Raw genomic sequence first — 57,671 nt, 5'->3', positions numbered from 1 at the left:
GGCTGCTTCCAATAAGTTTTTGGCAGACTTTGGATTGGCTCAAGGCAGTTCAGATATTGAAGGTGCTGATCTTTATCAAACGCAGAATGGTAGCAAAATTTATTTGTTTGATTGTGATGATAATCGTCTACCGCAAGCGATTGAATCAGGTTCAACCCTGCGTGAAGTGACATGGGGACTTGATCAGCCTCAACAAGATTTAGCAGATTTAGCGGTTCGCTTGGCTGATGTTGAGGGCTTTCAAGCAACGACTGATATGGTGCAATGTGTAGACCCGAATGGTATGACGATTCGTTTCCAAAAGAGTTTCACTCATGAGCTACCAACATTAAGAACAGAAGGCATTAATCAGTACGGAACTGTCAATCGTATTAATGCAGCGAGTCCAGTGTATGAAAAAGGTCAGCCTGTTGCGATTGGACATGTGGTGTTTTTCACACCTGATTTGGAAAAAACCGAAAAATTCTATATTGAAAAGCTAGGTTTCTATCTTTCAGACGCTTATCGCAATCGTGGTGCATTCTTGCGTTGTCGAGGTAAGGGTTATCACCATGACTTGTTTTTATTGTCTATTCCAAACAAACCTGCTGGTTTAAACCATGTTGCTTTTGTGGTTCGTGATATTCATGAAGTGATTGGCGGTGGTTTGAATATGAATCGTTCTGAATGGTCAACGTTTATTGGACCAGGGCGTCATCCAATTTCCTCAGCATATTTTTGGTACGTCAATTCACCATTGGGTGGTGCATTTGAGTATTACACCAATGATGATTATTTGACTGAAGAATGGCAACCACGTGTCGAGGAACATCGTTTAGAGCTTTTCACAGAATGGGCGATTGAGGGTGGTTTAGATGATCATACTCGCCGTCAAGTGAAACCTGCATAACGCTTTAAAAGCAGGGAGAAATGCTATGGAAAGAATCGTTATCGTTGGTGCAGGACAAGCCGCAGGTTGGGCAGTCAGTACACTACGTCAAAATGGTTTTGCAGGTGAAATCCATGTGATTTCAAATGAAGATCAGGTGTTTTATGAGCGTCCACCACTTTCAAAACAGGTGCTTTCTAAAGAAGCAAGTTATGAAAGTCTAAACTTATTTTCAACAGAGCAGGTTCAACAGTTTAATATCCAATGGCATAAGCCTGCTGTGGCAACTGAAGTGGATCGCCAACACAAACAGGTCATCTTGGACAGTGGTCAGTTATTGCCTTATGACAAGTTATTGATTGCCACTGGAAGTCGTGCCCGTGTACCTGTGAATACGTGGCAGTTTATTCCGAATGTCGTCACGCTCCGTAATGTACAAGATTGCGAACGTCTCGCAGAAATTTTGCAGCATGCTCAAAAATTGGCTGTGGTTGGTGGTGGTTGGATTGGTTTAGAAATTGCAGCAACTGCACGAAAACAGGGTAAGGACGTTCATATTTTTGAATATGGTGATCGACTTTGTGCTCGAAGTGTTAGCCCAGATGTATCTGATTTTTTGAAAGCGATACATGAGCAACAAGGTACGCAAATTCATTTGAATAGTAAAAACTTGCACTTAATCGAAGCAGGGCAAGGCAAAGTTGAAGTGGTTAATCATCCCAATGTCAGCGAGTTGTTTGATTGTGTCGTGGTTGGAGCTGGTGCGGACATTGCTAAAGAGCTTGGTGTCAATGCGGGATTAGATGTCAAAGATGGCATTGTGGTGAATTGTTTTGGTCAAACTTCTGATCAAGATATTTATGCCGCAGGTGATGTGGCTATCCATCCTAGTTTAGGTTATTGCATTCAGTCATGGGCAAATGCGCAGAACCAAGCAATTGCAGCTGCAAAATCGATGCTGGGTATCGAAACAGAATATAGCGATATTCCATGGTTATGGTCAGATCAGTACCACTTCAATATTCAAATATTAGGGACTTATCAACCTGAAAAAACTGCACAAATTGTTGTTCGAAAAAGTACGGATGATCAATGCAGTTATTTATATCTAGATGATCAAAACCATTTACTTAATATGATCGCCATCAATGATTCAAAACTGGTCAAACTGGCTAAACGTTGGATGCAGTCCAATACTCTATTAGATGCAAAACTATTAGCAGACCCTGAATTTAATGTCATGAAATTAAAACCATAAACATTTAATTCCGGTTCATAACTCAATCGAAGGAATGAAGTATGAGTAATGAAGATAAAAGTGGATTTAAGCATTGGGTGCCTGCTTTTGTCCTGATGATATGCGTAGTGCTCGCATTTTTTGACAAGATCAGTATCGCGGTTCTTTTTGCAGATCCACATTTTCAAGGTGCAATGGGAATTGCACAAGATAAAGCAAAACTGGGTTGGTTGATGACCAGTTTTCTATTGGCTTACGGTTTTTCATCAGTATTCCTTAGTTTTCTTGGAGATATTTTTGATCCAAAGAAAATGCTGTTTTGGAGTGTTGCCTCTTGGGGCGTGCTCATGTTCTGTATGGGCTTTACCACCAGCTATTCAGGAATGTTAGTACTGCGCGTTTTACTGGGATTGGCAGAAGGTCCATTGTTCGCACTGGCTTATACCATTGTTAAACAAACCTATACCGATCGACAGCAAGCACGTGCATCAACCATGTTTTTATTGGGAACACCTATAGGCGCTTTTTTAGGCTTTCCAATCACCGCAGCGGTATTGGCTAAACATGATTGGCATACAACTTTTTTTGTAATGGCAGCATTAACGATCGTCGCTTTAATTGCGATTGTATTTGGATTACGTAATTTAAAACTCAAGAAAACCATTGAGTTGGAAGCGACAAGTAAGCGTGTCAATTTTAAAGGTCATATTCAGAACACCAAGATTCTATTGCAAAACCGTGCTTTTTGGTTGGTGTGTATCTTCAATATTGCATTGATGACTTATTTGTGGGGATTAAACAGTTGGGTGCCATCGTATTTAATCCAAGACAAAGGCTTCAACCTTAAAGAGTTTGGTATTTATTCAAGTTTACCATTCATAGCAATGCTCATTGGTGAAGTGATCGGTGCATTCCTTTCTGACAAATTAGGTCGTCGTGCAATTCAAGTCTTTGGTGGTTTATTGGTTGCAGGCATCTTTATGTATGTGATGGTCATTATGACTGATCCGATTCTCGTTATCGCTGCTATGTCTTTTAGTGCAATGTCTTGGGGGTTTGGTGTCGCAGCCATCTTTGCCTTACTTGCCCGTGTAACAACTGCTGATGTCGGTGCAACAGCTGGCGGAATTTTCAATGGTTTAGGTAATTTTGCCAGTGCGATTGCACCTGTTCTGATCGGTTACATCGTGATGCAAACCAATAGTTTTAATTTAGGAATTACTTTCTTGGCAGCAGTCGCCGTGATTGGGTCGTTCTTCTTATTACCTTTACTGAAACGTTATTAATTAAATTATTTATCAAAACCCTAGGAGTTAAAACATGACTACTCAACAATTTGAATCATGGACACAACCTGAAGGTACAAATTTACAAGATTGGTTAAATACGCGTATCGCACGTTTTGAAACACGTAAATATGATTTCGACGCCTTGAAATTCCAAGCAGATTACGACCCGAAATATCGTCGTGCGCAAATGCGCTATATGGGTACTGGCGCAACAGGTGTGGTCAATGATGGCAATACGGTTCCAGCTGAAAACTTTACTTTTTCAACCATGGTTTTACCTGCGCAATGTGAAGGACCTTTGCATATCCATCACGATGTTGAAGAAGTGTTCTTCATGTTACGTGGCGAGATTGATCTGTTCATTGAGCACAACGGTGAGAAATTCCAGACCAAATTGAAAGAGCGTGATCTGATTTCAATTCCACCGGGTATTTACCGTGGTTTGTTTAATCCTGGTCAAGAAGATGCCTTGATGTGTGTGATGTTAGGTGCTGGAAAACCAACCATTCCGAACTATCCACCTGAGCATCCATTGTCTCAAATCAAACGTTAATTAAAGCGTTTAACTGCAACAAAGGAATGAAATGATGACTTTGATTGACACATTAGTCCAATACCCAGTGAAAACCATTGAGATTGATGGTCAGGTACAAGCCTATCGCGAAGCTGGGCAAGGACAAGCACTGATTCTTTTACATGGTATCAGCTCAGGTTCTGCTTCATGGGTCAATCAGCTTGCTGTACTTAGTCATCATTTTCATGTGATTGCTTGGGATGCGCCGGGTTATGGCTTATCTGAGAACTTAGATACGGAGCAGCCAAATGCAACCGATTATGCTCAGCGAGTACTAGCGATTATGGATGCATTGGTGATTTCTAAAGCCATCATTGTCGGTCATTCATTAGGCGCATTACAGGCAAGTGCTTTTACCCATCTTTATCCTGAACGAGTTGAAATCCTAATCATTGCCAATGCAGCACAGGGTTATCAACGCTCGGATGAGGATACCAAAGCACAGGTGTATCAGAAACGCCCAAATATGTTGAAAAGCTTGGGCAATGCGGGGATGGCGGCAAGCCGTGGTCCACATTTAATTTATAAACAAGACCCTCAAGCACTGGCATTGGTCAGTGAAGTGATGGGACAACTCACTTTAGACGGTTTTACGCGAGCATCGTATTTGTTGGCGTATGACGAGATTAGAAATTATTTAGCAGATATCAAAGTCCTATGTGTGGTGATTGCAGGTGATAAAGATGAAATCACACCTGCTCAAGCCATCATGGAGCTGGCGATGGAAATGCAATTGAGCCGATGTCATCTCATTACAGATGCAGGTCATCTGAGTTATGTCGATCAACCTGATCAGTTTAACGACATTGTTTTATCGGCAAATTAATTAAACGAGAGATATGGATATGAGCTTCCAAGTTGAAGGAAAAGTAGCAGTTGTAACAGGTGGCTCGTCAGGCATTGGTTTGGCTGCTGTGGAAATTTTAGTTGCAGAAGGTGCAAAGGTTGCGTGGTGTGGTCGAGATGAAGCGCGTTTAGCCGCATCGAAACTTTATATTTTAGAAAAATATCCACATGCCAATATTTACACCAGCATCTGCAACGTTTTGGACAAAGAAGATGTAAAACGATTTGCACAAGATGTAAAGCAAAACTTGGGTAATGTCGACATGTTGATCAATAACGCAGGGCAAGGTCGTGTGTCGAACTTTGAAAATACTCAAGACGAAGATTGGATGAAAGAAATCGAACTGAAGTATTTTAGTGTATTACATCCAGTTCGCGCATTTTTAAATGATTTAAAAGATTCAGCATGTGGCTCAATCACCAATGTGAACTCATTGTTGGCATTGCAACCTGAGCCTCACATGATTGCAACCTCATCTGCACGTGCTGCGTTATTAAATTTAACGCATTCACTTGCTCATGAGTTTACTCAATATGATATCCGTGTGAATTCAATCCTACTTGGTATGGTCGAGTCGGAACAGTGGAAACGCCGTTTTGAAACGCGTTCAGACCCAAATCTGTCATGGGAACAATGGACAGGCAATATTGCAAAAAATCGTGGTATTCCGATGCATCGTTTAGGCAAGCCAGAAGAACCAGCTCGTGCCTTGGTCTTTCTCGCATCGCCTTTAGCATCCTATACCACAGGTTCAACCCTAGATGTTTCTGGCGGATTCAATAAGCATTTATAAGGTGTGCACATGAAACAGTTGATGATGATTGGTTTTGGCGCAATGGCAGCAGAAGTATATGCCCATATGCCGCAAGACTTACAACTTAAATGGATTGTGGTACCAGCACGGAGTGTTGAAAAAGTTCAGGCGCAAGTTTCATCTGAAGTGAAAGTGATTAGCTCGATTGATGAATGTCATGGCACACCTGATTACGTGATTGAAGTTGCAGGTCAAGCTGCGGTGAAAGAGCATGCGCAAAAGGTATTGGAAAAGGGTTGGACTATTGGGTTGATCTCAGTTGGAACTTTGGCTGATAACGATTTTTTGATTCAGCTAAAAAATACTGCTGAACAACACGATGCCCATTTACATCTTTTGGCAGGTGCGATTGCTGGAATTGATGGAATCTCAGCGGCTAAAGAAGGTGGTTTGGAAAAAGTTACTTATAAGGGCTGCAAAAGTCCAAAAAGTTGGCGTGGTAGCTATGCAGAGCAATTGGTTGATCTCGATCAGGTGAGCGAAGTAACTGTTTTTTTTCGTGGTACAGCGCGTGAAGCTGCATTGAAGTTTCCAGCCAATGCCAATGTTGCAGCGACGATTGCGCTTGCAGGTTTAGGAATGGATGAAACCATGGTGGAACTGACGGTTGATCCAAACATCAATAAAAACAAGCACACCATTGTGGCAGAAGGTGTGTTCGGTGAAATGACGATTGAGTTGGTCGGTGTGCCTTTGGCGAGTAACCCGAAAACTTCGACATTGGCTGCACTTAGTGTAATTCGAGCGTGTCGGAATAGTGTTCAAGCGATTCAGATTTAAAAGGATTTAATCATGATAAAAGAAATTTATATCGCAGGTGAATGGCGATTAGGCAAGGGCGGTACGATTCAAAGTCTGTTTCCAGCAGATCAATCCGTGAATGCTGAGATTTCAACGGCGAGTTTGGATGATGTCAATGAAGCGATTGAAAAAGCGGATTTGGCATGGCGAAAAGCAGAGTGGCGCAACAGTTTACCGCATGAGCGTGCTCGGATTTTATATAAAGTGGCAGACATTATTGAAGCGCGTGTTGATGAACTTTCAAAGCTACAAACCAGAGACAACGGTAAACCACTCGCTGAGACGCGTGCTTTAACCTTGAGTGCAGCAGCAACAGCACGTTATGTCGCAGCGGCGTGTGAAACCTTAAATGATGAGTTGACGACACAACGTGCGCCAGATTTTATGACCATGAGTGTGCATGAACCTGTTGGGGTTGTGGCAGCGATTACACCATGGAATTCACCCATAGCTAGTGAAGTGCAGAAGTTAGCACCTGCATTAGCAGGTGGTAATGCAGTCATTCTAAAACCAGCGGAAGTGACTTCTTTAATCGCATTGGAATTAGCAAAAATCTTTGAAGAAGCTGGTTTACCTAAAGGTCTATTGAGTGTACTGGTTGGGCGTGGTTCGGTGATTGGTGATGCAATCGTAAAGCATCCATTAGTACGCAAAATTTCATTTACAGGTGGAACGAGTACAGGGCGTCATTTAGCACATATTGCGGCTGAAAAGTTGATCACAACATCTTTAGAACTTGGTGGAAAATCACCAACGATCGTCATGCAAGATGCCGATATTGAGCTAGCAGCCAAAGGTGTGGCTTATGGCATTTTTAGTTCAGCAGGACAGGCATGTATTGCAGGATCACGCTTATTTGTGCATCGCAGTATTTATGATCAATTCTTAACGCGTCTAGTTGAAATTACCAAAGGCTTGCGCGTAGGACATCCTGAAACAGTAGGGATGCATTTAGGTTCGTTGATCAATCCTAAACACTTAGCATCAGTGGATGCTTATGTTCAGTTAGCCAAAAAAGAAGGAGGGCAGATCCTTGTTGGTGGTCATGCGTTGACTGATGGTGAGTTGGCAAAGGGTAGTTTTTATTTACCGACCATTATCACAGGTCTCAATAATTCAGCACAAACTTGTCAGGAAGAAATTTTTGGCCCTGTGCTGGTAGTCATGAAATATGACGATGAAGCTGATTTGATTCAGCAAGCCAATGACAGTTGTTTTGGTTTGGCAGCAGGGATTTGGACTGAAAACTATCGTAAAGCTTGGCAACTTGCGCGTGCTTTAGAAGTGGGAACAGTCTGGATCAATACCTACAAAAAATTTTCAATTTCTGCACCTTTTGGTGGTTTCAAAGAAAGTGGAATTGGACGTGAAAAAGGTCGTTTAGGCATCTTGGCGTATATGCAACAGAAAAGTATTTATATGGGATTAAGCGAACAGCCAAATCCTTGGTGCGATTAATAAATTCATGGAATGAAATAAAATTTTTGAGGAATAAGGTAATGACAGAACGTGTAAATGTAGGCGAAGCAATCGCCCGAGTTTTGGAGGCGCACCAAGTTGATAGTATCTACGGCGTCATTTCAATTCATAATTTACCAATTGCTGATGCCGTAGGTCGCCGTGAAAAGATTCGCTTTGTCGCGGCGCGTGGTGAAGCAGGTGCAGTGACGATGGCAGATAGTCATTCACGCTTTAAAGGTTTGGGCGTTGCCTTAACTAGTACTGGTGCAGGTGCAGGAAATGCGGTAGGTTCATTGATTGAAGCAATGAATGCGGGCAGTCCAGTGTTGCATTTAACAGGCCAAGTTGAACGTGAATATTTAGATCGTGATGCAAGTTTTATTCATGAAACCAAAGATCAACTGACTTTTTTACGTGCATCGAGCAAAGCTGCTTTTCGAATTACTAGCCCTGACAATGCGGTCGGCGTAATCCGTGAAGCGATTCGTGTTGCAACCACAGTACCAATGGGGCCTGTTAGTGTTGAGCTACCGATTGATGTTCAAGCGGCAGAAATTGACCTACCACTGAATCTAGGTCCAGTCAAAGCACTCGAATTACCACAAGCAGATCAAGTTGAAGTTGATTTGATTGTTAATGAAATCAAAAAAGCCAAACGTCCAATTTTTTGGATCGGCGGTGGTACGCTCAATAGTGTGGATGAAGTCAAAGCGATTGCTGACTTGGGTATTCCAGTAGTATCTTCAACCCATGCGCGTGGTGTGTTAGCAGATGATCATCCACGTAGTCTAGGTGCATTCCATAACTCAGCAGGCGTTGAACAACTTTTAAAAGATGCTGATTTATTGGTTGTAGTCGGGTCTCGTTTGCGTAGTAACGAAACCAAAACCTATTCAGTGCAGTTCCCTGAAAATATTATTCAGGTCGATGCTAATCCTGTTGCACAACAACGTAATTACAAAATTCGTAATTTCATTTGTGGTGATGCCAAAAATGTGTTGCAACGTGTTCTTACAGGTTTAGCAGGTGTATCTAAAATAGATACTGAGTATGATGCAGCAGTTGTTGATGCGAAACAGTCAGCAATCAATGCTTTACGTACACAGCTTGATCAATATGCGTTGATCTGTGATCACCTTCGTGCAGCACTACCACAAGATGGCATTTTTGTTCGTGATATTACGATGTCAGGCAGTACGTGGGGCAGTCGTTTATTTCCAGTACAATCACCAAATCAAAATATTCACTCTTTAGCAGGGGCGATTGGTCTAGGTTTAGCTACCGCAATTGGTGCCTCAATTGCCAATCCTGACAAAAAAGTGATTGGTTTAGTCGGTGATGGTGGTTTGATGCTAGGCATAGGTGAAATGGCGACGATGGCGCAAGAAAATACCAATATGGTACTGATGATCATGAATGATGGTGGTTATGGGGTCATGCGTGGTATTCAAAATAATTACTTCGGTGGACGTCAGTATTTCAACGAATTACACACACCTGATTACCAAGCTTTGGGTGAGGCGATGGGCGTGAAAAGTTGGAAAGTCGGCAGTGCAGAAGAGTTTAAAACAGTCATTCAGCAGGCAGTTGATTTCCAAGGACCAAGTGTGATTGAGCTAGATATGCATTCAATTGGACCACTGAACTTTGCTGGTCCACCACAAAAGAAATTGTACTGAGTAATTTAAACATTGGTTGAGATGGCTGATGTTTGAAAATTTGTAGGCAAATTTTTTTGCCTACAAAACAATAAAAACTATGTTTTACAGGTAAAACAATAATCCAAGCCAACAGGACGGTTGGTATCGAAGCGAAGGAATATGATATGAAAAAGACATTAGTCATGATGCTTGCAGCACTGTCGATAAGCGTGGTATCAAATGTATATGCACAAAGTTCAGCACTGGAATGGAAAAGTGAGGATGGAACGGATTCTGTCAAGCTTGGTGGAGTGGTGCGTTTGAATCAACGTTATGAAAATTGGGAGGGGCCAAATGGAGGTTTTGGAAAACTCTATTTTGATATTTTTCGAGTTGATCTGAAAGGCAAGTTTGATGATGCCTATTTCAATGCCAGCTACCTTTTCCAAGATCAAGAGAAGCGTTCAATTGAAAAAGCTTATGCGGGATATCATTTAGATGAACATAACAGCATAGAAGCAGGTTTTGTTTATAAACCTTTTGCAATTTATCCTTATCCGCAAAATGGGTGGACTTATCATATTCCATTCTTTTTAGGTTATGGGAATAACATCGCTCCAGGTTTGAACTGGAATTTTAACAACAAAGATTGGGATGTGAAGTTAGGCTATTATCCTGAGATGCTAGCAACTAATCTTCGATATTCACCTGAAAGTGCGACTTATGATGATTTGGCTGAAAATGCATTTCCAACGCAAAAAGTCTATCAAAATGAAAAGCGTCATCAAGTGAATACACGGATTGTTCGTAAGTTAGAAACTGAATTTGGTAAGCAAGAAATTGGTGTATCAGGTGCAATTGCTCAATTGCATAACAAAATCACGGATGTCAACGGCAAATATTATGCAGTGGGTTTGCATACTGATAATAATTACAAACGTTTCAATGTCCAAAGCTCAGTGATTCATTATCAATATGATGCAAAAAATCCAGATGGTGTAAATGATGATATGACCTTGATGGGTGCAAATGGTTTAACGCCAGCATATTTCATTGCTTCTGAGGGAACCATTGCAAGTTTAAATCTTGCATATACCTTACCTGTACAGGATATGGGTAAGCTTAAAGCAATCCGTTTTTACAATGACTATAGTTACTTGGATAAAAAACGGGATGATTGGTCTGATTCGCAAATGAATACCACTGGTATGATGTTCATTGCCTCACCCGTTATGGTTTGGGCGGATTACACGTGGGGAAAAAACTCAAATATTATCGGTGGAGCTACCAATGCCACAGGCTTTACATCTACGGTATCGCCAAATAGTGATAAATGGCTATATCGAATTAATTTGAATATTGGCTTTAGCTTTTAAGCTCTTATTCTTTCCATAAGAAAGCAAAACTTAGGCTTTGCTTTCTCGTGTCATAAGTTGTTATTCATACAAAACTTACTGTTTTAAATTGATTGCTAAATAAGTTTTTCAGATCAACGCGTCAATTGGGTTTAATACGATTTTGTAACGAACAATAAATTTATCTAAAGAAGCTCAAGCATCAATAACTCAATGAAAATAACTATAAAAAATTGATATGCTATTGAATTATATAAAATGCCATTGCTAAAAATGCTGGAATATTCTAGTATCTAATTGGGTGAAAAATGTACAGAATTAAAGTATAAACAACTATATAATTGTGACCTATTTTTAATTTGTGATTATTTAATGTTAATTAGTTCTCATTTTTGTTCCCTTTTGTTAGTATTAAAGAAAAGCATACATTAGAGATAATAATAATGAAGATCGTAATTACCTTAATTGTCGTTTGTTCAGTGTTTGTTTTGGGTTATGCGAGTTATGTCGATTCTCAAAATAAAAAGCGTCAAGAACTTATAAAAATTGTGAATGATGCAGAACATAGTTTGAAAGCGATTCAACATAATCCAAACTATGTGAAGCACGCAAATCTTTCAACGTATCAACAAAAAAATTAGTTGTTGCTATGCTTTAGATTTTTCACATTTATGTTTATCTCAGTTTTGGTGAGCGTGGGGCTTTGATGCTTTTTTATCGAGTGATGCTCACGTCGTGAATAGAATCTGTTAAAATATTTACCATTAAATAAAAAGCTGCATATGAATATGCAGCTTTTTACATTTTGAAAACGGATTCAAATTTATCACGTTGTCTGAGTAACAGGTAAAAAACTGGCATATAGATTGCTTAGTAGCCTTGTATACCAATTTGTGTACATTCAAAAAATATTTGATACACAAGCGTATAGATTTCACATTCTACGATCTTAGATTTTAACAGGTACTATGGTATGACAACGCCTAATGCTTCAGTTGGTTTGTTAGAGCGCTTATTTAAGCTCAGCGATAACAAAACCAACTTTAGAACAGAAGTTCTAGCAGGTGTAACCACATTTTTGACCATGTGTTACATTATTATTGTAAATCCACTCATTCTTTCTGAAACAGGAATGGATCATGGTGCTGTGTTTGTTGCAACCTGTTTGGCTGCTGCAATCGGGTGTTTGGTCATGGGGATTATTGCAAATTATCCGATCGCACTTGCACCAGGTATGGGCTTAAATGCGTATTTTACCTATTCAGTGTGCTTGGGTATGGGGGTACCTTGGCAAACGGCACTTGCAGCGGTGTTTGTTTCAGGTTTAGTTTTCTTAGCAATTAGTTTTTTCAAAATCCGTGAGGCAATCGTCAATGCGATTCCAATGTCCCTCAAATTTGCAATTGGTGGTGGTATTGGTTTATTCCTCGCATTAATTGCACTAAAAAATGCAGGAATAATTGTTGATAATCCAGCGACTTTAGTTGGTTTAGGCGATATTAAACAACCTACAGTATTGTTGGCACTCTTTGGCTTTTTAATGATTGTTGTTTTACACCAGTTTAAAGTCCGTGGTGCGATCATTATTAGTATTTTAGTGGTTACTGCGATTGCTACCGCTTTAGGTTTAAATGAATTTAAAGGTGTGGTTGGTCAAATTCCTTCTATCGCCCCAACATTCATGCAAATGGACTTTGAAGGTCTATTTACTGCAAGTATGGTCGGCGTTATTTTCGTCTTTTTTATTGTTGATTTATTTGATAGTACAGGTACTTTGGTTGGTGTTTCACATCGTGCAGGGCTATTACAGGATGGTAAATTACCTCGTTTGAAGAAAGCATTATTTGCTGATTCAACAGCGATTGTTGCAGGTGCTGCTTTAGGTACATCTTCAACTACCCCTTATATCGAATCAGCTTCTGGTGTTGCTGCGGGTGGGCGTACAGGCTTAACAGCAGTTGTTGTGGCATTCTTATTCATTGGATGTCTATTTTTAGCGCCACTTGCTCAGTCAGTACCAGGATTTGCAACCGCACCAGCACTGTTATTTATTGGCGTGCTCATGATTCAAGGTATCACTCAAATTGATTGGGAAGATATTACTGAAGCTGTTCCAGCATTTTTAACCATTGTATTTATGCCGTTCACATATTCAATTGCTGATGGTATTGCAATGGGCTTTATTAGTTATGCACTAGTAAAATTATTTACAGGTAAAGCAAAAACAGTACCTTATATGGTTTGGATTATTGCGGCACTTTGGGTATTTAAGTTTGTTGCATTTGGTGGTTAAACCACTTAAAAATCATTGATAAAACCTTTAAAGGGTGTACCTCATTAGGCAACACCCTTTTTTATTTAGACGTGGAGTTAATATGAATCAAGTCGAGCTGATTCGTGCTTTACCCAAAGCCGAATTGCATGTGCATATTGAAGGGACTTTTGAACCAGAATTGATGTTTGCTATTGCACAGCGTAATCAGATTCAGATTCCTTACCAATCTGTTGAAGAAGTGAAACAAGCTTATAATTTTCACAATCTTCAATCTTTTTTAGATATTTACTATGCAGGCGCAAATGTGCTGGTGCATGAACAAGATTTCTATGACCTTGCTTGGGCATATTTTGAAAAATGTGCTCAAGACAGAGTCGTACATACCGAAATGTTCTTTGATCCGCAAACGCATACGGAGCGTGGGGTTGCATTCGCTACTGTATTAGATGGTTTGAAACGCGCTTGTAAAGATGCGAAAGAAAAGCTAGGTATTAGTTCCCAATTAATCATGTGCTTTTTACGTCATTTAAGTGAAGAAAAAGCATTTGAAACGCTAGAGCAAGCATTACTATTCAAAGATGACATTATTGCAATCGGTTTAGACTCAAGCGAAGTTGGACATCCTCCTGCAAAATTTGAACGTGTTTTTGCGAAAGCACGAGAAGCAGGTTTCTTGATCGTAGCACATGCAGGCGAAGAAGGTCCTCCTGAGTATATTTGGGAAGCTTTAGATTTACTAAAAGTGAATCGTATTGATCATGGTGTTCGTTCAGAAGAAGACGAGCAGTTAATGACACGTTTAATCGCAGAAAAAATGCCGTTAACCGTTTGCCCTTTGAGTAACTTAAAGCTTTGTGTCGTGAACGATATGGCTGAGCATAACATCCGTCGTTTATTACAAAAGGGTGTACACGTTACGGTGAATTCAGATGATCCTTCATATTTTGGTGGTTATATGAATGATAATTATATCGCGATTCAAAATGCTCTAGATTTATCAAATGATGAATTGAAGCAACTAGCAATTAACTCTTTTGAAGCATCATTTATTTCTGATGAAGAGAAGCAAAAGTGGATTGATGAAGTAAAGAAAATTTAAAAATAAAAAAAACCGCGTGAAGCGGTTTTTTTATCTAACAAATTATTTAGGTTGTTTTAACATGCTCAATAAAACATTATCTTTATCAATTATATGGTGTTTAATCGCTGCTAAAACATGCCCTGCAATCAATAATCCTGCAAACCATGATAGGTAAATATGTATTGGTTTAACAATCGCTAATAGATCAGGATTGTCTTGAACTAAGCGAGGTATTTCAAATAAGTATAAAACAGGTGCAGGGTGTCCAGCACTCCAGCTAAATAAACAGCCAGTGATGGGTAGTGCAAGTAACATGAGGTAGAGTGCAAAATGCCCAATATGCGCGAGCGTTTTCATCATGGGTGACATGGTATTTGGTAATTCAGGTACAGGATGGGTATAGCGCCAAAATATTCGGATAACCACTAAAAAGATAATCGTTGTAGCAATATTTTTATGTAAGGTAATGACATCCCCTTTGAAACTTCCATCAACTTCATAGCTTAAAAAATTCCCACTATAAAATCCAATAAGCCATGCAACGATAAAAATAACGGCCATGAGCCAATGTAATACTTGTGCTGTGCGAGTGTAGTACTGTGCTGAGGTTGACATCGCAACATCCTAGCTGTGATATGAGTCGTTCAATTCTAAATATCGTTGATAATTCCTCATACGGCGTATGTGTAACAGAGCGTTTTATGCTTGAAACGCTTAAATGTTGATAGCTCGGTGTTTTATTATGTAACTTGTCTACAACGTCATTTGATTAAATCTAATGGTTGTGCAAAATACGCCTGAAAGAATGTTATCGACAGGTTTAAGATCATGAAAAAATTACTACTCGTTGTGCCTATGTTATTAGCGCTAAATGCTTGTGTTGCACCAAATGCAAATAATTCGGCAGCTACGACATCTCAACAGCTAGGTATGGCAGCTTTAAAAGTCGCTGTGAATGCAAAATGTATTAATGAAATAAATACTTTACCGGCATGGAAAACTGCAACACGATTAATGACTGTTGAACAACGTGAGACTATTCAAACCAATGTATGTGGATGTGTCAGCGAAAAAGCACCGAATAGTGTAACGGCAGTAGAGCTCGCTACAGCTGCGATTGATCCTACAGCACGCGCAACAATTGTTAATCAAGTGGTTTCTGAAACTGTGAATGCTTGTGTGGCTGAAGTTCTAAACAAATAACTACCATAAAATACAGTAGGCAGGACTGAGCTTGATTAAGTCCTGCTATTCATATTGAGTTTATATCTTTTTGTAATTGCATACTATTTTAATCACTTTATATCATAAACTTATAAAAATACTTAGAGCTAGGATAGGTTTTAAGATGTATAAAATGAATTTTAAATGTGTCGATAAAATACCCCTTTAGTTTTATTTGTGGCCGAGCTTACTCTAGTCGTTGTAAATACAAAAACAAAAATATATTAAGTGGCATTGCTGTTGCAAAAACCATGAATGCTTCAGTATCAGAAGTGCTAAAATAATACAGTTTAAATAAGTTTTAGTTGGCTGCTCCGAAGCAGCTAATTTTTGTGAGTAATATAATGTTTGTTGCTGGTGTAGATGAGGCAGGACGAGGGCCTTTAGTGGGTTCAGTTGTCGCTGCTGCTGTTATTTTAGATCCAAATAATCCGATCGAAGGTTTAAATGACTCTAAAAAGTTGACTGAAAAAAAACGTGAGAAACTTTTTTTAGAAATACAAGAAAAGGCACTTGCTTGGTCAATTGCTGAAGCAACACATGCTGAAATTGATGAATTTAATATTTTACAAGCAACTTTTTTAGCAATGCGTCGTGCTGTTGAAACATTAAAAATTCAGCCTGAAAAAGTCATTATTGATGGTAATCAAATTCCTAAAGGAATTGAGATTGATTGTGAAGCAATTATAGGCGGAGATGCAACGCATGCTGAAATTAGTGCAGCGAGTATTTTGGCAAAAGTAACACGTGACCATCAAATGAAAGCGTTGGATTTAGAATATCCAGATTTTGGTTTTGCTAAACATAAAGGTTATCCAACTAAGGCTCATTTTGAAGCAATTGCATTACATGGGGTAATTGATCAACATCGTCGTAGTTATGCACCGATTAAGAAAGCACTTGGATTATAAGAATTAAAATACTTAATCCAAAAATAATTAAAGCGACTATTATTAGTCGCTTTAATTATTGGAGAAGAATTCTGTACATTAACGATTAAAGTTATTATGTTGAGTAAAATCGCTATTCTCTTCTTCATATGAATGTTGATAGTCTTGATCAAGATGTTGTAAATGCTCATGCATAGCACGTTCATGTTGGATACGTTGGTAAATTTCCTCACGATGCACAGAAACTTCTTTTGGAGCATTTACCCCAATACGCACCTGATTGCCTTTTACGCCAAGCACAGTAACACTGACTTGATCCCCAATCATTAATGTTTCTCCGACACGACGGGTCAGAATCAGCATGTTTATCTCCTTGCTAAACGCTTAAACTTGCGACAGGGAATTCATTGTTCGAAAGCACAGCCTTAATATACAGAAAATTAGAACAGAAATATGTAAAAAACAGTTTTTTTCGTAAATTCTGTTCAGACTATCTGAAAAACCTCATGGCTTAATATAACAGAGCCACTGTAATAAAAACTATAGTGGCTCTGTTTTTTTTACTATTTACTTGAAAGTAAAAAAGTAAATATACTCAATGAGCTATTAATTAAGCACGTACACTGCTTTCGCCATGTTCACGGTCTAAACCAAAGGCTGTATGTAAACAACGTACCGCAAGTTCTAAATAGTTTTCTTCGATGATGACTGAAATTTTAATTTCAGAAGTAGAAATCATCAAAATATTAATACCTTCATCAGCTAATGCTGAGAACATTTTGCTTGCTACGCCAGCATGCGAACGCATACCAACGCCTACAATAGAAACTTTTACGATGTCATCACGAGTTACAACTTCACAACCTTCGATACTGCTTGCAGTTTGATCTAAAATTGCGTTAGCTTTTGCTAAATCGTTGCGATTAACTGTGAACGTAAAATCAGTTGTACCATCTTCTTCAACATTTTGGATAATCATATCCACTTCAATGTTGGCATCGCTGATTGGCGATAAGATTTTAGAGGCAATACCCGGTTCATCAGGAACACCCAAAATTGTTAATTTTGCTTCATCACGGTTAAATGCAATACCTGAGATAATTGGTTGTTCCATATCGTCTTCTGCCTCAGTGGTAATTAGTGTGCCTACATTTTGTTTGAATTCGTCATCAAATGCGCCATCATCATCATTATCAAAGCTTGATAATACACGTAATGGAACTTGATATTTACCAGCGAATTCAACAGAGCGAATTTGTAAAACTTTTGAACCTAAAGATGCCATTTCAAGCATTTCTTCAAAAGAAATACGATCAATTTTCTTCGCTTTAGGTGCAACGCGAGGATCAGTGGTGTAAACACCATCTACATCGGTATAAATTTGGCATTCATCAGCTTTCAATGCAGCAGCAAGTGCAACACCTGACGTATCAGAACCACCACGACCTAAAGTAGTGATATTGCCGTTAGCATCAAAACCTTGGAAACCAGCAACAACAATAACACGACCAGCATCTAAATCAGTGGTCATGACATCAGTATCGATAGATTCAATACGTGCTTTGGTAAAAGCGCTATCTGTTTTAATACCAACTTGACGACCTGTATATGACTTAGCTTCTACACCAATTGAATTAAGTGCCATAGCTAACATCGAAATCGTTACTTGTTCACCCGTTGACACCATTTGATCTAACTCACGTGGGTCTGGGGTGTTGGTAATGGCTTTAGCAAGTGCAAGTAAGCGGTTAGTTTCTCCACTCATTGCTGATACAACCACAACCACTTTATGGCCATGGTCATGCCAACGCTTGACACGACGAGCAACATTTAAAATGCGCTCAGGAGTACCCATTGAAGTACCGCCATATTTTTGAACGATTAATGCCATAACTATCCTTACCAATTAAACAAGTCTAACGACTTAAGGCACTTACACATATTTGAAGACCAGATTTAACTGGAAACTTCAACATACCACGCAACTCGTAAACTTCTCCTTTGTTAGAGGCAGGAAGTCTATATTGATATTCTCTCTCAGACGGTTTAATTGCCTGAATTTTGCTTTTGGAATTGCACAATGTCATTCCTGTCAATGGTTTAAATTACACCAGAGACGTTTAAAGCGAATCGTTACAGTTTTTATTGCTGTAGTTCGATTGAATAATTCAGTTTTGATCATATTGCTTTCAACATAATCAAATGGCATAAACTCACAATAGGGCAGCGGCTTGGTTAGCACAGTAAGCTGTTAAAAGTACTCGCATTAACTGTTTAACTCAAAAAACCGCACATCCTATAATTCGTTTATGCATTACACTTATTGTTCAAGCCAAGCAGGAAGAGCAGTCATTACTTGATCAAACTTGTCATTTAATGGAGCGCCACCTTGTGCTAAATCTGGTTTACCACCACCTTTACCACCAAGTTCTTGAGCCAAGTGCTTGATAATGTCGCCTGCTTTTAACGTGGAAGCATATTGCTTAGCGACAGACGCGATTAAACTCACTTTGTCACCTTCAATGCCAGCTAAAATAATGACTGCATCTTCTAATTTTGATTTTACGCTGTCATGAAGATTGCGTAATGATTTGGCATCTAAACCTTTTACTGATGTGATAAGTGTTTGACGGCCAGCAATTTCTTTCACTTGATCTAAAAGTTCAGCCGCTTGAAAGCTCGCTAACTTTTGGTTCAATTGTTCGATTTGCTTTTGAAGACTTGATGCAGTTTCAACAATCGCTTCAACTTTCTCAACGGTTTGGTCTTTTTGAGCTTTCAATAAACTATTGATAGTTTGGATATCGTTTTCTGCTTTTTGAACAGCTTCAAGTGCTTTAGTACCAGTCACAGCTTCAATACGACGTACGCCCGCAGCGACACCACCTTCAGATGTGATTTTGAACAAACCAATATCACCTGTGCGTTTAACGTGTATACCACCACACAGTTCGATTGAGAAGTTTTTATCTTCAATCACTGAACCCATTGAAAGTACGCGAACTTCATCGCCATACTTTTCACCGAATAGCATCATCGCACCTTTGGCTTTTGCTGATTCAATATCGAGTAGTTCAGTCGTTACAGGGCTATTTGAAATCACTTCTGCATTAACTAAACGCTCAATCTGTTGCAATTGTTCAAAAGAAACAGGTTGGTCATTGGCAAAGTCAAAACGTAAAATGTCACTTGCAACCAAAGAACCTTTTTGCTGAACGTGATCACCAAGAATTTGGCGTAAAGCCGCGTGTAAAAGGTGAGTCGCAGAGTGATTACGTGCAGTTGCTGCACGAATATCTGCTTTAACGGTTGCTTCAACATTTTGAGTGGCTTTCAGGCTACCCATAGTCACGATACCTTGATGGACAAATGCACCACCAGATTTTTTAGTATCTTGAACTTCGAAGATACCTGTATCGTTTTTGAAGATACCTGTGTCACCAATCTGACCACCGCTTTCTGCATAGAAAGGGGTTTGGTTCAATACGATCAGTGCTTCGTCACCTTCGTTAATTTCATCAACTTGAACGCCATCTTTATAGATCGCAACAATTTGACCTTGACCTTGAGTTGCATCATAACCCTCAAATTGAGTTTCACCTTCAACTTTAACGATGCTGTTATAGTCAACTGCAAATTTACCAGCATCACGTGCACGTTGGCGTTGTGCTGCCATTTCAACTTCGAAACCAGCTTCGTCAATTGTCAGGCTACGTTCACGCGCAATATCAGCAGTTAAATCAGTCGGGAATCCGTAAGTATCATAAAGTTTGAATACAGTTTCACCTGCAATTACATTACCTTTCAGTTGCGCTAATTCACCTTCTAATAACTTCAAGCCTTGCTCAAGTGTTTTAGCGAATTGCTCTTCTTCTTTAAGTAGTTGCGCTTCGATGCGTGCTTGCTGTGCAGCAAGCTCTGGATAAGCCTCACCCATCACTTCAATTAGTGGTTGCAACATCTTGTAGAAGAATGAACCTGTTGCACCTAACTTGTTACCATGACGCACTGCACGACGAATAATACGACGCAACACATAACCACGTCCTTCATTAGAAGGATTTACACCATCAGCAATCAAGAAAGAACATGAACGTGCATGATCCGCAATAACTTTAAGAGATGCAGGATATTCAACTGGTTTATTTTGTGATTTTGCTTCAGCTTCAATTGCTGTGGTATCTAAACCAATGATGTCAGCTGCTGCTTTTAATAAGTGTTGAAACAAATCAATTTCATAGTTTGAATTGACGTGTTGAAGTACCGCAGAAATACGCTCCAAGCCCATGCCTGTATCTACAGATGGTGCTGGAAGAGGGTGCATCACACCATCCGCAGTACGGTTAAACTGCATAAATACGTTGTTCCAGATTTCGATGAAACGGTCACCATCTTCTTCAGGAGAACCTGGTAGACCGCCCCAAATATGGTCGCCATGATCATAGAAAATTTCAGAACATGGACCACATGGGCCTGTGTCACCCATTGCCCAGAAGTTATCAGAAGCGTATAGACCGCCTTTATTATCACCAATACGGATAATACGTTCTGCATCAATCCCGATTTCTTTATTCCAAATATCAAAAGCTTCATCGTCTGTATGATAAACAGTGACGTATAAACGATCTTTTGGTAAGCCTAACCATTGTTCGCTGGTTAAAAATTCCCAAGCAAATTTCAATGCATTTTGTTTGAAATAATCACCAAAAGAGAAGTTACCTAACATTTCAAAGAAGGTATGGTGACGTGCAGTGTAGCCTACATTGTCGAGGTCATTGTGTTTACCGCCCGCACGAACACATTTCTGAGATGAAACTGCGCGGACATAATCGCGCTTTTCGAGCCCCAAAAAGCAATCTTTAAACTGGTTCATACCTGCGTTGGTAAACAGCAAAGTAGGATCGTTGGCGGGAACGAGTGAGCTCGAAGCGACACGTGTATGCCCTTGCGATTCAAAGTAACGCAAAAATGCTTCACGAATTTCAGCTGATGTCATAAAACGAGTACTCACAACCAAGCGTCCATAATTTTAAAGGTGCTAAATTATAACGGAAAATACCTATCCGACCAACGATTTTACAAGCAATATCATATAAAACTGTGATTAAGCTAAAAATCTATATTCAACAGCGCGCTTCATGTTTTACCATATAGCATATAAATGATGATGTTTTTATGAATAAGGGCTCTGCATGCAACGTATCGCTATCAATGGATTTGGTCGAATTGGTCGAAATGTATTACGTGCATGGTTTGAAAATCCAAAACAGTTTCAATTTGAAATCGTTGCAATTAATGATATTGCGGATGTCCAAACCTTAGTTCATTTATTTAAATATGACACGACTCACGGACGCTTTGCAGGGCAAGTTGAAATTCAAATTGAAAATGCAGATATTTTTCTTAATATTCAATCCAATCAGCGTCAGTTAAAACTTCAAGTTTTTAAACAATCCGAGCCTGAGTTATTGCCTTGGAATAATTTAAATATCGATGTTGTGCTTGAATGTACAGGCTTGTTTCGTTCAAGAGTTGATGCAACCAAGCATATTAATGCGGGTGCGAAACGCGTCATTATCGGTGCTGCACCTTTTGACTCAGTGGATGCTGCTATCGTGTATGGTGTCAATCACAATGATGTGAAATCAGCTGATCAGATTATTTCAAGTGTGTCTTGTACCACACAGGCATTAGTGCCATTGGTTAAAATAATTGATGATGCTTTTGGTATTGATACTGCGTTAATGACTGAAATTCATGCAGTTACAGCAGATCAATCTGTTTTAGATCATGCCCATCGTGACTTACGTCGAGCACGTGCTTCAGGTCAAAATATTATCCCTACGACTTCAAGTGCATTAGGTGCTTTAAAACAAGTCATGCCAAAAATGGAAAATCGAATTGATGGATATTCAATTCGAGTACCTACAATAAATGTGGCAGCTATTGATTTAACTTTTGTTTCGCATTCACCGATTACTGTGCATAAAGTGAATGAAGCTTTGACTAAAGCGGCTCAATTTGATTATGCGCAAATTATGCAAGTAACGAATGAGGATCTAGTCTCAAGTGATTTTAATCATTCACCCTATTCTTTAATTGTTGATTTGACACAAACCATGGTGGTTGGGCATCAAGCTAAGGTTTTTGCGTGGTACGATAATGAATGGGGTTATGCAAATCGTCTTTTAGATTTGTGTGAGTCATTTTGTGATTAAATCTTTATAAAATTTATTTGGGGATAAAAAATGACATTAATATTGATTTGGGGTTTTATTATATTGCTTGCAGTTGCGATTGCTTTCTTGTTTTGGTTTCAGTTTAAAAGCAATAATTTGGTTCAAAGTACTGAACAGGTTCTTCAATTGGAAGAAAAAGTGATTCATTTAGAATTGCATTTAAAAAAAGGATTGGAGATCATGCAAGATATGGCTAAAAAAATGCATGTTCAACAAGAGGTTTTAGATAAAACGATTTCAAATATTGCAGCTTTAGAAAAGCAGAATGCTGAGTTGGTGAGTGTTTTGGAAATTGTTGTTAAAAATAACGCTAAAGAATAATAATTTAAAATCTTATAATTTATTGTTTGGTTTAATAAATCACTTTGTTATGATTCGAGATGCTTAATAATTTATAAATGTATCAGGATTATATGGACACTATTTCAAAAAAGATAACAGGATGCTTTGTTTTATTTTCTGGATTATTCTTAACTGCTTGTGGTGGAGGTGGGGGAAATTCGCAAGCAAAGAGTACTGAAAGTGATGAAGCAATCTATCAAGTATATTATCAAAAACCAATTATATCCGAGGGTTCTATTCCTGAGTCTTTTGAAATCACCAAGTATTCTATAAAAAATAATGAAATCAACTTTACAAAATCGCGTAATCAACCATTAACTGAACGTATTTTGACTGAACAGAAAGTTTTTGAAATAAATACACCTCAAACAAATACTTTAAAGAAAATTTCACCTACGGTTTGGACATATGAACGTCTACCTGAACTTAAACAGAATCTAAATTTTGAATTAGTAAATTTAGGTGGGGAAAATATATTTGATCGTTTGCTGCCAGGCTATCGTGATAATATAGATTTCAACAAGATGGATGATCGTTTTAATAAAGAACTCATTGCCTTTAATCAACATTATAAAAATTCAGTTTTTCCAAATGGAAGCATTTGTTATCGGCTAAAGCAAACACAATGGAATCAGCCTTATATTGAATCTTTCTCCACATTTAATTCATTTCCATCATTTAAGGAACAGAAACAGCAAATTCTTTCTCGTTACAATAACTTGGCTGAAAATAAAAAGTACTTCAAGCTTATAGATACTCAATGGCATGGCTATAACTTAATTTCTTTAGAGAATTTAGAAACAGGCAAAACACAAAGTGAGCTTGGAAATAGTGAAGATCAAACTGCCAACATTCAATTTATTCCAAGTACTTTGTGGGATGTAGATAAAAATTTAGCTTATGAGCAAAGCCATCTTCTTCAAGCTTCTGATCCTGAAAATTCAATTGAGAATTTATTTGTACATGAGCAAAAAATGGAAGTTGCCAAGCTTGAAAAAAGTTGCTTTGCATATAATTCAACAGCAATTAATGCTGTAAAAAAGTTAAATCTGATCAATTGGAAACAAGGGGATAGTTCAGGTATTGGGCAGTTCTTTGGAATGAGAACTTGGATTTTTGAGCCAAATTCCTAGTAATAATCTATTGAAATTATTAGTTAATCATGTAAAAGCTGTTTGTTTTTTATAAGGTGGAATAAGCAGTTTTTCTTCAAATTCTCAGGTGCATCATGTAAATCTTCATGCTACACTACGCTGAATCGGGCATTCACCCGATTTTTTTATGTGGTTGCTTTTTACGTAGATCGTTCTGCGTTAAACAGATTTTAGGTTTGAAACATGACCATTTCAGAGACATGGTTGCTCCCTGATGGGGTAGCAGATGTATTGCCCGAACAAGCGCAAGTGGTTGAAACTTTGCGTCGAGAAGCTTTAGATTTCCTCGCAGTTCGAGGTTATCAATTGGTTTATACACCATTTATTGAATACATCGAATCGTTGTCTTCATTATCAGAATCCAATCAAGATTTAGATTTAGTCACCTTTAAAGTTATAGATCAACTTTCTGGGCGCTTGCTTGGTGTGCGTGCGGATATGACACCGCAAGTTGCGCGTATTGATGCACATGTTCGTCCGATCGAAGGTGTGGCTCGTTATTGCTATGCAGGTACAGTCCTTCATACAAAACCGCAAAATTTCAATGCAACACGTGCGCCTTTACAGTTAGGTGCTGAACTATATGGTCATGACAGCATCGAAGCAGATGTTGAAATGATTGATGTAATGTTGGCTCTAATCGAACATACGCATAATTTGCACGGTGTTCATTTGGATTTAGGTCATGTTGGTTTATTCCGTAGCTTAGTAAAACGTGCTGGGCTAAATAAAAACACTGAAAGCGTACTTTCTGATTTATATCAGCGTAAAGCTTTACCAGAGCTAGAAGAATTTACAAAAGATTTGGCAATGGGAACAGATTTTTATGCTTTAGGTCGCTATGCCAGTGATTTAGATGCATTACAGACACACTTAAGCCAAGATATTTTAAATGATGTCGAGTTTAAAAATGAATTCGATGCATTGAAAACAACATTTACACAAATTCAATCACGTTGGCCAAATTTAAATATTGGTATTGATGTGATTGAATTGCGTAGTTATCACTATCATACAGGTTTAATGTATGCCATTTATGCGCCAAACCGCGCTGCGCCACTTGCTCAAGGCGGTCGTTATGATGGAATTGGTGAGCATTTTGGGCGTTCACGTCCAGCAACAGGATTTAGTTGTGATTTATATGCTTTAGGTGCGACACAATTTGTTGAAATTGAAACAATCGTTGCGCCCAAAGGTAATGATCAAGATTTATTAAATGCAATTGCAAAGACACGTAGCCAAGGTTTATGTGTGGTGCAATTGCTAGGTAATGATGATTTAAGCTCAGTACCATATGCGACCCATCAAATGGTGTCTCAAAATGGTCAATGGGTGATTGAGAAAATTTAATTGCCGAGCTAAAGGCTTGGTTTCCAATTTTAACAGCATGATGTAATGAGGCTATTATGGGCAAAAATGTTGTGGTACTTGGTACCCAATGGGGCGACGAAGGAAAAGGTAAAATCGTCGACCTGCTCACAGATCAAGCGGCTGCGGTCGTACGCTATCAAGGCGGACATAACGCAGGGCATACTCTTGTCGTAGGTGGTAAGAAGACTGTATTACACCTCATTCCATCAGGTATTTTACGTGAAAACGTATTGTGCTTAATCGGGAATGGTGTCGTTCTTTCTCCTGAAGCGCTAATCAAAGAAATGGCAATCTTGGAGCAAGAAGGCGTACCTGTTAAACAACGTTTACGTATTTCTCCAAACTGTCCACTTATTTTGCCGAATCACATTGCACTTGATCAAGCACGTGAAAAGAAACGTGGAAATGCGAAGATTGGTACGACAGGTCGTGGTATCGGTCCTGCATACGAAGATAAAGTTGCGCGTCGTGCTGTACGCGTTGCTGACTTAATTCGTGGTGGTGCGTTACTTGAAGAAAAACTTCAAGAAATGTTAGAGCTACATAACTTCCAACTTTCGCAATTCTATGGCGTTGAAGAAGTTAAGTTTGAAGATGTACTTGCACTTTGTAACGAATGGCGTGAAGTGCTTGCACCATTAGTGATTGATGTGACTAAAGTGCTACATGATTACCGTAAAGAAGGTAAGGCAATCATGTTTGAAGGTGCACAAGGTTCATTACTTGATATCGATCACGGTACTTATCCTTATGTAACAAGTTCGAACACAACTGCTGGTGGTGTGAGTTCAGGTTCAGGTATGGGTCCATTACATTTAGATTATGTATTGGGTATTACTAAAGCATATACAACACGTGTTGGTGCTGGTCCATTCCCAACCGAGTTACATTATGATGCATCTACCGATACAGGTGATGCTATTGGTCGTCATTTAGGTACTGTCGGACATGAGTTTGGTGCGTCTACTGGTCGTCAACGTCGTTGTGGTTGGTTCGATGCTGAAATCTTACGCCGTTCGGTTGAAGTAAACTCATTATCTGGAATTTGCTTGACTAAACTTGATGTATTGGATGGTTTGGAAGAAATTAAAATCTGTGTTGGTTATGAAGATGTTGATTCAGGCTGTGCAGGTTCTTCTGATGCGATTTCATTTGAAAGTTTAAAACCGATCTATGAATCAATGCCAGGTTGGAGTGAATCAACTGTTGGCTTAACTCAAATTGATCAACTTCCTGCAAATGCGTTGGCTTATGTAAAACGGATTGAGCAGTTAATTGAATGTTCAATTGATATCGTTTCAACTGGTCCTGATCGTGCAGAAACAATTGTATTACGTCATCCATTTTCAGCATAAGCTGATGTGGTGATTGAAAAGCTCTCATGAATTTGAGAGCTTTTTTTATGGAAAAATTTTAAAAAATCGAAGACAACATGACATTAAAATTGATTGCCGAAGACTTTATTCAACCAGAACACCTTAATGCAGTTTTACCTCTGTATCAGGAGCTTGTTGAAAAAACTAGATCTGAATCAGGTTGTATTGCTTATGATCTTTATCACGATCACAAACAGAAAGGACATTTTGTTTTTATTGAAGAATGGATGAGTCGCGAAGCGCTGGATTTACATGTACAGTCAGAGCATTTTCAACGCTTAGTACCGCTAATTGATCAATATCAGATACAAGCTGGTCGTTTTACTCATCTACATCGTTTCGAAGTTTTATTATCCAATAAAGAGTAAGCTGCTTTTTACTGGAAGATCAGCAATAGCAAAAAATCAGCTTTTGATTCCAATCTTTGTTATTTCACAGCTAAAAAAATTCTGGTTATATTAGCTTTACGTTCAAACAAAGAGGGCTTTAACGATGACGAAAAAGAGAATCCGCTACAATGGTTATGAATTAGCGTGCTGATGTTAATTAAAAATCAATGCGCTTAAAAGGTACAAACCAATTTTGATCAGGTGGGGAGAAAAGTTGGTTTGAACATTTTATAAAAATAAAAAATTTAATTTTTAACAATAAAATTGATAAAATTACGAAGAGAACCAAATGGTTCTCTTTTTTTATTAGATTATTCTTCAACTTCTCTCACTGCATTATAAGCAGCAGCCGGTTCAATATTAAGCAGTTTTTTTCCAAAACTTCTTAACCACCAAACCAGTTGAGAAGTGAAAGGAACTGTTGCACTAACCTCAACAATATTTTCTTCTAATGGTGTAATCGTTTGATCTTTGCTTAATTGACTCTCATAAAAACTTTGGGCTGTACTTTCAGTCATCGTTAGCTTTAACAGAATCTGTTCTGTAGGTTTACTATAATCAACACGGAAACCAAGTGCACCTGATTCAATATAATTATCAATATCAAAATTTACAGGATGTAAGGCACGACTATCTAAGACTATAGCTGCTTTAAAACGGTGCAGTGCAAAAGTTTGAACTTCAGTTTTATCATTTCGAGTACAAATCAAATAAATCACTGCACCTTTTTGAACCAATGCAAGAGGGTTGAGAATATAGGTTTTATCTTCGCCTTGATTTATTCTGGCGCGATAAACACATTCGATTTGTTTATCTTGTAACAATCCTTCGTAAATTGCTTGTTGTGCATGCTTGTCGACCATAGGCGGAATTAATGGTTGATTAGCAGGAACAATTCGAACTCGATTAATCCATTGTCTGACATTATTTTGTGTAGATAAGCTGCGTTTTGCTAAATCAAACCAAGGTGTCATTTCTTCAAGAAGGCTAGGTGGAAGTAGGTGGCGTAAATGCTCTTCGACCATCATAAAGGTTACTGCTTGTGAGCTGGTCATATGTGGCAAACTTTGAATCGGAGCATCAGAACGCCAACGCCAGCCTTGCGGTACAGTCTTATTGCTTTCGATTGGAAAACGTTGAGCAATTTGATTTAAATCACGCTGAATCGTCCGAAGACTGATTTCAATGCCTTCTCTTTCTAATATTTCTTGTAATTCACGAGTACCCATCCATTTCCCAGTCGATAAGCGAGAAAGTATCTGCCATTGGCGATAAAGACTATTAGACGTTTCTTTTTCTTGTATGGATGACATAGGCGAATAACTAAATTGTTTGATCTAAAGCAGACACAATAAAAAAACTCTTTGTATTTAGCAAGCCCATCTGATCTAGATTACTCATTTACGACTGAATCTAATTCACATTTAGTTGAATATCTGAGACTTAATAAATGAAAAATTAGAATTTGTATAAGTGGCATTGAAATTGCTTATTAGATATATGAATAAATGATGAGACGAGGTTTCTATGACAGAACAAGAGCACAACCTACATATCAGCACAGATTATTACGCGCCAGATCAAACGACTTCTACGGTTTCAACACATTCGTCTTCATTTATTTCTCAGCTCAGTGTGAGTACCAATTTGTTTGAGCAACTTAAATCAGAGTTTTTTAATGAGATGTTGGATGATAAAAGCTTTAACGGAGAGGCTTCAAAAAAAATTGAACAATGGTTAAGCATTCGAAGTTTAGATGAATTAAAAACATTGGGAACCCAAGCTAAGCAACATTTTTTATATCAAGGTATTACTTTTAATGTTTATGGTGATCAAGAGGGAACAGAACGTACGATTCCTTATGACCTGATTCCTCGTGTGATTGAAAAAAAACAATGGGAGAAAATTTCTACAGGTTGTGAGCAACGTGTTAAAGCGCTTAATTATTTTTTAGACGATATTTATCACGCTCAACATATTTTAAAAGAAGGCTTAATACCTGCTCAGCAAGTGATGATGCATGAAGCCTTTCAACCACACATGTTGAAACATCATCTTAAAGGGAAAATTTACTCCCAGATTAGTGGTATCGACATTATTCGTGATGGACAAGGTGATTTCTTTGTATTGGAAGATAATTTAAGAACACCATCTGGTGTTTCATATATGCTGGAAAGTCGTAAGATTAGTCAAAAGCTGATGCCAGATCTATGTACTACAAATAATTTACAAAGTATTGAACAATACCCAACGTTATTAAGAGCAATTTTGGAAGAAAATGCGCATGTTGATAATCCATTAATCGTTGTTTTAACACCAGGCAGATTTAATAGTGCTTATTATGAACATGCATTCTTAGCGCGAGAGATGGATGTTCCTTTGGTAACAAGCCGAGACTTATTTGTTGATGATGATAAAGTATTTGTGAAAACAGTTCGTGGTCGTCAACAAGTGGATGTCATTTATCGTCGAGTTGATGATGAGTTTCTTGATCCATTAACATTCAAGCCTGATAGTACTTTGGGTGTAGCAGGATTGATGTCGGCGTATTTGCAAAATAATGTTGTGATTGCGAATGCACCAGGCACTGGTGTTGCAGACGATAAATCAATTTATCCATATGTCGATAAAATGATTGAATTTTATTTGTGTGAGTCTCCTATTTTAAGTAACGTTCCGACCTATCAGTGCCGTGATCATGAGCAATTAGATTATGTACTTTGTAATTTAGAAAAACTTGTTGTCAAAGAAGCTCAAGGTTCTGGCGGATACGGTATGCTTATTGGACCACAAGCTGATTCACAACAAATTGAAGAATTTAGACAAAAAATTATTGAAACACCACACCTATATATCGCGCAACCAACTTTGGCTTTATCTGTTGCTCCAACGTTAACCACAGATGGGGTCGCAGAACGGCATATCGATTTACGTCCATTTGTATTGAGCTCACCTTATCGGACTGAGATTGTTCCTGGCGGTCTAACTCGTGTGGCAATGCAAGCAGGGTCGCTGGTAGTTAATTCATCTCAAGGCGGTGGAATTAAAGATACATGGGTGGTGGAGACGTTACGTTCATAAACCTTTCTGACACACTCTAAGCTTTGGGCACGCATCACACTTGCTGAGTGCCTGAGCTGTTTTAATAATATATAAGGGAGGACATGTATGGTTTTACTTAGCTCGAGCGCTCAACATATTTATTGGTTAGGACGTTATTTATTTAGAATTGGTCATGTCGCAAGTCATTTACCATTTTCAACGGATCAACAAGCAGCGGAATTTGCTCAAGCACTGTCTTTACAGATCGATGATGCTGAAAATTTGAATCAATTTATGTTAGCAAAAGCTCAGCCATATTCTTTGCTAAGCCAACTTGAGATTGCAAGAGATAATATCCAAGAATTAAGAGGATTGCTGACTGCCGAAGCATATGCTGAAATTAATTATCTAATTAAAAATACCCCTTCAGATGCATTGGCAATACAGCAAGTCGTAGAAGAGTGTTGTTCTATTTTAAAAGCAGAACAAGAAGAGGTTTTCCTATTTTTTGACATAGGACAAGCGGTTGAGCAAATCGATACTTATTTTAGATTTTATCAAAATATTGATCATGTGATTGAAGCGGTAGACTTTAAAGTTAAACGGTTATTTAGCTTGGGTTGGAATGATTTACAACCAAGTTGGGAGATTTTAAAAACAGAACCTTATTTAAATCAGTTTTATGCTTTTACTTATAAACTTGAAAATCAATTCGAGGTGCATGCATGAAACTTATGGTGAATCATCAAACGCATTATCGTTATACTCAGACTGCGCGTAATAGCGTGCAGTCCATTAAAATGATGCCCCAAAGTTCCAAACATCAAACCGTTGAAAATTGGCATGTCAGCGTACCTGGGCAATACTCATGTAAGAGGGATTCGTTTAATAACTTATGGATCACAGCAACTCAAAGATATGATTATCATTATTTGACGATTATGGCGCAGGGAATTGTCGATTTATTCGATACTGAAGTTGGTAGTTTTGAGAGCGATGTTTCACCAATTATTTTTCAGCAAAGAACAGCAATGACTTGCTGTGATTTAACTATGGCTGATTTTGCTCACAGTGTCGTAAAAGTCAAAGATCGTCAACATTTGATTCTATTAGCTGAAGAAATTTTAAGACTAATACCTTATCAGCCTGAAAGTACTTCTGTGACGACCTCAGCGATTAATTCCTTTTATGCTGGGCAGGGTGTGTGCCAAGATCATGCGCATGTATTAATTGCAATGTGTCGTTCACTCAATTTGCCTGCACGATATGTTTCGGGTTATTTATATGATCAAAATCAACCACACCTCGCCAGTCATGCATGGGCAGAAGTATTTGTGGATAATGAGTGGTATTGTTTCGATGTAAGTAATCAGATATTTACACCTCAGAATCATATTTACGTTGCAGTTGGACGTGATTATTTGGATGTAGCACCTGTTCGTGGTGTGCGAGAGCAGGGAGGTGTAGAAAGTATGATGTCTGTTGTTCAGGTTTTGGCTTGTTGAGTTTAAAGAGAGAAAGATGACCTATTGTTGTGCATTAAGATTGGAGCAGGGTTTAGTATTGATCAGTGATACACGAACCAATGCTGGGGTCGATCATATTTCTGTATTTCGTAAATTACATACTTTTGGTGTTGAAGGTGAGCGTTTCATCGCGTTACAAACGGCTGGAAATTTAGCGACAACTCAAGCTGTGATTGGGCATTTGCAAAATGCACTTGCTTTGGATCAAGAGCCAAATCTTTTTACTGTTAAAACAATGTTTGAAGTTGCTGAATTAGTGGGTAAAACATTACGTAAGGTTTTAGAAGATATTACCGAAAATACCCAAGAACAGATGAACTTTTCTTGCAGTATTTTAGTGAGTGGACAAATTAAGGGCGAGGAAATCCAACTTTATAATGTTTATCCTCAAGGAAATTTCATTTGTGCAACCATCGATACACCTTATTTTCAAATTGGTGAAAGTAAATATGGGAAACCTATTTTAGATCGTGCTTTGCATTATACGATGCCACTTGCTGATGCTTTACGTTGTTCATTAATCTCATTTGATTCAACTTTGAGATCGAATGTCTCTGTTGGATTACCATTGGATGCGTTGATATATCACAAGGATAGTCTTGTCATACCTGAAGGGAAGCGCATCGGAGAGGAAGATCCGTACTTTAGTCAAATTAGTAAGCAATGGTCTGAAACTTTGCGTCGGGGGCTACAGGAGTTACCAAAACCTACCGTTGACTATGGTCTATAAATAGAAGCGAACTACTCAAAGTAGTTCAATCCCTACTTTGAGACTCTATTTTTTATGATCATAGGTTTATCTTTTTGTTTAAGGTTCGATCTAGTGACAGGATACTAGGTTTAGATGTAATGAGTACCGTTAAAAGAAACATATAGAGCAAATCGTGAGTATAGAAGAACCAACTGAACCAGCTAATCAGATCTAAGCCGTTTGGAATTGTATGGATTCCAATGGTATATAATGCGGTAAGACAAATTATGAATAATAGAATGCTGCTGAGCTGAGTCAATAATCCGAGGAGCAGAAATAAACCTGCAAGCATTTCGGTAGTGGAAACAAAAGTACTCATAATTTCAGGAAATGGAATGCCTGCATCAATGATTGTCTCCAACATAATCAGTTTATTTTTCTCAACGAAAAGCTTATTGAAGCCTGTGGTGAAGAAAAAAATGCCGATAGAAATTCGGATCAGAAAAATAACGAATTGTTGAATCGGCATTTTATTAAGCGGATTATCGTATATCAGTTTTAGCATTTTAAGTTTAAATGGTTAAAACTGTATTAGAAATAAAACACAAAAAATGATCAAGTATTGTTTAGTTACCTAGTCGTCGAGTAGGGCGTTGTGTAAGGCGGCAAAGTAATTCATAACCAATTGTTCCATTTGCATGTGCAACTTCATCAACTAAACGTTGCTTACCCCATAGCTCAACTTTCGTGCCAATTTCTGCATGAATATGGGTTACATCAATTGCAATCATATCCATACTGACACGTCCAACAACAGGAACCATTTGTTGGTCAATTGCAACAAAATTTTGTTTCACGTAAGCGCGTGGATAGCCGTCACCATAGCCAATAGAAACAATAGCTATAGTCAAAGGACTTAATGCAGTGAATGTTGAGCCATAGCCTACATATTCACCTTGTTGAATCTGATTTAATGCAATGATCTCAGCAGTGAAACTCATGACAGGTTTGAGATCAAGCTCACATACATTTTTATCTGAAAATGGTGATGCTCCATACAACATAATTCCAGGGCGAACATAATCAAAATGAAGTTCTGGATATTTATAAATTGCTGCTGAATTGCAACAAGAGGCTAGTATAGGGTCACACGCTTGTTTAACTTCTAAAAATTGATTTTTTTGCTGTTCATTTAAGGGATGTTCTGCATCAGCATTGGCAAAATGCATGGTTAAAACGCAGGTAAAACCTTCAGCTTTCAAGCGCTGAATCACGTCAATGATTTCATCGACTTTAAAACCGAGACGATTCATGCCGCTATTCAGTTTTACCCAAACCTTTAAATCTAATGCGTTATAAGCAGCTTTATGCTGAATTAACCATTCTACTTGTTGGTTGTGATGCACGATGCATTCAAGCTTCTGTTCGATGACTTGTTGCATCTCATTTTCAGCAAATACACCTTCAATCAATGTAATCGGCTGGGTATATCCAAGTTGCCTGATCTCTAAAGCTTCTTCTAGACAGGCGACACCAAAAGCATCCGTGGCCTCTAAGGCGGCTAAACAGTGTTTTACTCCATGTCCATAAGCATTGGCTTTGACCATACTGACGATTTTTGAATGTGAAGTAAGTTGTTTAACACGGTTTAAATTATATTGCAGTGCTTCACTGTCAATATAAACTGTTGCTTGGCGCACCCTGAGATCTCCTTTGGGTCGACTTGGATTGTATATAAAATAAAATAGTTTAAATATTATTCGTCATCTTCATACTGAGCATAGAACTCAGGCGATAAATTACTGAAGCGAGTATATTGACCTTCGAAGGCTAAACGAACGCTACCAATTGGACCGTTACGCTGTTTACCGATAATAATTTCTGCTGTACCTGCTTCTTTAGATTCTTTGTTATAAACTTCATCACGGTAAATAAACATAATTAAATCGGCATCCTGCTCGATTGCACCCGATTCACGTAAGTCAGACATTACTGGACGTTTGTTTGGGCGATTCTCCAAACTACGGTTAAGCTGCGATAGTGCAATCACGGGGCAGTGCATTTCTTTTGCAAGTGCTTTTAAACTACGAGAAATTTCTGAAATTTCGCCAACACGGTTATCACCCATACCCGGCACTTTCATCAATTGCAGGTAATCGACCATAATGCAACCGATTTTACCATCATGCATTTTTGCAATGCGTCGAGCACGTGCACGAAGTTCTGTTGGTGGAAGAGCAGAGGAGTCGTCGATGTACAAATGCATTTCTTGTAATTGCAAGATCGTACCTGTCACTTTCGTCCATTCATCTGCATCTAAATTACCAGAACGTAAATGACCTTGGTGTACTTTACCCATGGCTGAAATTAAACGCATTGCAATCGAGTCTGCTGGCATTTCCATAGAAAACACCAAAGCAGGTAAACGATTATATTGCAGAACGCTTTCAACCAAGTTCATCGCAAAAGTAGTTTTACCCATCGATGGACGTGCGGCTACAATAATTAGATCGCCAGCTTGCATACCAGAAGTTTTATTATCGAGTTCTAAAAAGCCTGTGGTTAAACCAGTGATATTTCCTTCTAATTTAGAAAGCTCATCTAGTTTAGAAATAACATCCGCCGTTACAGAGCTAATCGATTTTGGGCCTGAATCTTTTTTATTATTGTTATGCTGTTCTGCTAGCGAGAAAATTTGAGTTTCTGCTAAATCTAGAATTTCACTAACAGGTCGGCCTTTGGTGTCATAAGCATTTTGTAAAATATCACTACTGACTTTAATCATTGCACGTAGTGTTGAAAATTCTTTAATTTTACTGGCATAAGTTTCAAGGTTATAAAAACTTGAAGGGGAATCTGCCATCAGTTGCATTAAATATTCTTCGCCACCAATTGCATCTAACAAGCTTTGTTTGAGTAACCAATCATTTACCAAAACAGCATCATAAGGAGAGTTTTCTTGAGCCAGTTTTTCAATTGCACGATAAATATATTTATGACGTGTAGCATAAAAATCATTTTCTTTGAGTAAGTCACTAACTTGCTCAAAGGATTCAGCAACCGTCATTAATGCAGCTAAAACAGCTTGCTCGATTGCAAGATTATGAGGCGGGGTGCGAAATTCTTTTAATTGACCTGAGTCACTCACTTTACTCTCTGTGTTTGGAGAATTTTTTGTAAAATTGGCATTCGCCTGTGACATAACAAGACCTAATAAAAAAGATGAAACATAACCGAGTGACTATCTTAATCCAAATGGAGGTCAACGCGACAATTTAATTCAGTGAAAATTGTGTAAGTGGTGAAAAATTAAAAGTTGAACTTTATTTATAAAATTTTGACATAAAAAAAGAGCATGTAAAACATGCTCTTTTTCTTTGCAGAAATTACTCAGATACGATAGTAACGAGAACTTCAGCAACAACATCATGGTGCAATTGGATTGCGATGTTGAATTCACCAGTGTGACGAAGCGCACCGTTTGGTAAACGAACTTCTGCACGGTCAACAACAAGACCTGCGTTCGTTAAAGCGTCAGCGATGTCACGAGTGCCGATAGAACCGAAAAGTTTACCTTCATCACCAGCTTTAGCAGTGATAACGATATTAACTTCGTTCAATTGTTCAGCACGTGCATTTGCAGCAGCTAAAATATCAGCTTCTTGTTTCTCAAGTTCAGCACGACGAGCTTCGAAAGCTGAAGTGTTAGCTTCAGTTGCAGCTACTGCTTTACCTTGAGGAATCAAAAAGTTACGACCGTAACCAGCTTTAACTGATACTTTGTCGCCTAATTTACCAAGATTTTTAATGCGTTGTAATAAGATAACGTCCACAGCTCACCTCACTTACTTATGGTTGTCAGTGTACGGAATCAAAGACAAATAGCGAGCTTGTTTAATAGCTAACGCTAATTGGCGTTGATAACGAGCTTTAGTACCTGTAATACGGCTAGGAACAATCTTGCCGTTTTCAGTGATGTACTGTTTTAGAGTGTCGATATCTTTGTAGTCGATATACGCAACTTTCTCAGCTGTAAAGCGGCAGAACTTGCGACGACGGTAAAAACGTGCCATTGAGGTTCTCCTTATTCAGCTTCTGGAATTGCGTGTTGTGCTTCTTCACGTTGAGCTTTACGCGCACGTTTTTCTTCAGCACTTTTAGCAAGTAATGATTCTTCAGTAATTGCATTTTCACGACGGATAATGATGTTACGAATAATTGCATCGTTATAACGGAACAATTCTTCTAACTCATCAAGAGTCGTTTGACCACATTCAACATTCATAAGAATGTAGTGTGCTTTGTGGATTTTGTTGATTGGGTAAGCCAATTGGCGGCGGCCCCAATCTTCTAAACGGTGAATTTGACCTTCAGCTTCTTTGATCTGAGAGATATAGCGTTCAACCATACCTACAACTTGATCGCTTTGGTCTGGATGTACCAATAGTACGATTTCGTAGTGACGCATTGTCAGCTCCTTACGGTTTAAGCAGCCCCTAATTATAAAAATTAGAAGCAAGGAGTCATAACTAAAAGTTATGTCGCAAATTGCGAAGCGCTAATTCTAGACATCTTTGGCTTAAATCGCAAGCAAATTCATATTTTGTCCGCAGTAAACTTTCATGTTGGGACATTCTGTAGAGTTTTAACTACAGATCACAAATAAACTGGAATAAAAGAAGGGTTTGAATAATTGGATATAGCGTAATTTCATTTAGGCAATAAGAATCTAATGTTTTTATTGCACGAAATGATAACAACAGAAGGAATAATAAAAAGACAGAGAAGTCTCTATCTTTTTAAAAAATAGGGAGTAGAGGTGCAGGACTTGAGAATGTAAAGCTAAAGCTCAAACTAATCACAGTAATTAAAATGACTGAAAAAAGAAAAAAACGTTTTGCCCAAAGCTGATCATTATCAGCTTTAAATCCTAAAATACCAATATAAAACCAGTAAATACATAATGCATTGCAAATCACCAAGAAAATAATATTGGTGTATCCATATACATATAAAGCATTCATTGAAAGCGTAAATAAAATCACATAGATCAGTGATTCAATTTTGGTTCTCAGAATAGAACGTGCTACTGGTAAAATAGGCACTCCTGCATTTTTATAGTCGTCAAACCGATAAATTGCAATCGCCCAAGAATGTGGCATTTGCCATAAAGCATATGCAACAAAAATGAGGAGAGCAGCCATATCGAATTGTTGACTTACAGCCGTGTAACCAATAACTGGGGGACTCGCTCCAGAAATACTACCAATCACGGTTTGATGGATTGTGGTACGTTTTGTCCACAAACTATAAAACCCAACATAGACGACGAAACCAATTACAGCGAATAAGAATGCATAAGCATTCACATAGAACCAGAGAATGCTAAAACCAATGACACCTAAAACGAATGCATAAAACATTGCTATAGTAGGGGAGATTGTTTTTTTAACAAGAGCACGGTTCATGGTGCGTTGCATTTTTTGATCGATGTCTTGATCAATTACATTATTTACGACACAACCAGAAGCAACAACAAATGTCGTTCCAATCAGAGTAAGTAATAATAAGAGGAAGTCTATGGAGCCTTGAGCGGCTAAAAAGAAGCCGCCCAAGGTGGTAATAAAATTACCGAAGAGAATTCCTGGTTTAGTCAGGAATAAATACTTTTTCCACATGACAATCAGTTTAGATCATCATGTTGTAGTGTAGGTAATTCATAATCCACACTGAACCAACAAGAAGAACAGCGATACATAGGATTGTGTAGATGAATGCAATCAAGTTCCAGCGTTGTTCTGATGATGTATTCATGTGTAGGAAATACACAAGCTGTACAAGCACCTGAGCAACCGCTGTAATTGCGATTACAGTCATTAAAATACCACGACTAAAACCACCCGCCATCACCATTCCAAAAGGAATGATGGTGAGGACAACAGACAGGATGAAACCAACCGTGTACTGTTTGAAGTTACCGTGTGATGCACCTGCAGCATTATGGTCATGACCACTCATTAGAGAACTCCCATTAAGTAAACGACGCTGAATACACAGATCCAAACGATGTCAAGGAAGTGCCAGAACAAGCTTAAGCAAGCAAGACGACGTGTATTCGGTAGTGTCAAACCATTCTTCTTGATTTGATACATAAGTACGAGCATCCACACTAAACCAGAAGTTACGTGAATACCGTGTGTACCAACTAAAGTAAAGAATGCTGATAAGAATGCACTATGAGTCGGACCGTGGCCAGCATGTACAAGGTGATGGAATTCATAGATTTCCATACCAATGAACGTTGCACCAAATAAGAAAGTAATGAATAACCAAGTAATCACTTGGTTTACATTCTTTTTATAAGATGCAAGAACTGCAAATCCGAATGTTACCGAAGAGATCAATAGGGCAAAAGTTTCGGTTAATACAAAACCTAAAGAATCACCAAAAAGATCTTTCGCACTTGGAGTACCAGGTGGAATATGACTGCTTAATACGGCGAACGCGATGAAGAGTGATCCGAAAAGAATCAAGTCACTCATCAAATAAGTCCAGAAACCAAAGACCGTTAAGTCTGTATCATCATGTTCGTGATGACCGTCATGACCGTGGTTGTCGTGATGAAGTACTTCAGCCATTTCCTTAGTCCTTCTTCAAGTGTTTTTCAAGTAAAGCATAGCGTTCGTTTTCAATGCGCTCAACTTCAGCAGCAGGAACGTAGTAATCAACATTCTTAGTGAATGAGCTTACGATCAAGCTAACAACAGCTGCAACGAATGAAACAACGACTAACCACCAAATATGCCAAATTAATGCAAAGCCAAGCACAGTAATGAACATTGCAATGACAAAACCAGCTGCACGATCAGTCGGCATGTGGATGTCTTCATATTTGGTATCACGAGCGTATGCTACACCATTTTCTTTGTCAGTCCAGAAACGATCAACACCGCTAGCTTCTGGTACATGTGCAAAGTTATAGAACGGAGCAGGAGAAGATGTTGCCCATTCAAGTGTACGGCTATCCCATGGATCGCCTGTATGGTCCATGTTGTCCTTACGTTGTAAGAAACCAACGATGATTTGCATTAGGAAACATGCAATACCGATCGCGATAAGCACAGCACCAAACAATGCAATTGCTAAGTATGGATCCCATTCAGGGTTGTCATATGTATTCAAACGACGTGTCATACCCATGAAACCAAGGATATAAAGTGGCATGAATGCAAAATAGAAACCGATAAACCAGAACCAGAACGCAGCTTTACCCCATGCTTCGTTGAGCTTCCAGCCAAACATTTTCGGCCAGTAGAAGATGATGCCGGCAAACATACCAAACACCACACCACCGATAATTACGTTATGGAAGTGAGCGATCAAGAATAATGAGTTATGTACAAGGAAGTCCGCAGGTGGAACAGCCATAAGTACACCAGTTAAACCACCGATACCGAATGTCACAAGGAAGCCAAGCGTCCATAACATTGGGGTAGTATAGGTGATGCGACCTTTATACATTGTGAATAACCAAGAGAAGATTTTCACACCTGTAGGAATCGCAATAACCATGGTCATAATACCGAAGAACGCGTTAACGTTCGCGCCAGCACCCATGGTAAAGAAGTGGTGAAGCCATACAACGAATGCAAGTACAGTAATTGCAATTGTTGCATACACCATTGACTTGTAACCGAATAACGCTTTACGAGAGAAGGTTGCAACGATTTCTGAGTATAGACCAAAAGCTGGCAATACTAAGATGTATACCTCAGGGTGACCCCATGTCCAGATCAAGTTCACGTAAAGCATTGGGCTACCGCCAAGCTCATTTGTGAAGAAATGGAAGCCGAAGTAACGGTCTAGCGTCAACATTGCAAGTGTACCTGTTAATACAGGGAATGATGCAATGATGAGTACTGCTGTACAAAGAGAAGTCCATGTAAAGATAGGCATGTCCATCAGTTTCATACCAGGAGCACGCATTTTAATGATGGTAACGAAGAAGTTAACACCTGATAAAAGCGTACCTAGACCAGAAACCTGAAGTGCCCAAATATAGTAGTCAACACCAACACCAGGAGAATATTGAATACCAGACAATGGAGGATAAGCCATCCAACCTGTAGCAGCAAATTCACCTAATACAAGTGAAACCATCATCAAACCAGCAGCTCCAGCAAACAACCAGAAACTTAAAGAGTTTAATAATGGAAATGCAACGTCACGAGCACCAATCTGTAAAGGTACAGAGATGTTCATCATACCAACAACAAGACCCATTGCTACGAAGAAGATCATGATTACGCCGTGTGCCGTAAAGATCTGATCGTAATGGTCAGGATGTAGGTAACCTTCACCACCGCCTTTAGCGAGGAAAAGTTGTAGACGCATCATGATCGCATCTGCGAAACCACGCAACAGCATGATTACAGATACAATGATATACATAATACCAATCTTTTTATGATCTACAGATGTAAACCATTCTTTCCAAAGGTAGCCCCATTTCTTAAAATAGGTAATACCACCAACAACCGCAATGCCACCAAGAGCCATCATGACCATGGTAACGAGTACAATCGGCTCTGTTGGGATAGAGTCCCAACCTAATTTGCCAAAAATCATATCCATGTCTTATTCCCCTTGAGCAGCGTGTTCAGCTGCAGCATGAGTTTCTGCTGTTGCATGTCCAGCAGCAGAGTGGTCAGCACCGTGATAGTTACTCATGTAATAGTTGATGATTGTTTCAAACAATTTTGGTTCAACTGATGAGTAATACGTTACAGGGTGTGGCTTATTTGGGAATGGTTTCATTGCTTCAGCTTTAGCGATAGCTTCTTCATCACCCGCAGCTTTAGCGCGGTTAACAAGAATTTCGATCTGATGTTTAGAACGATCACCATCTTTAAGTGTTGCTAATTCAGCTTGGTCAAGTGTACCTTTTTGAATCGCTTCAGCATTAATGCTTGTACCATTACCAGCTTTTACAGCTTCAACCCACTGTGCAAATTCTGGTTCAGTCACGCTGTGTGCTTTAAAGCGCATTTGTGAGAAACCATAACCTGAATAGTTTGCTGAGAAACCACGGAATACACCTGGTTCATCTGCTAATAAGTGAAGATGAGTTTGCATACCCGCCATAGCGTAGATTTGCCCACCTAACTGTGGGATGAAGAACGAGTTCATCGTAAAGTTAGACGTAATCTTGAAGCTAATAGGCGTTTGTTCTGGGAAACGTACTTCGTTTACCGTTGCAATATTTTGCTCAGGATAGATAAAAATCCATTTAAACTGTTCAGCGACAGCTTGAATAGTTAATGGTGCTTTATCTGACTCTAACGGACGGTAAGGGTCGTACTTGTGGGAACCCCACCAAGTTAACCAAGCTAAAATACCAATAATAATGACAGGAACACCCCAAACAACGATCTCAATTGTCGTAGAGTGTGCCCAAGTAGGTTTATAGTCTGCATCTTTATTCGATGCGCGATATTGCCAACCAAACCATAATGCCATTACGATTGATGGAATTACCACCAACAGCATTAGATAGATCGCAGTCATCATCAGGTCACTTTGACCTTGACCTACTGGACCTTTATTGTTTAGAAGTACCATATCACCGCCACACCCAGTCAAGAGTGCAGCCATCGTAGATAAAGACAATACAGCTAAAATCGTTTGTCTCATTTTACAACCTCGGTGAAGAGTCCCATTCCCTAATTAAATTATGGGATAGCGATTAAAGTGTCGCATGATTGATAAGAATTTTTTGTGAAATGCTTAGCAATCATGCGACACCGCTACGTTGTTGGGCATTATGCCTCATATTGAAAAACTAAGCTACACATAACAGGGTCAGAAATACTTGTTTTAAAACCCGATTTATTTTGTAGGGTTATTGTTTGGTAGTATGTTTTTCTTTTAGATATCAATTTAATATATAAAAAAGAGGATTAAATCCTCTTTTGTTTATTGATTTGTGATTATTGCTTTACGACCTTGGTTTTTGCCAATTTATCGTGCAATGTTTGACGATTTTTGTTGAAAACGAAGAAAGTATAGTCAATAAGTGTAATAAAAGGCATGAATAATAAATTGAGAATAATGAACAAGACACTTCTTAGCCAAAACGCACGAATGCTATTCACCTGTGTATTTTGTTCTACATCAACAATTTTTATTTTCGCTATTTTCTTACCAATACTTTGCCCTGACTTCGCAATAAAGAAGGCTTGAATCATGAGCATGATAATTAGATAGGCAAACATCGTCATCCATGCTTCATTTGGAATGAGCTGCATCAACTGCTGTTGTAATTCGACAGCTTTAGTCGAGGCCATTTGGGTGGCTTGTAGCTGTTTCTGAATATCAAATAGCTCTTGATATTGGCTTTCATTAAAGAAAAATGATGGAATTGCAGCCATCGGTAACCAAAGCATTAAATCTAAAATTTTGGCAAGTGCGCGTGAGTGAAAAGCAGCAAGCTCAGGTGTCTTTTGTTCCACTTTTATATTAAAAGAGGCTTTTTCTGTTTCATTATTAATTTGCGTACTGAAAGGAGAGTATCCTACAGGTTCGTAAACAAGTTTACCTTGTGTTAATTCACCAAGTGTTTTCCATTCAGTCATACCTTCATGCCAAACAAGATCGGTAAGTAAAACCTGTTGGCTGGTCAGCATTTGGTTCACTTGTTCTAAACTATATGGTCCAGCTTGTTGATTGTTACGAGCCAAGTAAATTTGCATAATAAAAAAATCTCAATGACTAAAGATGAAAAAAGACCCCACGGAAGGGTCTTTTTTTATAAAAGATTAGGCTTTTTTGATCTGCTCTTCAGCAAGGAAGAACCACGTGTCAAGGACAGAATCTGGATTAAGTGAAACAGATTCAATACCTTGCTCCATCAACCATTTAGCTAAATCTGGGTGATCTGAAGGACCTTGTCCACAGATTCCGACGTATTTTCCTGCTTTACGGCAGGCATGAATAGCCATCGATAATAAAGCTTTGACTGCTGGGTCACGCTCATCAAACAGATGTGAAACGATACCAGAGTCGCGGTCAAGACCCAGTGTAAGTTGTGTTAAGTCATTTGAACCAATCGAGAAACCATCGAAATGCTCAAGGAATTGCTCAGCCAATAATGCATTGGTTGGTAATTCACACATCATGATGACTTTTAGGCCATTTTCACCACGTTTTAACCCATTTTGAGCAAGCAGCTCAATCACACGTTTCGCTTCAGAAACTGTACGAACAAATGGAATCATAATTTGAACATTGGTTAAGCCCATTTCATCACGCACTTTTTTTAATGCACGACATTCAAGCTCAAAACAATCACGGAAGTTGTCAGATACATAACGACTAGCGCCACGGAAACCTAACATTGGGTTTTCTTCTTCAGGTTCGTATAACTTACCGCCAATTAAGTTCGCATATTCATTTGACTTAAAGTCAGACATACGCACAATCACAGGCTTATTTGCAAAGGCAGCGGCGAGTGTTGAGATACCTTCGACTAACTTTTCAACATAAAACTCAATCGGAGAAGTGTAGCCAGCCGTACGTGTCATTACAGCAGCACGTGTTTCACGAGGAAGGCTTTCGATGTTTAATAATGCTTTTGGATGCACACCGATCATACGGTTGATGATGAACTCAAGACGAGCAAGACCAATCCCTTCATTTGGGATTTGAGCAAAATCAAATGCACGGTCAGGGTTACCCACGTTCATCATAATTTTGAACGGTAGTTTAGGCATTGAATGAATTGAATTACGTTGTACTTCAAAGTCTAACGCACCTTCATAAATAAAGCCTGTATCACCTTCAGCACAAGAAACAGTTACTTCTTGGCCATCAGTTAATACTTCTGTTGCGTTACCACAGCCAACTATGGCAGGTACACCAAGTTCACGAGCAATAATTGCTGCGTGACAAGTACGACCGCCGCGGTTTGTGACAATCGCAGCAGCACGTTTCATTACTGGTTCCCAATCTGGATCAGTCATATCAGATACAAGTACATCACCATCTTGTACTTTATCCATTTCCTTGATTGAAGTCACAACACGTACGCGACCTGAACCAATACGTTGACCGATTGAGCGTCCTTCACAGATGACAGTACCGCGCTGTTTTAACAGGTAGCGTTCCATTGTGCCAACATTTTGACGACTTTTTACAGTTTCTGGACGCGCTTGTACAATATAGATTTGACCGTCATCACCATCTTTTGCCCACTCAATATCCATTGGTGAGCCGTAGTGTTGTTCAATAATTAATGCTTGTTTAGCAAGCTCATGCAGTTCATGATCATTCAAAGCAAATTGTTGACGTTCTGGTTTTTCAACATCAACCACAACCACTGATTTGCCTGCAGAACCTTCTTCACCATAAATCATTTTTTGGTGTTTAGAACCAAGGTTGCGGCGTAAAACAGAATGTTTGCCATTATTGAGTAGTGGCTTAGATAAATAGAATTCGTCTGGGTTAACTGCACCCTGTACAACCATTTCGCCTAAACCATACGATGCAGTAATAAAGACTACATCACGGAAACCGGATTCTGTATCAAGTGTAAACATGACACCCGCAGCGCCAGTTTCAGAGCGAACCATACGTTGAACGCCAGCAGAAAGGGCAACAACACTATGTTCAAAACCTTGGTGTACACGATAAGCGATCGCACGGTCATTATAAAGTGATGCAAAAACTTCTTTAATCGCAATAAGAATATTATCAATACCGCGAATATTTAAAAAGGTTTCTTGTTGACCTGCAAATGAAGCGTCAGGGAGATCTTCTGCAGTTGCAGAAGAACGTACCGCAACAGCAATGTCTGGGTTGCCGTTTGAAAGTGCTGCAAAAGCCTCACGAATTTCTTGTTCTAATGTTGTAGTAAGTGGAGTATCAACAATCCATTTACGAATTTTAGCGCCTGTTTCAGCAAGTGTAATAACATCGTCAACATTTAGCTGTGCAAGTTCAGCCTGAATACGAGCGTTTAAGCCGCTTTGATCCAAGAACTCACGATAGGCAGCTGCAGTTGTTGCAAATCCACCAGGTACCGATACGCCAGCATTTGATAAATGGCTGATCATTTCACCCAAAGATGAGTTTTTCCCACCTACGAGTTCGACATCGTGTTTTCCTAATTTTTCCAGACCGATTACGCGCGCTTCCAAAGTATTTACTCCACTTTTTTTGCAGTATGAATGACCATCATTGGTATGAAATTATACGAATGTGCTTAGATTTAGCGTTTTACTAAGCGACAGCCATGTTAGATGAGTTTACTATAAAGATTATAGAGCACTAAGACAAATGTTTAAGGAGAATTTTGATGCCCGAAAGTAAACAAATTAAACGGAGTGTATTCTTTATTTCAGATGGCACAGCAATCACTGCAGAAACCCTTGGACATTCGCTACTTGCGCAATTTCCAAACGTTGATTTTGATATTCATATCATGCCTTATATCACTACAGAAGAGGCGGCAATGAATGTTGCTGTAGAGATCAATGCGTGCCAGAAACGTGACGGTTCTTTACCACTTGTTTTTGATACTTTGGTCGATCCAGATGTACGTGAAATCATTAATACTGCTAAAGCCGTAAATTTGGATGTCTTTGAAGGCTTAATTAGTAAATTAGAACAAGAATTGGGTACACCTCCAACAACATTGGTGGGTCAAACGCATGCAGTAACAGATTCCGAATCTTATAAAGCACGTATTGATGCAGTTCATTTTGCACTAGATAACGATGATGGTGCGCGCACTCGACATTATGATAAAGCAGATCTTATATTAGTTGGAGTGTCTCGCTCAGGCAAAACACCAACTTCGATTTATTTATCATTACAATTTGGTATTCGAGTCGCAAACTATCCTTTGACCGAAGAAGACCTAGATGACAATCGCTTACCTGCGGTACTCAAAGAGCATAAAAATAAACTCTTTGGTTTAATGATTGATGCAGAGCGTTTAGTTGCTATTCGTAGTGAGCGAAAAGCGAATAGCCGTTATGCCAGCTTTAGTCAATGCCAAATGGAGTTGCGTGCGATTGAGGGTATCTATATCTCCGAGGGGATTAAATATTTGAACGTGACGGAGATGTCGATAGAGGAAATCTCTACACGAGTTTTACAGATGACAGGTCTGAAGCGACGTATTGGTTAGTTTAATTTGGCTAAGTGAATCCTTATTTGACTTAGCCTTTCATACGAAAAATCACATAAAATAACGTGTTTTTATTTTAATCAAAAACTTAATATCAAAGACATACGTCACTGATGAAATCATAACTTTTTGAATTTATTTTAAAATTTAAATTACTACAAAATATGACTATTGGGTTGTGTGTTTTAGTGATAATTACATCACATTTTGATATGATATGTGTGAATTAAAACCTATTGTGAGCATCGGTATATGACTTTGCTTTTGGCTAGTCATTTTTTAAATGAAGAGTTCCCTAAAGAAATAAAATCTTTGGAGTTGCATGACACAAATGTCAATGCGACTAGGGCTTTTCGATGCTTTCAAGAAATGAGTGATATTGAAAAAAACGTTTTTGATAATATCCCCAGTTTAGTTTGGTTATTGACAGAACAAGGCGATGCTTATTTTTTCAATAAATTAAGCCAAGAATATATAGGCGCACAAGAATTACATCAATTGATCAATGGCTGGGATAATGTAATTCATCCAGAAGATTCAAAATTATATAAAAATGAATGGTTACAGGCTTTCATTCATAAAAATGAATTTCAATTTGAATGCCGAATACAACATCATTCTGGTACATATCGATGGTTCTTGTTGTCCGCAAAATTTATTGAAAATACAAATGTTGAAAAAAAATATTGGTTCATCAACTGTGCAGATATTCATGAAACTAAGCGACATCAACAGAACTTAGTCAAATGTATTGACACACAAACCAATATGCTTGATACCAGTATCGATTGTATTAAATTACTTGAAGTCGATGGAACACTTTTACATATCAATAAATCAGGCTGTACCGCATTAAATATATCTGAAAACAATAAACATTCTGGGATGAAATGGGTTGATCTTTTACCTGCGGAGATTCGCTCAAAGGCAGTACGTGCTTTAAAGGTTGCCGCGCAGGGTAAACCATCACGATTTCGTGGAATGAGTACAAGTGGCAATAAAAAGCAGTATTGGGATAATTTACTGACACCTATATTTAATGATACAGGCGAGACGTTGCGTATCTTATGTATTTCTCGTGATGTAACTTCGCAAAAAGAAACAGAAATGCGGCTTCAAATTGCCAGTGAATTAGATGAATTAACTGGGTTGTATAATCGTCGTTTTTTCAAATCTCAGCTTAAACGTACTTTGCTTAAACATAAAAGCAATAAAAAGCGCTTAGGTTTAATGCTGCTTGATTTAGATTATTTCAAACATGTTAACGATACTTTGGGTCATGCCGCAGGTGATCATTTACTCAGAATATTATCAAAGAGAATAGAGAACATACTTCCCGCCAATACTTTTGTCGCACGTCTTGGCGGAGATGAGTTTGCAATTGTTGTAAACGAGATTGAAGATGGAAGTGATCTCGAAAAAATAGCAATTGATGTCAATAAATTGTTAGATGCACCGATTACATATGCTGGAAATTTAATTAACGGAAGTATGAGTATTGGTTGTGCAATTTATCCACTTGATAGCAAAGATTCATCTACATTAATGAAATGTGCTGACACTGCATTGAATGATTTAAAAGCCACAGGACGAGGTGGCTTTCGCATGTTCAATTCTCATATGCTAGTCGCTGCTCAAGATGTTGCAATCCAGCTTAATAAAGCACGTCATATCATTCGTGATGATCTAATTATTCCGTTTTATCAACCTAAAGTCAGATTGTCAGATGCTAAAGTAGTCGGGTTTGAAGCTTTATTGCGTTGGCAAACATCAGATAATCAGGTTCATTTCCCAAAAAATGTTGAACAAGCTTTTCAAGACTATGTTTTGGCGACAAGAATAAGTGATGCAATACAAAACAAAGTGTTCGCGGATATTTCAACTTGGATGAAGCAAAAACTTCAACTTGTGCCAGTTTCAATTAATGCTGCACCAGTTGAGTTTCTGAAAGATAATTATGCTGAGCGTTTATTGCATCGTTTAAGTCAATATAAAATTCCACATCATCTGATTGAAATTGAGATTACTGAACAAATTTTGGATGATCGTGGTTCAGATTATGTGGTGAGAGCATTAACTCTATTGAAACAAAATGGAGTGCGAATAGCACTTGATGATTTTGGTACAGGTCATTCTTCTTTAACCCGCTTAAGAGACTACCCAGTTGATTGCTTGAAAATTGATTGCGATTTTATTAGACGAATGAACCATGATCCTGCCATTTCAGCAATCGTAGAAGCAATCGTTGCATTGGGGCCAAAATTATCCTTAGATATTGTTGCAGAAGGTATTGAAAATATAGAGCAATTAGAGTTGCTTAAATTATCTGGTTGTACTATTGGTCAAGGGTTCCTATTTAGCCAAGCCGTAAGTCATCAACAAGCGACCTTGATGTTAGGCAAAACAGTATAATTTTGAGATATTGTGATTTGAAGTTGCTGTTTTAATAATTGAAAATAAATGAAATATTCAAAGTCATCATCAATTAATGGTGATGCGGTTAGTCTGACAAGCAAGTCGCTAAAATTAAATAACAACCTACTTGCCTGTAAATTGAATTTAGTTCTGTTTAATATCCATTAACAAGCTAAAGTTATCTAAACGTTTCTGTGTATCGTAAATATCACAGGTGAATATAAATTCATCTACATCATATTGTGCCGCAATTTGATTTAAACCTGATTTAACCGTTTCTTGAGAACCAATTTGCGCCATCGCATAAAAATTTTGAATCGCTAATTGTTCAGCACTGCTTGCGAGACCTTGAGTCGATTCAATCGGTGGTTTAAGTTTTAAACTGTGACCACGAATTAAATTTAAAATTCTCTGATAAGAACTTGTCGCTAAATATTGAGCTTCATCATCCGTTGCAGCCACAACTGTTGGGATGCCAATTGACACATAAGGTTTATCTAAATATTCAGATGTTTGGAAATTATCACGATAAATCTCGATCGCTTGACCTAACATTCTTGGAGCAAAATGAGAAGCAAAAGAATAGGGAAGTCCTAACTTTGCAGCTAATTGAGCACTGAATAAACTTGAGCCAAGTAGCCAAACAGGGACATGAGTATTTTGCCCTGGCGTAGCTATAATTTTTTGATTCGGTTGCGGCGCTTTAAAGTATTGCAAAATTTCCATTACATCTTGTGGAAATTGATCTTCGGTTTCTTGGCGACCACGACGTAGTGCACGCATTGTCATTTGGTCTGTTCCTGGCGCACGACCTAAACCAAGTTCAAAACGATTTGGGTATAGTGTCGCTAGGGTCCCAAATTGTTCTGCCACCACTAGCGGCGCATGGTTTGGTAACATAATACCGCCTGAACCTAGACGAATACTTTGAGTATTTGCCGCAATGTATCCGAGTAAAACGGCTGTAGCAGAACTGGCAATCCCATCCATATTGTGATGCTCAGCGAGCCAAAACCGTTGATAACCTAAATTTTCAGCATGTTGGGCGAGTTCAAGTGCGTGAAGGAGTGAAAACTCAATACTTTTATCATCACGAACTGGCGCGAGTTCTAGGATAGAAAACTTTATATCTTGTAGTGATTTCATCATCAATTCTCAAAATCATATATCGAAATAATACGATATGAATTGTATTTTGTATATCGATTTTAATCGATATTTATATTTAACCAACAAAAAAGCACCCGAAGGTGCTTTATACAAAACAATCTATTATCGGTTTTTATACCAGCCACGATGCAAACCATTGTCATGACGATTTTTATGACGAGAGTTGTAGTAACGGCGATCATCATAAGAACGACGATTATCGTAACGGCGGTCATAGCGACGATCATCGTAACGGTTATCAGCATCTCGATCTTGTCCAACCTTTTGACCTAATGCCGCACCACCTGCCGCACCGAGAGCTGCACCAATATAACCACCATTGGTTCCAGCTACATTACGACCAACTGTATATCCACCTGCACCACCTAAGCCTCCACCGATTGCAGCTTCAGTACGATCACGCTTGTTACTAGATGCCGCAGCACCACCAGCACCACCAATGGCTGAACCAATCATGGCACCTGTTTGTCCGCCTAATTGTTGCCCAATTGCTGTACCTACAACACTGCCTAGAGCAGAAGTAGCAGCAACACGTGTCGCGTTATCAGCATATGTGACTGTTGCCATCGACGAAGTTGCTAAAATAAGGCTGCATAACCATATATTCGATTTCATAGTGAAACTCCTTATCCATCTATCTGGACAATATTTTTTTGCTTGTGACAAATTTAACAAGATTTTCTAGTGAAAATATGGAGCGCAATACTACGATTGAGAGAGTTTAACGATGGTTTTGTAGGTGTTCTATTACAAGTGAAGAGATTGTGAATAAATTATAAAAACAGAGAATGAATAAGCAACAGCCAACGGTGCATCTAGGAATCGAGTACAATAGTTGTAGTTCGGATTAGGATGCAATTATGCTGCTGGAAAAAATTTTACAATCGCAAGGTTTTGGTTCAAGAAAGTATTGTCAGCAGTTAATAAAAAATGGTTCTGTCGAAATTGATCATCAGGTCTGCGATAATCCAAAGCAGAAAATTCATACTGATCAACTCTGTTTTCAGGTATTTGGTGAAGAATACCAATATAGAGAGCAGGTCTATATTGTTCTTAATAAGCCTCAAGATTACGAATGTTCCCATCAAGCAACGCATCACAAAAGTGTCTTTAGTTTATTTCCTGAAATTTTGCTTCATCGTGGTATCCAATGTGTTGGTCGTTTAGATCAGGACACAACAGGTATGTTATTACTCACGGATGATGGTCAATATTTACAAGCTTTGACCAATCCACGTAAGCACGTGCCCAAGGTTTATCACGTTACTACAGCTGATCCTATTACACTGGATCAAAAGCATGCTTTAGAGATTGGAGTAGAGCTTCGTAATGAAAAAGGGGTGTTTGCTGCGACTGATGTCGAATTGATATCAACTCATCAACTATCCATGACCATTCATCAAGGTGTGTATCATCAAGTTAAAAGAATGCTCGCAGCTGTTGGGAATAAAGTTGAGGCTTTGCATCGACATCAAGTCGGTTTACTTGAATTACCAAAGTTAGCGGAAGGAGAATGGGTGTATTTAACTCCTTCGCAAAAACAGTTAAGCCAAAACATAGTTGTAGATAAATGATTATTTTAAAAAACAATGAAAAGTTTTAAATTCACTATCTTGAATAAAACCCATTTGTTCATAAAGTTGATGGGATTGATAATTATTTTTTTGCGTTTCAAGGCTAATCCGTTGCGCGTTTTCATGGCGTGCAAACAGAATGGCAGTATCAATCAACTGTTTTGCAGAACCTTGTTTACGGTATGAGGGTGTGACATAAACGTCATCTAAAATGTAATAGGTTTCACAAGCCACAGAAGAAAATGCAAGATAAAGTAATACAAAGCCAGTAAATACATCATCTTTAACATGGATGAAAATAACACTGTCTTTATTATCGAAACGATGTTTTAAAAATTGATAAGATTGTTCAATATTTGATGATGCCCCATAGAATTGGCGGTATTCATCAAACAAGACAGCAAGCTGATGGAGATCTTCCTTTATTGCTCGTTTAACAATCATTCCTGTTGATCCTTACATTTATAATTTTATTTGGACTGTCAGGATAACGAAAAAAATTCAGCTTAAAAAATAAAAACTTGTTTATAAATGCAACATTGTTAAGTTTTGTCACTTTCACCGAGAAGAGCGTTCAACTCTTCAAATAAATCTTCGTGATCATCTTCAATATCTATGGCAGATGGATTTTCTACTGCATTCGCAGCTTTAGATTTACGCAGTTTAAGTAACTGCTCCATATTGATATTTTGATTTTCAATTGCAAATGGAATTGATTTAGTCAGTACAACTTGTTTAAAGAAAAGACGAACTGCTTGAGCAGGGGATATACCCAATTGCTTAAAAACGGCAAAAGCCTGCTTTTTTTCCTGTGAATCTAGGCGAACCTGATAAACTTCTGTTTTTCGCATGAATATTTAAACCAAATATTTATATTTATCGTCATGTATTTTAAACGATCGTAATGTAATTTCAATATTTTTGCAGTGAAAAGTGGATTTTTTTGTCATTACGTTGTGTTTACAATGAAATTTCTTGAAGTGAGCTAAAGTTCATTTCTTGATTTGTAAATGGATCTATAAATTGAATTTGCTTGGCGAGTAGTTGTAGCGGTTGACTAAAATCATCATCAGCCTTGTGTTTAACCTTTGGATAAAAAGCATCATTAAGGATGGGAATCCCTAAAAAATTCAAATGCACTCGCAACTGATGTTGTTTTCCCGTTTTTGGTTGTAGTTGGTATTTTGCATAATTTTCATTATGTTCAATGATAGAAATAATAGTCTCAGTATTACTTTTTTTCTCAGGATTGATTTGCATGGTGTAAAAAGGATGTCCTTTTTCTAAATGCAACTCAAGAGTCAAAGGAAAATGAATCTCTGATCTATATTCTGCAATCGCATGATATGTTTTCTGAACTTTGCGCTCTGCAAAAAGTTGTTGGTATGCATTTCTTGATGATACTTTTTTGCAGAATAACACAACGCCTGCTGTTTCACGGTCTAGTCGATGTATTGGCGTTAAATCGTCATAGCCAGTTTGCTTTTTTAATCGAACCAGTAAAGTTTCTTGAACATATTGACCTGTAGGGCTCATGGTCAAAAAATGTGGTTTATCAACAACAAGCAAATCATCATTTTCAAATAGAATTTGATGCTTAAATGGCACATGTATTTCATGCGCCAGAAAACGATAATAATAAATGTGGGTATTGGGAGTGTAGACACTATTTAATTTTAATTTTTCTCCCTGCGCAGAGTAGATTAACTCATCCGTAAAACGCTGTTGCCATTCGTTAACCTGAATATGTGGAAAGTGCTGGCATAAGTAATCAAAAATAGTCACTGCTGAAACATCATTGGGCAAAAAGACTTTACTTGCACTGACGCCATTGATTAATGGCGGTGTAAACTCAATGATTGATGGCATACAACGAAATCAACTTAATAAAATGATGTAATAAAACACTTTAAAAGGACTTTATTAGGCTTTAAAGCAGGGCAATGTTATCATAGCTGCCATCCCAATTTTGTTTTATTTGCCATGTCGTATTCAGTGAAATTTACTCTAAATCATGAACAAGACACTCAACATTTTGCACAAGTACTTTCAAAGCAAGTACATTCAGGGATTATTTATTTAATCGGTGATTTAGGTGCTGGGAAAACAACTTTTACACGTTATTTTCTACAAAGCCTTGGACATCAAGGTTCAGTAAAAAGCCCAACTTATACCTTGGTTGAGCCGTACACCATACAAGGCAAAGAAATCTTCCATTTCGATTTATATCGTTTAGACGATCCATATGAACTTGAATTAATGGGAATTCGAGATTATCTAGATACACCTGACGGGCTTTTTTTATTTGAATGGCCGTCAAAAGGTGGTGATGAAATTCCGCAACCTGATGTTGTGATTGATATTCAAAAGTCTGATGATGAATTGATTCGATTAGTCACTTTAACTGTAAATTCAGAATTGCTAGCACAAACGTTGCAGGAACAATTGAATGGTGCATGATTCAAAGCGTCGTATTCATACTCTCGATGCTGCTTTAGCGAACCAAATTGCTGCAGGTGAGGTGATTGAGCGTCCCTCATCTGTAGTCAAAGAATTATTAGAAAACTCGATTGATGCTGGAGCGACTGAGCTGATTATTCGGGTGGCACAAGGTGGTTCGACATTAATTGAGATTATTGACAATGGTCAAGGTATTCATGCAGAAGATTTACCTTTGGCTGTGATGCGTCATGCCACTAGCAAAATTCAAACAGCTGAGGATTTACATGCAATTGTGAGTTTGGGGTTCCGAGGAGAAGCTTTAGCCTCGATTGCGGCGGTATCTCGTTTAACGTTAACCAGTAGTCAAGATGAACAAGGCGTAGGCTATCAAGTTGAAGTGAATGGAACGGCTTTTGATCACCAACAAATCCAAGCTGTTGCAGCGCAAAAAGGTACGCATATCCGTGTGCAGGATTTATTTTTTAATGTGCCAGCACGTCGTAAATTCTTAAAAAAACCAACCACAGAATTTAATCATATTGAAGAAATTGTTCGCCGTTTGGCTTTAACCCATTTCGATATTCGTTTTGTATTGGAGCATAACGATAATATTCGTTTAAACCTGCCTGTCGCTGATAGTGGTGAATTACGTTATCAGCGGGTGCAACAGTTATTGGGGCAGCAATTTATTCAAAATGCTTATTGGATTGATTCTGATAGTATCAATATGCGTTTGTCTGGATGGTTAGGGCACCCTTCGGATGCCCGTGCGCAAGTTGATATGCAATATGTTTATGTAAATGGACGTATTGTCAAAGATAAAACCATTTCACATGCTTTACGCATGGCTTATGACGGGATTTTGCACGGCCATCAACATTCTTCTTATCTCTTGTTTTTAGAAGTTGATCCTGAAAATATTGATGTGAATGTTCACCCAACTAAGCACGAAATTCGATTTTTAAATCAGCGTGAAGTACATGAGTTTGTACGTCATTATGCCAAAGCAACTTTGTCTCAATTTCAAACTGCGAGCGCAGATTTAGCTCAAGCTATGAAATCGGATCACAATAGTGCAGAAAACGCTAATCATCAGCCTCAACCTAAATATCAAGAACAATTTAATTTACACCGTGCGGCATTAGAGCAAGAACCAAAATTAAATCAGCAATTAGACGTATCAACAGATTTACTGGATGAGTTTCAAAAAAGTCGTCCTCAAGCAGTTCAATATCATTCATCGCAAGCACAACAGTCCCGTTATAATAATTCTGCTCAACTAAATAATGCTTTAAAAACCTATTTAGCACCTTTACGTGAGGAAGAAATTCCTCCAAATACTGAAATAGACGATCAAGCTTTGTCTTCTCGCGTAGATGAATTTCCATTAGGTATTGCGATTGCACAACTTCATGGCATTTATATTTTAGCTCAAAATACAGAGGGCTTAATTATTGTCGATATGCATGCAGCGCATGAGCGTATTTTGTTGCAACAAATGAAAACTGCTTGGGATAAGCCCGAATTTTGGACTTCACAACAATTATTGATTCCGAAAATTGTATCGATTACCCGTATGCAAGCCACTCGTGTTGAAGATTTACAATCGCAGTTACAACGCTTGGGTTTGGAAATTGATCAATATGGTGATGATCAGGTAATTGTACGCGGCGTGCCTGCCATTTTGCATAAAGCAGATTTTGGTAATTTAATTCCTGAACTATTAAATGATCTTGATCCCAATGATGAAGCGAGAGGCTTGCTGCAAAAACGTGATGAATTGTTAGCAGGTATGGCATGTCATGGTGCAGTACGTGCTCATCGTCAACTTAGCCTTTCAGAAATGAATGCCTTATTACGACAAATGGAACAAACCGAATTTGCGAGTCAATGTAACCATGGCCGTCCGACTTGGCGTGCTTTTCCATTAAATCAACTAGATAAATTATTTGCTCGAGGAGAGTAGTTTTACATGTCAAATCAATTGCCCGTCATCAATTTAATGGGACCTACCGCAAGTGGTAAAACAGCATTGGCATGTGAACTCTATGAGCGTGGTAATTTTGAATTGATTTCTGTTGATTCAGCACTCGTCTATAAAGACATGGATATTGGAACAGCTAAACCTACACAGGAAGAGCAAGCACAATATCCACATCATTTGATTGATATTATTACACCTTTAGAGGTGTATTCAGCCGCACAATTTGTTGAAGATGTTTGTCCATTAATTGATGAAATGCATGCTCGTGGTAAAACCCCGATTTTAGTGGGAGGAACGATGCTGTATTTTAAATCTTTGTTGGAAGGTTTAGCCGATAATTTGCCTAATGCTGATCAGACAATACGTGATGAAATAAATACGAAAGCTGAACAACAAGGCTGGCAAGCTGTGTATGATGAACTTATTGCAGTTGATCCTATTGCAGGTCAAAAATTTAAAGTTTCTGATAAACAACGAATTATTCGCGCATTAGAGGTTTATAAAATAACTGGTCAGCCAATCACTACATTACAAGCTGAGCAACCAAAAAATCAGCCTTATCGTTACACATTTCATAACTACGCTTTGATGCCAGATCGGGTAGAATTACATCAACGCATAGAGCAAAGATTGAGCAAAATGTGGAGCATTGGTTTTTTAAATGAAGTGGAGGAATTAATTAGAAAATACGATTTAGATGATAATTTACCATCCATGCGGTCTGTTGGTTATCGCCAAGCTTTAGAATTTTTATTAAAAAGTGACTTGAGTCTCAAAAGTAAATTAGAAATGGAGAATAAGTCGCTATTTGCGACACGACAACTTGCAAAGCGTCAATACACATGGTTACGTTCTTTGCAAGAATTACACGATTTTAAAACTTACGTGACGATAAAGCAGGCGAAAGAAGACTTGCGAAACTTCTTTGGATAAAGCAAAATTCGCAAACTGTCTTTTTATAATTTTTAGTTGAAAAATAAAGATAGTTTTTTTGCGCTGATTTAAAAATTTTTGGAGTTAAAAATGTCTAAAGGTCAAACTTTACAAGATCCGTTCTTAAATTCTCTCCGTAAAGAACGTATTCCAGTTTCTATTTTCCTTGTGAACGGTATTAAATTACAGGGTCATATTGAGTCTTTTGATCAATATGTTGTTTTATTAAAAAACACTGTAAGTCAAATGGTTTATAAACACGCGATTTCTACTGTTGTTCCTGCACGCAACCCTCGTCCAGCTGGTGCTCAAGGTACTGCTGGTGGCTTCCCAGCTCAAGGTACGACTGGTGGCTTCGGTGGTCAAGGTACGACTGGCGGCTTCGGTGGTCAAGGTGGCGGCTTCGGTGGTCAAGGTGGCTTCGGTGGTCAAGGTGGTGGCTTCGGTGGTCAAGGCGGCTTCGGTGGTCAAGGCGG

General features: G+C 38.4%; 55 protein-coding genes (1 of these 55 cut by a window edge). 32 read left to right on the top strand and 23 right to left on the bottom strand.

What is annotated here, in order from left to right; all coding sequences use genetic code 11:
• The 13 genes from F933_RS14465 to F933_RS14405 form a co-directional block, all read left to right on the top strand.
• Window positions 1-889 carry the 3' portion of a VOC family protein gene (locus F933_RS14465; RefSeq protein ID WP_005062459.1) on the top strand. Its footprint begins 44 nt before the window's first position, so 889 of the gene's 933 nt are visible here — the last part of the coding sequence; its start codon lies off the left edge, out of view; its stop codon occupies window positions 887-889.
• A 25-nt stretch (window positions 890-914) separates the two neighbouring features.
• Window positions 915-2,126 (top strand): NAD(P)/FAD-dependent oxidoreductase, encoded by a 1,212-nt coding sequence (locus F933_RS14460; protein ID WP_005062456.1) that lies wholly within the window; start codon window positions 915-917, stop codon window positions 2,124-2,126.
• 41 nt (window positions 2,127-2,167) lie between these two features.
• Entirely contained in the window at window positions 2,168-3,391 is a 1,224-nt protein-coding gene (locus F933_RS14455; RefSeq protein WP_005062453.1) for an MFS transporter, read from the top strand.
• Window positions 3,392-3,425: 34 nt separating this feature from the next.
• Entirely contained in the window at window positions 3,426-3,947 is a 522-nt protein-coding gene (locus F933_RS14450) for a cupin domain-containing protein (protein WP_005054729.1), read from the top strand.
• A 31-nt stretch (window positions 3,948-3,978) separates the two neighbouring features.
• Window positions 3,979-4,794 carry an alpha/beta fold hydrolase gene (locus F933_RS14445; protein ID WP_005062451.1) on the top strand — a complete coding sequence of 272 codons (816 nt, stop codon included), beginning with the start codon at window positions 3,979-3,981 and terminating at the stop codon, window positions 4,792-4,794.
• Between the two features lie 19 nt (window positions 4,795-4,813).
• Window positions 4,814-5,608 carry an SDR family oxidoreductase gene (locus tag F933_RS14440; protein WP_005062448.1) on the top strand — a complete coding sequence of 265 codons (795 nt, stop codon included), beginning with the start codon at window positions 4,814-4,816 and terminating at the stop codon, window positions 5,606-5,608.
• 9 nt (window positions 5,609-5,617) lie between these two features.
• The gene (locus tag F933_RS14435) at window positions 5,618-6,409 is read left to right on the top strand and encodes an aspartate dehydrogenase (protein WP_005062447.1); all 792 of its coding nucleotides are present in this window, start codon (window positions 5,618-5,620) and stop codon (window positions 6,407-6,409) included.
• 12 nt (window positions 6,410-6,421) lie between these two features.
• Complete coding sequence (locus F933_RS14430) at window positions 6,422-7,888, top strand: aldehyde dehydrogenase (protein ID WP_005062445.1); 1,467 nt, start codon at window positions 6,422-6,424, stop codon at window positions 7,886-7,888.
• A 41-nt stretch (window positions 7,889-7,929) separates the two neighbouring features.
• Entirely contained in the window at window positions 7,930-9,570 is a 1,641-nt protein-coding gene (locus tag F933_RS14425) for a thiamine pyrophosphate-binding protein (RefSeq protein ID WP_005062442.1), read from the top strand.
• 146 nt (window positions 9,571-9,716) lie between these two features.
• Window positions 9,717-10,907, top strand: coding sequence for a hypothetical protein (locus F933_RS14420; protein ID WP_005062441.1), 1,191 nt, complete (start codon window positions 9,717-9,719; stop codon window positions 10,905-10,907).
• Between the two features lie 422 nt (window positions 10,908-11,329).
• Window positions 11,330-11,527 (top strand): hypothetical protein, encoded by a 198-nt coding sequence (locus tag F933_RS14415; protein ID WP_005054712.1) that lies wholly within the window; start codon window positions 11,330-11,332, stop codon window positions 11,525-11,527.
• 332 nt (window positions 11,528-11,859) lie between these two features.
• Window positions 11,860-13,179: an NCS2 family permease gene (locus tag F933_RS14410; RefSeq protein WP_005062439.1), complete on the top strand. Its 1,320-nt coding sequence runs from the start codon at window positions 11,860-11,862 to the stop codon at window positions 13,177-13,179.
• Window positions 13,180-13,261: 82 nt separating this feature from the next.
• Window positions 13,262-14,260: an adenosine deaminase gene (locus F933_RS14405; protein WP_005062438.1), complete on the top strand. Its 999-nt coding sequence runs from the start codon at window positions 13,262-13,264 to the stop codon at window positions 14,258-14,260.
• Window positions 14,261-14,302: 42 nt separating this feature from the next.
• On the opposite strand, the gene F933_RS14400 is transcribed toward F933_RS14405, so the two are convergent.
• A complete protein-coding gene (locus F933_RS14400; protein WP_005062435.1) occupies window positions 14,303-14,857 on the bottom strand; it encodes a cytochrome b in 555 nt (184 codons plus the stop codon).
• A gap of 213 nt (window positions 14,858-15,070) precedes the next feature.
• On the opposite strand from F933_RS14400, the gene F933_RS14395 reads away from it, so the two are divergent.
• Together F933_RS14395 and rnhB are read left to right on the top strand one after the other, a co-directional pair.
• Window positions 15,071-15,445, top strand: a complete 375-nt coding sequence (locus tag F933_RS14395) for a hypothetical protein (protein WP_005062433.1) — start codon at window positions 15,071-15,073, stop codon at window positions 15,443-15,445.
• A gap of 365 nt (window positions 15,446-15,810) precedes the next feature.
• Window positions 15,811-16,377: a ribonuclease HII gene (gene rnhB / locus F933_RS14390; protein ID WP_005062431.1), complete on the top strand. Its 567-nt coding sequence runs from the start codon at window positions 15,811-15,813 to the stop codon at window positions 16,375-16,377.
• A 78-nt stretch (window positions 16,378-16,455) separates the two neighbouring features.
• Here the strand turns inward: rnhB and csrA are convergent, their stop codons facing one another.
• From csrA to alaS, 3 genes are all read right to left on the bottom strand, one after another.
• Window positions 16,456-16,719 carry a carbon storage regulator CsrA gene (gene csrA, locus F933_RS14385; RefSeq protein ID WP_005054698.1) on the bottom strand — a complete coding sequence of 88 codons (264 nt, stop codon included), beginning with the start codon at window positions 16,717-16,719 and terminating at the stop codon, window positions 16,456-16,458.
• 247 nt (window positions 16,720-16,966) lie between these two features.
• Window positions 16,967-18,247, bottom strand: coding sequence for an aspartate kinase (locus tag F933_RS14380; RefSeq protein WP_005062428.1), 1,281 nt, complete (start codon window positions 18,245-18,247; stop codon window positions 16,967-16,969).
• A gap of 429 nt (window positions 18,248-18,676) precedes the next feature.
• Window positions 18,677-21,367: an alanine--tRNA ligase gene (alaS, locus tag F933_RS14375; RefSeq protein ID WP_171065966.1), complete on the bottom strand. Its 2,691-nt coding sequence runs from the start codon at window positions 21,365-21,367 to the stop codon at window positions 18,677-18,679.
• A 181-nt stretch (window positions 21,368-21,548) separates the two neighbouring features.
• On the opposite strand from alaS, the gene F933_RS14370 reads away from it, so the two are divergent.
• From F933_RS14370 to F933_RS14345, 6 genes are all read left to right on the top strand, one after another.
• The gene (locus F933_RS14370) at window positions 21,549-22,574 is read left to right on the top strand and encodes a type I glyceraldehyde-3-phosphate dehydrogenase (RefSeq protein WP_005062425.1); all 1,026 of its coding nucleotides are present in this window, start codon (window positions 21,549-21,551) and stop codon (window positions 22,572-22,574) included.
• Window positions 22,575-22,604: 30 nt separating this feature from the next.
• Window positions 22,605-22,916, top strand: coding sequence for a hypothetical protein (locus F933_RS14365; RefSeq protein ID WP_005062424.1), 312 nt, complete (start codon window positions 22,605-22,607; stop codon window positions 22,914-22,916).
• Window positions 22,917-23,008: 92 nt separating this feature from the next.
• The gene (locus F933_RS14360; protein WP_005062421.1) at window positions 23,009-24,070 is read left to right on the top strand and encodes a hypothetical protein; all 1,062 of its coding nucleotides are present in this window, start codon (window positions 23,009-23,011) and stop codon (window positions 24,068-24,070) included.
• 204 nt (window positions 24,071-24,274) lie between these two features.
• Window positions 24,275-25,441 carry an ATP phosphoribosyltransferase regulatory subunit gene (locus F933_RS14355; RefSeq protein ID WP_005062418.1) on the top strand — a complete coding sequence of 389 codons (1,167 nt, stop codon included), beginning with the start codon at window positions 24,275-24,277 and terminating at the stop codon, window positions 25,439-25,441.
• Window positions 25,442-25,497: 56 nt separating this feature from the next.
• Window positions 25,498-26,817, top strand: a complete 1,320-nt coding sequence (locus F933_RS14350; RefSeq protein WP_005062415.1) for an adenylosuccinate synthase — start codon at window positions 25,498-25,500, stop codon at window positions 26,815-26,817.
• A 77-nt stretch (window positions 26,818-26,894) separates the two neighbouring features.
• On the top strand, window positions 26,895-27,206 hold the full coding sequence (locus tag F933_RS14345) for a putative quinol monooxygenase (RefSeq protein WP_005062413.1): 312 nt from the start codon (window positions 26,895-26,897) through the stop codon (window positions 27,204-27,206).
• Between the two features lie 332 nt (window positions 27,207-27,538).
• Here F933_RS14345 and F933_RS17325 read toward each other — a convergent pair whose 3' ends face one another.
• Window positions 27,539-28,540, bottom strand: a complete 1,002-nt coding sequence (locus F933_RS17325) for a helix-turn-helix transcriptional regulator (protein WP_005062410.1) — start codon at window positions 28,538-28,540, stop codon at window positions 27,539-27,541.
• Window positions 28,541-28,754: 214 nt separating this feature from the next.
• Between F933_RS17325 and F933_RS14335 the strand changes: the two genes are divergently transcribed.
• The 4 genes from F933_RS14335 (at window position 28,755) to F933_RS14320 (ending at window position 32,525) form a co-directional block, all read left to right on the top strand.
• Window positions 28,755-30,308 (top strand): circularly permuted type 2 ATP-grasp protein, encoded by a 1,554-nt coding sequence (locus tag F933_RS14335; RefSeq protein ID WP_005062407.1) that lies wholly within the window; start codon window positions 28,755-28,757, stop codon window positions 30,306-30,308.
• 87 nt (window positions 30,309-30,395) lie between these two features.
• The gene (locus F933_RS14330) at window positions 30,396-30,998 is read left to right on the top strand and encodes an alpha-E domain-containing protein (RefSeq protein ID WP_005062404.1); all 603 of its coding nucleotides are present in this window, start codon (window positions 30,396-30,398) and stop codon (window positions 30,996-30,998) included.
• Window positions 30,995-31,774, top strand: a complete 780-nt coding sequence (locus F933_RS14325) for a transglutaminase family protein (RefSeq protein ID WP_005062402.1) — start codon at window positions 30,995-30,997, stop codon at window positions 31,772-31,774. Before F933_RS14330 ends, F933_RS14325 begins: the two co-directional genes overlap by 4 nt.
• 16 nt (window positions 31,775-31,790) lie before the next feature.
• Window positions 31,791-32,525, top strand: coding sequence for a proteasome-type protease (locus F933_RS14320; RefSeq protein WP_005062399.1), 735 nt, complete (start codon window positions 31,791-31,793; stop codon window positions 32,523-32,525).
• Between the two features lie 58 nt (window positions 32,526-32,583).
• Here the strand turns inward: F933_RS14320 and F933_RS14315 are convergent, their stop codons facing one another.
• The 13 genes from F933_RS14315 to ppsA all read right to left on the bottom strand — a co-directional run bounded on the left by F933_RS14315 (window position 32,584) and on the right by ppsA (window position 45,682).
• A complete protein-coding gene (locus F933_RS14315) occupies window positions 32,584-33,051 on the bottom strand; it encodes a DoxX family protein (RefSeq protein WP_005062397.1) in 468 nt (155 codons plus the stop codon).
• A gap of 61 nt (window positions 33,052-33,112) precedes the next feature.
• Window positions 33,113-34,186 carry an alanine racemase gene (alr, locus tag F933_RS14310; RefSeq protein ID WP_005062396.1) on the bottom strand — a complete coding sequence of 358 codons (1,074 nt, stop codon included), beginning with the start codon at window positions 34,184-34,186 and terminating at the stop codon, window positions 33,113-33,115.
• Window positions 34,187-34,242: 56 nt separating this feature from the next.
• The gene (gene dnaB / locus F933_RS14305) at window positions 34,243-35,688 is read right to left on the bottom strand and encodes a replicative DNA helicase (RefSeq protein ID WP_005062393.1); all 1,446 of its coding nucleotides are present in this window, start codon (window positions 35,686-35,688) and stop codon (window positions 34,243-34,245) included.
• 184 nt (window positions 35,689-35,872) lie between these two features.
• Complete coding sequence (rplI, locus tag F933_RS14300) at window positions 35,873-36,319, bottom strand: 50S ribosomal protein L9 (RefSeq protein WP_005054662.1); 447 nt, start codon at window positions 36,317-36,319, stop codon at window positions 35,873-35,875.
• A gap of 12 nt (window positions 36,320-36,331) precedes the next feature.
• On the bottom strand, window positions 36,332-36,559 hold the full coding sequence (rpsR, locus tag F933_RS14295) for a 30S ribosomal protein S18 (protein ID WP_004648825.1): 228 nt from the start codon (window positions 36,557-36,559) through the stop codon (window positions 36,332-36,334).
• Between the two features lie 11 nt (window positions 36,560-36,570).
• Complete coding sequence (gene rpsF / locus F933_RS14290) at window positions 36,571-36,954, bottom strand: 30S ribosomal protein S6 (protein WP_005054659.1); 384 nt, start codon at window positions 36,952-36,954, stop codon at window positions 36,571-36,573.
• Between the two features lie 331 nt (window positions 36,955-37,285).
• Window positions 37,286-38,164, bottom strand: a complete 879-nt coding sequence (cyoE, locus tag F933_RS14285) for a heme o synthase (RefSeq protein WP_005062392.1) — start codon at window positions 38,162-38,164, stop codon at window positions 37,286-37,288.
• 10 nt (window positions 38,165-38,174) lie between these two features.
• Window positions 38,175-38,504, bottom strand: coding sequence for a cytochrome o ubiquinol oxidase subunit IV (locus F933_RS14280; RefSeq protein WP_004912170.1), 330 nt, complete (start codon window positions 38,502-38,504; stop codon window positions 38,175-38,177).
• The gene (gene cyoC, locus F933_RS14275) at window positions 38,504-39,124 is read right to left on the bottom strand and encodes a cytochrome o ubiquinol oxidase subunit III (protein ID WP_005054655.1); all 621 of its coding nucleotides are present in this window, start codon (window positions 39,122-39,124) and stop codon (window positions 38,504-38,506) included. The genes F933_RS14280 and cyoC overlap by 1 nt, the downstream gene beginning before the upstream one ends.
• Before the next feature lie 4 nt (window positions 39,125-39,128).
• Window positions 39,129-41,120, bottom strand: a complete 1,992-nt coding sequence (cyoB, locus tag F933_RS14270; RefSeq protein ID WP_005054653.1) for a cytochrome o ubiquinol oxidase subunit I — start codon at window positions 41,118-41,120, stop codon at window positions 39,129-39,131.
• A 3-nt stretch (window positions 41,121-41,123) separates the two neighbouring features.
• Window positions 41,124-42,179 (bottom strand): ubiquinol oxidase subunit II, encoded by a 1,056-nt coding sequence (gene cyoA, locus F933_RS14265; protein ID WP_005062389.1) that lies wholly within the window; start codon window positions 42,177-42,179, stop codon window positions 41,124-41,126.
• Between the two features lie 296 nt (window positions 42,180-42,475).
• Entirely contained in the window at window positions 42,476-43,237 is a 762-nt protein-coding gene (locus F933_RS14260) for an RDD family protein (RefSeq protein WP_005062387.1), read from the bottom strand.
• 66 nt (window positions 43,238-43,303) lie between these two features.
• The gene (gene ppsA / locus F933_RS14255; RefSeq protein ID WP_005062385.1) at window positions 43,304-45,682 is read right to left on the bottom strand and encodes a phosphoenolpyruvate synthase; all 2,379 of its coding nucleotides are present in this window, start codon (window positions 45,680-45,682) and stop codon (window positions 43,304-43,306) included.
• Window positions 45,683-45,840: 158 nt separating this feature from the next.
• Here ppsA and ppsR point away from each other — a divergent pair, with 158 nt between their 5' ends.
• Window positions 45,841-46,677: a posphoenolpyruvate synthetase regulatory kinase/phosphorylase PpsR gene (gene ppsR / locus F933_RS14250; RefSeq protein ID WP_005054643.1), complete on the top strand. Its 837-nt coding sequence runs from the start codon at window positions 45,841-45,843 to the stop codon at window positions 46,675-46,677.
• Between the two features lie 369 nt (window positions 46,678-47,046).
• Window positions 47,047-49,089: a sensor domain-containing protein gene (locus F933_RS14245; protein ID WP_045504287.1), complete on the top strand. Its 2,043-nt coding sequence runs from the start codon at window positions 47,047-47,049 to the stop codon at window positions 49,087-49,089.
• Between the two features lie 147 nt (window positions 49,090-49,236).
• On the opposite strand, the gene F933_RS14240 is transcribed toward F933_RS14245, so the two are convergent.
• Window positions 49,237-50,238, bottom strand: coding sequence for an LLM class flavin-dependent oxidoreductase (locus F933_RS14240; RefSeq protein WP_167539098.1), 1,002 nt, complete (start codon window positions 50,236-50,238; stop codon window positions 49,237-49,239).
• 126 nt (window positions 50,239-50,364) lie between these two features.
• On the bottom strand, window positions 50,365-50,877 hold the full coding sequence (locus tag F933_RS14235; protein ID WP_005054637.1) for a glycine zipper domain-containing protein: 513 nt from the start codon (window positions 50,875-50,877) through the stop codon (window positions 50,365-50,367).
• A gap of 245 nt (window positions 50,878-51,122) precedes the next feature.
• Here F933_RS14235 and F933_RS14230 point away from each other — a divergent pair, with 245 nt between their 5' ends.
• Complete coding sequence (locus F933_RS14230; RefSeq protein ID WP_005062379.1) at window positions 51,123-51,836, top strand: pseudouridine synthase; 714 nt, start codon at window positions 51,123-51,125, stop codon at window positions 51,834-51,836.
• On the opposite strand, the gene F933_RS14225 is transcribed toward F933_RS14230, so the two are convergent.
• The 3 genes from F933_RS14225 to F933_RS14215 all read right to left on the bottom strand — a co-directional run bounded on the left by F933_RS14225 (window position 51,837) and on the right by F933_RS14215 (window position 53,705).
• Window positions 51,837-52,280 (bottom strand): GNAT family N-acetyltransferase, encoded by a 444-nt coding sequence (locus tag F933_RS14225; protein WP_005054634.1) that lies wholly within the window; start codon window positions 52,278-52,280, stop codon window positions 51,837-51,839.
• A 98-nt stretch (window positions 52,281-52,378) separates the two neighbouring features.
• A complete protein-coding gene (locus F933_RS14220) occupies window positions 52,379-52,687 on the bottom strand; it encodes a type II toxin-antitoxin system RelB/DinJ family antitoxin (RefSeq protein ID WP_005062377.1) in 309 nt (102 codons plus the stop codon).
• 109 nt (window positions 52,688-52,796) lie between these two features.
• Window positions 52,797-53,705, bottom strand: coding sequence for a pseudouridine synthase (locus F933_RS14215; protein ID WP_005062376.1), 909 nt, complete (start codon window positions 53,703-53,705; stop codon window positions 52,797-52,799).
• A gap of 114 nt (window positions 53,706-53,819) precedes the next feature.
• Here F933_RS14215 and tsaE point away from each other — a divergent pair, with 114 nt between their 5' ends.
• From tsaE to hfq, 4 genes are all read left to right on the top strand, one after another.
• On the top strand, window positions 53,820-54,296 hold the full coding sequence (gene tsaE, locus F933_RS14210; RefSeq protein ID WP_005062374.1) for a tRNA (adenosine(37)-N6)-threonylcarbamoyltransferase complex ATPase subunit type 1 TsaE: 477 nt from the start codon (window positions 53,820-53,822) through the stop codon (window positions 54,294-54,296).
• Window positions 54,286-56,244 carry a DNA mismatch repair endonuclease MutL gene (gene mutL / locus F933_RS14205; RefSeq protein WP_005062372.1) on the top strand — a complete coding sequence of 653 codons (1,959 nt, stop codon included), beginning with the start codon at window positions 54,286-54,288 and terminating at the stop codon, window positions 56,242-56,244. The genes tsaE and mutL overlap by 11 nt, the downstream gene beginning before the upstream one ends.
• Before the next feature lie 6 nt (window positions 56,245-56,250).
• Window positions 56,251-57,195, top strand: a complete 945-nt coding sequence (gene miaA / locus F933_RS14200; RefSeq protein ID WP_005062371.1) for a tRNA (adenosine(37)-N6)-dimethylallyltransferase MiaA — start codon at window positions 56,251-56,253, stop codon at window positions 57,193-57,195.
• Window positions 57,196-57,285: 90 nt separating this feature from the next.
• On the top strand, window positions 57,286-57,671 hold a 386-nt coding region (hfq, locus tag F933_RS17445; protein ID WP_005062368.1), incomplete at its 3' end, for an RNA chaperone Hfq.

Source organism: Acinetobacter beijerinckii CIP 110307, assembly GCF_000369005.1.
Classification (GTDB): Bacteria; Pseudomonadota; Gammaproteobacteria; order Pseudomonadales; family Moraxellaceae; genus Acinetobacter; species Acinetobacter beijerinckii.
The sequence above is the reverse complement of the archived record's forward strand: the minus strand, read 5'-3'. Positions and strand labels throughout refer to the sequence as shown.

Bases quoted from the DNA above. Each gene is read 5' to 3' on its own strand.
- F933_RS14460 (WP_005062456.1), top strand. From the start codon at position 915: ATGGAAAGAATCGTTATCGTTGGTGCAGGACAAGCCGCAGGTTGGGCA.
- F933_RS14455 (WP_005062453.1), top strand. From the start codon at position 2,168: ATGAGTAATGAAGATAAAAGTGGATTTAAGCATTGGGTGCCTGCTTTT.
- F933_RS14450 (WP_005054729.1), top strand. From the start codon at position 3,426: ATGACTACTCAACAATTTGAATCATGGACACAACCTGAAGGTACAAAT.
- F933_RS14445 (WP_005062451.1), top strand. From the start codon at position 3,979: ATGATGACTTTGATTGACACATTAGTCCAATACCCAGTGAAAACCATT.
- F933_RS14440 (WP_005062448.1), top strand. From the start codon at position 4,814: ATGAGCTTCCAAGTTGAAGGAAAAGTAGCAGTTGTAACAGGTGGCTCG.
- F933_RS14435 (WP_005062447.1), top strand. From the start codon at position 5,618: ATGAAACAGTTGATGATGATTGGTTTTGGCGCAATGGCAGCAGAAGTA.
- F933_RS14430 (WP_005062445.1), top strand. From the start codon at position 6,422: ATGATAAAAGAAATTTATATCGCAGGTGAATGGCGATTAGGCAAGGGC.
- F933_RS14425 (WP_005062442.1), top strand. From the start codon at position 7,930: ATGACAGAACGTGTAAATGTAGGCGAAGCAATCGCCCGAGTTTTGGAG.
- F933_RS14420 (WP_005062441.1), top strand. From the start codon at position 9,717: ATGAAAAAGACATTAGTCATGATGCTTGCAGCACTGTCGATAAGCGTG.
- F933_RS14415 (WP_005054712.1), top strand. From the start codon at position 11,330: ATGAAGATCGTAATTACCTTAATTGTCGTTTGTTCAGTGTTTGTTTTG.
- F933_RS14410 (WP_005062439.1), top strand. From the start codon at position 11,860: ATGACAACGCCTAATGCTTCAGTTGGTTTGTTAGAGCGCTTATTTAAG.
- F933_RS14405 (WP_005062438.1), top strand. From the start codon at position 13,262: ATGAATCAAGTCGAGCTGATTCGTGCTTTACCCAAAGCCGAATTGCAT.
- F933_RS14400 (WP_005062435.1), bottom strand. From the start codon at position 14,857: ATGTCAACCTCAGCACAGTACTACACTCGCACAGCACAAGTATTACAT.
- F933_RS14395 (WP_005062433.1), top strand. From the start codon at position 15,071: ATGAAAAAATTACTACTCGTTGTGCCTATGTTATTAGCGCTAAATGCT.
- rnhB (WP_005062431.1), top strand. From the start codon at position 15,811: ATGTTTGTTGCTGGTGTAGATGAGGCAGGACGAGGGCCTTTAGTGGGT.
- csrA (WP_005054698.1), bottom strand. From the start codon at position 16,719: ATGCTGATTCTGACCCGTCGTGTCGGAGAAACATTAATGATTGGGGAT.
- F933_RS14380 (WP_005062428.1), bottom strand. From the start codon at position 18,247: ATGGCATTAATCGTTCAAAAATATGGCGGTACTTCAATGGGTACTCCT.
- F933_RS14370 (WP_005062425.1), top strand. From the start codon at position 21,549: ATGCAACGTATCGCTATCAATGGATTTGGTCGAATTGGTCGAAATGTA.
- F933_RS14365 (WP_005062424.1), top strand. From the start codon at position 22,605: ATGACATTAATATTGATTTGGGGTTTTATTATATTGCTTGCAGTTGCG.
- F933_RS14360 (WP_005062421.1), top strand. From the start codon at position 23,009: ATGGACACTATTTCAAAAAAGATAACAGGATGCTTTGTTTTATTTTCT.
- F933_RS14355 (WP_005062418.1), top strand. From the start codon at position 24,275: ATGACCATTTCAGAGACATGGTTGCTCCCTGATGGGGTAGCAGATGTA.
- F933_RS14350 (WP_005062415.1), top strand. From the start codon at position 25,498: ATGGGCAAAAATGTTGTGGTACTTGGTACCCAATGGGGCGACGAAGGA.
- F933_RS14345 (WP_005062413.1), top strand. From the start codon at position 26,895: ATGACATTAAAATTGATTGCCGAAGACTTTATTCAACCAGAACACCTT.
- F933_RS17325 (WP_005062410.1), bottom strand. From the start codon at position 28,540: ATGTCATCCATACAAGAAAAAGAAACGTCTAATAGTCTTTATCGCCAA.
- F933_RS14335 (WP_005062407.1), top strand. From the start codon at position 28,755: ATGACAGAACAAGAGCACAACCTACATATCAGCACAGATTATTACGCG.
- F933_RS14330 (WP_005062404.1), top strand. From the start codon at position 30,396: ATGGTTTTACTTAGCTCGAGCGCTCAACATATTTATTGGTTAGGACGT.
- F933_RS14325 (WP_005062402.1), top strand. From the start codon at position 30,995: ATGAAACTTATGGTGAATCATCAAACGCATTATCGTTATACTCAGACT.
- F933_RS14320 (WP_005062399.1), top strand. From the start codon at position 31,791: ATGACCTATTGTTGTGCATTAAGATTGGAGCAGGGTTTAGTATTGATC.
- F933_RS14315 (WP_005062397.1), bottom strand. From the start codon at position 33,051: ATGCTAAAACTGATATACGATAATCCGCTTAATAAAATGCCGATTCAA.
- dnaB (WP_005062393.1), bottom strand. From the start codon at position 35,688: ATGTCACAGGCGAATGCCAATTTTACAAAAAATTCTCCAAACACAGAG.
- rpsR (WP_004648825.1), bottom strand. From the start codon at position 36,559: ATGGCACGTTTTTACCGTCGTCGCAAGTTCTGCCGCTTTACAGCTGAG.
- rpsF (WP_005054659.1), bottom strand. From the start codon at position 36,954: ATGCGTCACTACGAAATCGTACTATTGGTACATCCAGACCAAAGCGAT.
- cyoE (WP_005062392.1), bottom strand. From the start codon at position 38,164: ATGTGGAAAAAGTATTTATTCCTGACTAAACCAGGAATTCTCTTCGGT.
- F933_RS14280 (WP_004912170.1), bottom strand. From the start codon at position 38,504: ATGAGTGGTCATGACCATAATGCTGCAGGTGCATCACACGGTAACTTC.
- cyoC (WP_005054655.1), bottom strand. From the start codon at position 39,124: ATGGCTGAAGTACTTCATCACGACAACCACGGTCATGACGGTCATCAC.
- cyoB (WP_005054653.1), bottom strand. From the start codon at position 41,120: ATGGATATGATTTTTGGCAAATTAGGTTGGGACTCTATCCCAACAGAG.
- cyoA (WP_005062389.1), bottom strand. From the start codon at position 42,179: ATGAGACAAACGATTTTAGCTGTATTGTCTTTATCTACGATGGCTGCA.
- F933_RS14260 (WP_005062387.1), bottom strand. From the start codon at position 43,237: ATGCAAATTTACTTGGCTCGTAACAATCAACAAGCTGGACCATATAGT.
- ppsR (WP_005054643.1), top strand. From the start codon at position 45,841: ATGCCCGAAAGTAAACAAATTAAACGGAGTGTATTCTTTATTTCAGAT.
- F933_RS14245 (WP_045504287.1), top strand. From the start codon at position 47,047: ATGAGTGATATTGAAAAAAACGTTTTTGATAATATCCCCAGTTTAGTT.
- F933_RS14240 (WP_167539098.1), bottom strand. From the start codon at position 50,238: ATGAAATCACTACAAGATATAAAGTTTTCTATCCTAGAACTCGCGCCA.
- F933_RS14235 (WP_005054637.1), bottom strand. From the start codon at position 50,877: ATGAAATCGAATATATGGTTATGCAGCCTTATTTTAGCAACTTCGTCG.
- F933_RS14230 (WP_005062379.1), top strand. From the start codon at position 51,123: ATGCTGCTGGAAAAAATTTTACAATCGCAAGGTTTTGGTTCAAGAAAG.
- F933_RS14225 (WP_005054634.1), bottom strand. From the start codon at position 52,280: ATGATTGTTAAACGAGCAATAAAGGAAGATCTCCATCAGCTTGCTGTC.
- F933_RS14220 (WP_005062377.1), bottom strand. From the start codon at position 52,687: ATGCGAAAAACAGAAGTTTATCAGGTTCGCCTAGATTCACAGGAAAAA.
- F933_RS14215 (WP_005062376.1), bottom strand. From the start codon at position 53,705: ATGCCATCAATCATTGAGTTTACACCGCCATTAATCAATGGCGTCAGT.
- tsaE (WP_005062374.1), top strand. From the start codon at position 53,820: ATGTCGTATTCAGTGAAATTTACTCTAAATCATGAACAAGACACTCAA.
- mutL (WP_005062372.1), top strand. From the start codon at position 54,286: ATGGTGCATGATTCAAAGCGTCGTATTCATACTCTCGATGCTGCTTTA.
- miaA (WP_005062371.1), top strand. From the start codon at position 56,251: ATGTCAAATCAATTGCCCGTCATCAATTTAATGGGACCTACCGCAAGT.